This window comes from Oceanibaculum pacificum (assembly GCF_001618175.1).
GTDB classification, from domain to species: domain Bacteria; phylum Pseudomonadota; class Alphaproteobacteria; order Oceanibaculales; family Oceanibaculaceae; genus Oceanibaculum; species Oceanibaculum pacificum.
The window spans coordinates 1-56160 of sequence record NZ_LPXN01000001.1 but is presented as its reverse complement, the minus strand read 5'-3'; the positions used below and the strand labels follow the sequence as shown (position 1 = coordinate 56160).

The 56160-nt window shown below is 65.9% G+C and carries 56 protein-coding genes (1 of these 56 only partly in view); 26 read left to right on the top strand and 30 right to left on the bottom strand.

What is annotated here, in order from left to right:
* The 4 genes in view from AUP43_RS00280 to AUP43_RS00265 are tightly spaced (at most 2 nt apart) and all read left to right on the top strand, a layout consistent with a single transcriptional unit that may run on beyond the window.
* Positions 1-130, top strand: partial view of a LutB/LldF family L-lactate oxidation iron-sulfur protein gene (locus AUP43_RS00280; protein WP_067550965.1) — the 3' portion only. Its footprint begins 1292 nt before the window's first position; only the last 130 of its 1422 coding nucleotides appear in the window; the start codon falls outside the window, past its left edge; it ends in the stop codon at positions 128-130.
* The gene (locus AUP43_RS00275; protein ID WP_067550963.1) at positions 130-810 is read left to right on the top strand and encodes a LutC/YkgG family protein; all 681 of its coding nucleotides are present in this window, start codon (positions 130-132) and stop codon (positions 808-810) included. The genes AUP43_RS00280 and AUP43_RS00275 overlap by 1 nt, the downstream gene beginning before the upstream one ends.
* Positions 811-812: 2 nt before the next feature.
* Complete coding sequence (locus tag AUP43_RS00270; protein ID WP_067550960.1) at positions 813-1436, top strand: Smr/MutS family protein; 624 nt, start codon at positions 813-815, stop codon at positions 1434-1436.
* Positions 1433-1804 carry a helix-turn-helix domain-containing protein gene (locus AUP43_RS00265; RefSeq protein WP_067550957.1) on the top strand — a complete coding sequence of 124 codons (372 nt, stop codon included), beginning with the start codon at positions 1433-1435 and terminating at the stop codon, positions 1802-1804. The genes AUP43_RS00270 and AUP43_RS00265 overlap by 4 nt, the downstream gene beginning before the upstream one ends.
* A 214-nt stretch (positions 1805-2018) precedes the next feature.
* On the opposite strand, the gene hslU is transcribed toward AUP43_RS00265, so the two are convergent.
* Genes hslU through hslV form a run of 3 tightly spaced genes read right to left on the bottom strand, consistent with a single transcriptional unit; the run spans position 2019 to position 4918 of the window.
* Entirely contained in the window at positions 2019-3329 is a 1311-nt protein-coding gene (gene hslU / locus AUP43_RS00260; RefSeq protein ID WP_067550954.1) for an ATP-dependent protease ATPase subunit HslU, read from the bottom strand.
* A 60-nt stretch (positions 3330-3389) separates the two neighbouring features.
* The gene (locus AUP43_RS00255; protein WP_067550951.1) at positions 3390-4373 is read right to left on the bottom strand and encodes a glycerophosphodiester phosphodiesterase; all 984 of its coding nucleotides are present in this window, start codon (positions 4371-4373) and stop codon (positions 3390-3392) included.
* Positions 4370-4918, bottom strand: a complete 549-nt coding sequence (gene hslV / locus AUP43_RS00250; RefSeq protein ID WP_067550948.1) for an ATP-dependent protease subunit HslV — start codon at positions 4916-4918, stop codon at positions 4370-4372. The genes AUP43_RS00255 and hslV overlap by 4 nt, the downstream gene beginning before the upstream one ends.
* 168 nt (positions 4919-5086) lie before the next feature.
* On the opposite strand from hslV, the gene AUP43_RS00245 reads away from it, so the two are divergent.
* From AUP43_RS00245 to AUP43_RS00235, 3 genes are read left to right on the top strand one after another with little or no spacing between them, the layout of a single operon-like run.
* On the top strand, positions 5087-6274 hold the full coding sequence (locus tag AUP43_RS00245) for a multidrug effflux MFS transporter (RefSeq protein ID WP_067550945.1): 1188 nt from the start codon (positions 5087-5089) through the stop codon (positions 6272-6274).
* Positions 6271-6969 (top strand): M48 family metallopeptidase, encoded by a 699-nt coding sequence (locus tag AUP43_RS00240; protein WP_067550942.1) that lies wholly within the window; start codon positions 6271-6273, stop codon positions 6967-6969. The genes AUP43_RS00245 and AUP43_RS00240 overlap by 4 nt, the downstream gene beginning before the upstream one ends.
* Before the next feature lie 3 nt (positions 6970-6972).
* Positions 6973-8181 carry a multidrug effflux MFS transporter gene (locus AUP43_RS00235; RefSeq protein ID WP_067550938.1) on the top strand — a complete coding sequence of 403 codons (1209 nt, stop codon included), beginning with the start codon at positions 6973-6975 and terminating at the stop codon, positions 8179-8181.
* On the opposite strand, the gene AUP43_RS00230 is transcribed toward AUP43_RS00235, so the two are convergent.
* Together AUP43_RS00230 and ada are read right to left on the bottom strand one after the other, a co-directional pair.
* Complete coding sequence (locus AUP43_RS00230) at positions 8159-9835, bottom strand: transglycosylase domain-containing protein (protein ID WP_232314836.1); 1677 nt, start codon at positions 9833-9835, stop codon at positions 8159-8161. The two genes, AUP43_RS00235 and AUP43_RS00230, sit on opposite strands and share 23 nt — an antisense overlap.
* A 475-nt stretch (positions 9836-10310) precedes the next feature.
* Positions 10311-11351, bottom strand: a complete 1041-nt coding sequence (gene ada, locus AUP43_RS00225) for a bifunctional DNA-binding transcriptional regulator/O6-methylguanine-DNA methyltransferase Ada (protein WP_232314835.1) — start codon at positions 11349-11351, stop codon at positions 10311-10313.
* A gap of 206 nt (positions 11352-11557) precedes the next feature.
* Between ada and ugpB the strand changes: the two genes are divergently transcribed.
* The 8 genes from ugpB (at position 11558) to AUP43_RS00185 (ending at position 18813) form a co-directional block, all read left to right on the top strand.
* The gene (gene ugpB, locus AUP43_RS00220) at positions 11558-12877 is read left to right on the top strand and encodes a sn-glycerol-3-phosphate ABC transporter substrate-binding protein UgpB (RefSeq protein WP_067550934.1); all 1320 of its coding nucleotides are present in this window, start codon (positions 11558-11560) and stop codon (positions 12875-12877) included.
* 96 nt (positions 12878-12973) lie between these two features.
* Positions 12974-13855, top strand: a complete 882-nt coding sequence (gene ugpA, locus AUP43_RS00215) for a sn-glycerol-3-phosphate ABC transporter permease UgpA (protein ID WP_067550933.1) — start codon at positions 12974-12976, stop codon at positions 13853-13855.
* A 10-nt stretch (positions 13856-13865) separates the two neighbouring features.
* Positions 13866-14705 carry a sn-glycerol-3-phosphate ABC transporter permease UgpE gene (gene ugpE, locus AUP43_RS00210; RefSeq protein ID WP_067550932.1) on the top strand — a complete coding sequence of 280 codons (840 nt, stop codon included), beginning with the start codon at positions 13866-13868 and terminating at the stop codon, positions 14703-14705.
* A 15-nt stretch (positions 14706-14720) separates the two neighbouring features.
* Complete coding sequence (locus AUP43_RS00205; RefSeq protein WP_067550931.1) at positions 14721-15800, top strand: sn-glycerol-3-phosphate import ATP-binding protein UgpC; 1080 nt, start codon at positions 14721-14723, stop codon at positions 15798-15800.
* A gap of 76 nt (positions 15801-15876) precedes the next feature.
* Positions 15877-16806: a bifunctional helix-turn-helix transcriptional regulator/GNAT family N-acetyltransferase gene (locus AUP43_RS00200; RefSeq protein WP_067550930.1), complete on the top strand. Its 930-nt coding sequence runs from the start codon at positions 15877-15879 to the stop codon at positions 16804-16806.
* Entirely contained in the window at positions 16803-17684 is an 882-nt protein-coding gene (locus AUP43_RS00195) for a DMT family transporter (RefSeq protein ID WP_157089160.1), read from the top strand. The genes AUP43_RS00200 and AUP43_RS00195 overlap by 4 nt, the downstream gene beginning before the upstream one ends.
* 89 nt (positions 17685-17773) lie before the next feature.
* Positions 17774-18256 carry a DUF1579 domain-containing protein gene (locus tag AUP43_RS00190; protein ID WP_067550927.1) on the top strand — a complete coding sequence of 161 codons (483 nt, stop codon included), beginning with the start codon at positions 17774-17776 and terminating at the stop codon, positions 18254-18256.
* Between the two features lie 5 nt (positions 18257-18261).
* Positions 18262-18813 carry an SRPBCC family protein gene (locus tag AUP43_RS00185; RefSeq protein ID WP_067550925.1) on the top strand — a complete coding sequence of 184 codons (552 nt, stop codon included), beginning with the start codon at positions 18262-18264 and terminating at the stop codon, positions 18811-18813.
* A gap of 56 nt (positions 18814-18869) precedes the next feature.
* On the opposite strand, the gene AUP43_RS00180 is transcribed toward AUP43_RS00185, so the two are convergent.
* The 3 genes from AUP43_RS00180 to AUP43_RS00170 all read right to left on the bottom strand — a co-directional run bounded on the left by AUP43_RS00180 (position 18870) and on the right by AUP43_RS00170 (position 21034).
* Entirely contained in the window at positions 18870-19802 is a 933-nt protein-coding gene (locus AUP43_RS00180; protein ID WP_067550923.1) for a dihydrodipicolinate synthase family protein, read from the bottom strand.
* Between the two features lie 113 nt (positions 19803-19915).
* Positions 19916-20521 (bottom strand): SCO family protein, encoded by a 606-nt coding sequence (locus AUP43_RS00175; protein ID WP_067550922.1) that lies wholly within the window; start codon positions 20519-20521, stop codon positions 19916-19918.
* Between the two features lie 87 nt (positions 20522-20608).
* Positions 20609-21034, bottom strand: a complete 426-nt coding sequence (locus AUP43_RS00170; RefSeq protein WP_198154767.1) for a DUF4149 domain-containing protein — start codon at positions 21032-21034, stop codon at positions 20609-20611.
* Positions 21035-21110: 76 nt separating this feature from the next.
* On the opposite strand from AUP43_RS00170, the gene AUP43_RS00165 reads away from it, so the two are divergent.
* Positions 21111-22097 carry a cobalamin biosynthesis protein CobD/CbiB gene (locus AUP43_RS00165; protein WP_067550919.1) on the top strand — a complete coding sequence of 329 codons (987 nt, stop codon included), beginning with the start codon at positions 21111-21113 and terminating at the stop codon, positions 22095-22097.
* 71 nt (positions 22098-22168) lie between these two features.
* On the opposite strand, the gene AUP43_RS00160 is transcribed toward AUP43_RS00165, so the two are convergent.
* Both AUP43_RS00160 and AUP43_RS00155 read right to left on the bottom strand, forming a co-directional pair.
* A complete protein-coding gene (locus tag AUP43_RS00160) occupies positions 22169-22846 on the bottom strand; it encodes a lipid-binding SYLF domain-containing protein (protein ID WP_067550918.1) in 678 nt (225 codons plus the stop codon).
* 100 nt (positions 22847-22946) lie between these two features.
* Positions 22947-23597, bottom strand: a complete 651-nt coding sequence (locus tag AUP43_RS00155) for a histidine phosphatase family protein (RefSeq protein ID WP_067550917.1) — start codon at positions 23595-23597, stop codon at positions 22947-22949.
* Positions 23598-23675: 78 nt separating this feature from the next.
* On the opposite strand from AUP43_RS00155, the gene AUP43_RS00150 reads away from it, so the two are divergent.
* Positions 23676-24644 carry a nicotinate-nucleotide--dimethylbenzimidazole phosphoribosyltransferase gene (locus AUP43_RS00150; RefSeq protein ID WP_067550916.1) on the top strand — a complete coding sequence of 323 codons (969 nt, stop codon included), beginning with the start codon at positions 23676-23678 and terminating at the stop codon, positions 24642-24644.
* 16 nt (positions 24645-24660) lie between these two features.
* Here AUP43_RS00150 and gshB read toward each other — a convergent pair whose 3' ends face one another.
* The 5 genes from gshB to rsmI form a co-directional block, all read right to left on the bottom strand.
* On the bottom strand, positions 24661-25626 hold the full coding sequence (gshB, locus tag AUP43_RS00145) for a glutathione synthase (RefSeq protein WP_067551292.1): 966 nt from the start codon (positions 25624-25626) through the stop codon (positions 24661-24663).
* A 69-nt stretch (positions 25627-25695) separates the two neighbouring features.
* Complete coding sequence (locus AUP43_RS00140) at positions 25696-26526, bottom strand: SirB1 family protein (RefSeq protein ID WP_067550915.1); 831 nt, start codon at positions 26524-26526, stop codon at positions 25696-25698.
* Complete coding sequence (locus tag AUP43_RS00135; RefSeq protein WP_067550914.1) at positions 26526-27251, bottom strand: BON domain-containing protein; 726 nt, start codon at positions 27249-27251, stop codon at positions 26526-26528. Before AUP43_RS00135 ends, AUP43_RS00140 begins: the two co-directional genes overlap by 1 nt.
* 81 nt (positions 27252-27332) lie before the next feature.
* Positions 27333-27701: a YraN family protein gene (locus AUP43_RS00130; RefSeq protein WP_067550913.1), complete on the bottom strand. Its 369-nt coding sequence runs from the start codon at positions 27699-27701 to the stop codon at positions 27333-27335.
* The gene (rsmI, locus tag AUP43_RS00125) at positions 27698-28552 is read right to left on the bottom strand and encodes a 16S rRNA (cytidine(1402)-2'-O)-methyltransferase (protein ID WP_067550912.1); all 855 of its coding nucleotides are present in this window, start codon (positions 28550-28552) and stop codon (positions 27698-27700) included. The genes AUP43_RS00130 and rsmI overlap by 4 nt, the downstream gene beginning before the upstream one ends.
* A gap of 10 nt (positions 28553-28562) precedes the next feature.
* On the opposite strand from rsmI, the gene AUP43_RS00120 reads away from it, so the two are divergent.
* Entirely contained in the window at positions 28563-29891 is a 1329-nt protein-coding gene (locus AUP43_RS00120) for a penicillin-binding protein activator (protein WP_198154766.1), read from the top strand.
* Here the strand turns inward: AUP43_RS00120 and AUP43_RS00115 are convergent.
* Positions 29888-30748, bottom strand: coding sequence for a DUF1848 domain-containing protein (locus tag AUP43_RS00115; RefSeq protein ID WP_067550908.1), 861 nt, complete (start codon positions 30746-30748; stop codon positions 29888-29890). The genes AUP43_RS00120 and AUP43_RS00115 overlap by 4 nt on opposite strands.
* Positions 30749-30928: 180 nt before the next feature.
* Between AUP43_RS00115 and dnaK the strand changes: the two genes are divergently transcribed.
* Positions 30929-32854 (top strand): molecular chaperone DnaK, encoded by a 1926-nt coding sequence (gene dnaK, locus AUP43_RS00110; RefSeq protein WP_067550906.1) that lies wholly within the window; start codon positions 30929-30931, stop codon positions 32852-32854.
* A 114-nt stretch (positions 32855-32968) separates the two neighbouring features.
* Positions 32969-34117 carry a molecular chaperone DnaJ gene (dnaJ, locus tag AUP43_RS00105; protein WP_067550905.1) on the top strand — a complete coding sequence of 383 codons (1149 nt, stop codon included), beginning with the start codon at positions 32969-32971 and terminating at the stop codon, positions 34115-34117.
* 214 nt (positions 34118-34331) lie between these two features.
* Here the strand turns inward: dnaJ and AUP43_RS00100 are convergent, their stop codons facing one another.
* Positions 34332-34865 (bottom strand): PadR family transcriptional regulator, encoded by a 534-nt coding sequence (locus tag AUP43_RS00100; protein WP_067550904.1) that lies wholly within the window; start codon positions 34863-34865, stop codon positions 34332-34334.
* Between the two features lie 234 nt (positions 34866-35099).
* On the opposite strand from AUP43_RS00100, the gene dapB reads away from it, so the two are divergent.
* Positions 35100-35903 carry a 4-hydroxy-tetrahydrodipicolinate reductase gene (gene dapB / locus AUP43_RS00095; RefSeq protein ID WP_067551290.1) on the top strand — a complete coding sequence of 268 codons (804 nt, stop codon included), beginning with the start codon at positions 35100-35102 and terminating at the stop codon, positions 35901-35903.
* Here dapB and AUP43_RS00090 read toward each other — a convergent pair.
* Positions 35900-36406 (bottom strand): DUF2244 domain-containing protein, encoded by a 507-nt coding sequence (locus AUP43_RS00090; protein ID WP_067550903.1) that lies wholly within the window; start codon positions 36404-36406, stop codon positions 35900-35902. The genes dapB and AUP43_RS00090 overlap by 4 nt on opposite strands.
* Positions 36407-36504: 98 nt before the next feature.
* Between AUP43_RS00090 and nth the strand changes: the two genes are divergently transcribed.
* A complete protein-coding gene (gene nth / locus AUP43_RS00085; RefSeq protein WP_067551287.1) occupies positions 36505-37152 on the top strand; it encodes an endonuclease III in 648 nt (215 codons plus the stop codon).
* Here the strand turns inward: nth and AUP43_RS00080 are convergent.
* The 4 genes from AUP43_RS00080 to AUP43_RS00065 all read right to left on the bottom strand — a co-directional run bounded on the left by AUP43_RS00080 (position 37149) and on the right by AUP43_RS00065 (position 39870).
* The gene (locus tag AUP43_RS00080) at positions 37149-37787 is read right to left on the bottom strand and encodes a LysE family translocator (RefSeq protein WP_067550902.1); all 639 of its coding nucleotides are present in this window, start codon (positions 37785-37787) and stop codon (positions 37149-37151) included. The two genes, nth and AUP43_RS00080, sit on opposite strands and share 4 nt — an antisense overlap.
* A gap of 7 nt (positions 37788-37794) precedes the next feature.
* A complete protein-coding gene (locus tag AUP43_RS00075) occupies positions 37795-38127 on the bottom strand; it encodes a hypothetical protein (RefSeq protein WP_157089159.1) in 333 nt (110 codons plus the stop codon).
* A gap of 334 nt (positions 38128-38461) precedes the next feature.
* On the bottom strand, positions 38462-38941 hold the full coding sequence (locus tag AUP43_RS00070) for a bactofilin family protein (protein ID WP_198154765.1): 480 nt from the start codon (positions 38939-38941) through the stop codon (positions 38462-38464).
* Positions 38942-39162: 221 nt separating this feature from the next.
* Entirely contained in the window at positions 39163-39870 is a 708-nt protein-coding gene (locus AUP43_RS00065) for an EI24 domain-containing protein (RefSeq protein WP_067550893.1), read from the bottom strand.
* 171 nt (positions 39871-40041) lie between these two features.
* Between AUP43_RS00065 and AUP43_RS00060 the strand changes: the two genes are divergently transcribed.
* The 3 genes from AUP43_RS00060 (at position 40042) to ppa (ending at position 43041) form a co-directional block, all read left to right on the top strand.
* Positions 40042-41040: an adenosine kinase gene (locus AUP43_RS00060; RefSeq protein WP_067550892.1), complete on the top strand. Its 999-nt coding sequence runs from the start codon at positions 40042-40044 to the stop codon at positions 41038-41040.
* Complete coding sequence (locus AUP43_RS00055) at positions 41037-42404, top strand: AmpG family muropeptide MFS transporter (RefSeq protein WP_232314834.1); 1368 nt, start codon at positions 41037-41039, stop codon at positions 42402-42404. Before AUP43_RS00060 ends, AUP43_RS00055 begins: the two co-directional genes overlap by 4 nt.
* Positions 42405-42507: 103 nt before the next feature.
* Positions 42508-43041 (top strand): inorganic diphosphatase, encoded by a 534-nt coding sequence (gene ppa / locus AUP43_RS00050; protein ID WP_067550890.1) that lies wholly within the window; start codon positions 42508-42510, stop codon positions 43039-43041.
* A 25-nt stretch (positions 43042-43066) separates the two neighbouring features.
* On the opposite strand, the gene phoB is transcribed toward ppa, so the two are convergent.
* The 8 genes from phoB to AUP43_RS00010 form a co-directional block, all read right to left on the bottom strand.
* On the bottom strand, positions 43067-43768 hold the full coding sequence (gene phoB, locus AUP43_RS00045) for a phosphate regulon transcriptional regulator PhoB (RefSeq protein WP_067550888.1): 702 nt from the start codon (positions 43766-43768) through the stop codon (positions 43067-43069).
* A 22-nt stretch (positions 43769-43790) separates the two neighbouring features.
* A complete protein-coding gene (gene phoU / locus AUP43_RS00040) occupies positions 43791-44528 on the bottom strand; it encodes a phosphate signaling complex protein PhoU (protein ID WP_067550885.1) in 738 nt (245 codons plus the stop codon).
* 156 nt (positions 44529-44684) lie between these two features.
* The gene (locus AUP43_RS00035) at positions 44685-46139 is read right to left on the bottom strand and encodes an ATP-binding protein (protein WP_084462340.1); all 1455 of its coding nucleotides are present in this window, start codon (positions 46137-46139) and stop codon (positions 44685-44687) included.
* A 97-nt stretch (positions 46140-46236) separates the two neighbouring features.
* A complete protein-coding gene (locus AUP43_RS00030; protein WP_067550883.1) occupies positions 46237-47781 on the bottom strand; it encodes a UxaA family hydrolase in 1545 nt (514 codons plus the stop codon).
* Between the two features lie 29 nt (positions 47782-47810).
* Positions 47811-49091, bottom strand: coding sequence for a TRAP transporter large permease (locus AUP43_RS00025; RefSeq protein ID WP_067550882.1), 1281 nt, complete (start codon positions 49089-49091; stop codon positions 47811-47813).
* A 40-nt stretch (positions 49092-49131) separates the two neighbouring features.
* On the bottom strand, positions 49132-49692 hold the full coding sequence (locus AUP43_RS00020; RefSeq protein WP_067550881.1) for a TRAP transporter small permease: 561 nt from the start codon (positions 49690-49692) through the stop codon (positions 49132-49134).
* 24 nt (positions 49693-49716) lie between these two features.
* Entirely contained in the window at positions 49717-50703 is a 987-nt protein-coding gene (locus tag AUP43_RS00015; RefSeq protein ID WP_067550876.1) for a sialic acid TRAP transporter substrate-binding protein SiaP, read from the bottom strand.
* Positions 50704-50869: 166 nt separating this feature from the next.
* A complete protein-coding gene (locus AUP43_RS00010; RefSeq protein ID WP_067550875.1) occupies positions 50870-53140 on the bottom strand; it encodes an NADP-dependent malic enzyme in 2271 nt (756 codons plus the stop codon).
* Between the two features lie 216 nt (positions 53141-53356).
* On the opposite strand from AUP43_RS00010, the gene mutS reads away from it, so the two are divergent.
* Positions 53357-55981 (top strand): DNA mismatch repair protein MutS, encoded by a 2625-nt coding sequence (gene mutS, locus AUP43_RS00005; RefSeq protein WP_067551282.1) that lies wholly within the window; start codon positions 53357-53359, stop codon positions 55979-55981.
* Positions 55982-56160: the final 179 nt, after the last annotated feature.

The following is a 56160-nucleotide window of genomic DNA, read 5'->3' as shown; positions in this document are numbered from 1 at the left end:
GTTCGGCAAGGATAAGGGGCGATTCAAGAGCCTGCCGCTGGCCGGCGGCTGGACCTCCGTGCGCGACATGCCGGCGCCGCAGGGCCGCACCTTCCAGCAACTCTACCGCGATAAAAAGAGGGCCGCCTGATGCCCGACATGTCGTCACGCGACCAGATCCTGGCCGGGATCCGCCGGTCTCTCGGCCGCACCAAGATCGAGGGCGAGCAGGCCGAAGCACTGACCCGCCGGCTGGAGAATTCGCAGCCGAACCTGATCCCGCAGCGCGCCCAGCGCCCGCATGCCGACCAGGTGCGGCTTTTCGTCGAGATGGCGGAAGGCGTGCAGACCACCGTCAGCCGGGTGGCCAGCGCGGCCGATGTGCCCGAGGCGGTCGCCGACTATCTGAAGCAGCACAATCTGCCGGCGGAATTGCGTCTCGCCCCGGACGAATGGCTGACCGGCCTGCCTTGGGCGCGGAAGAAGACGCTGACCATCAAGACCGGCCGCGCCGAGGAACCGGACGCCGTCAGCGTCACCCCGGCCTTTGCCGGCGTGGCGGAGACCGGCACGCTGATGCTGACCTCCGGCCCCGGCACGCCGACCACGCTGAACCTGCTGCCCGAGACCCATATGGTGGTGCTGAAGGCCAGCCAGGTCGTGGGCGCCTATGAGGATGGCTGGAAGAAGCTGCGGGAGGCCTATCCGGGCCAGCTTCCGCGCACGGTGAATTATATCACCGGCCCGTCGCGCACCGGCGATATCGAACAGAAAATCCTGATGGGCGCGCACGGTCCCCGGCGGCTGCATATCGTTCTGATCGACGATTGACCATGGCTCGGCGGCGCGCGACGAAGGACGAGGCAGCCCTGTTCCGCCTCGTCGTGAAGGACGCCAAGCCGCTGGCGGAAAAGGCCAAGAGGCGCCTCGGCGCGCTCGATCTGCCGCCCGATGTGGAGCCGGTGCCAACCGCGCCGATGGCCGAAGGCGTGTCGCCCGCCAAGCGCAAGCGCGGCCGGGTGCCGAAGGACGATCCGCTGCCCCAGCCCCCCGCGCCCCCGGTCAAGGCGCCGGTGAAGCTGCCGGAGCTGAAGCATGACCGCGCGCCCGGCCTCGACAAGCGCAGCCAGCTTCGCCTGAAGCGCGGCCAGATGGAGATCGAGGCGCGCATCGATCTGCACGGCATGACCCAGGATATGGCGCATGCGGCGCTGAACGGCTTCATTGCCCGCTCGCAGGCGCGCGGCCTGCGCTGCGTGCTGGTGATCACCGGCAAGGGCACCAAGCGCGACGAATTCGGCCGCTACGAGACCGGCGTGCTGAAACGCGAGGTGCCGCGCTGGCTGAACGAGGCCGGCAATCGCGATAAGGTGCTGGCCTTCACGCCGGCCCAGCTGAAGGATGGCGGCAGCGGCGCGCTCTATATCCTGCTGCGGCGGATGCGGGAGGAGGCATGACCCCCTTCGGCCAGAAACTGCGCGATCTGCGCGCCGAGCGCGGCGGCACGCTGAAGCAGATGGCGGCGGCCTTGCAGGTTTCCTCCGCCTATCTGTCGGCCCTGGAGCATGGCCATCGCGGCCGGCCGACGGATGGGCTGATCCACCAGATCTGCGGCTATTTCGGGCTGATCTGGGACGATGCCGAGGCGCTGAAGCGGCTGGCCGAAACCTCCCATCCGCGCGTGGTGATCGATACCGCCGGGCTGCCGCCGGAAGCCACCCGTCTCGCCCATCTGCTTGCCCGCAGAATCGCCGATCTGGATCGCGACCGCCTGGTAGCGCTGATCGCCCAAATCGAACGGGACGAGCCTGTCCAGCCGGAATGACAGTTCGATAAAAAGCAATATATCAGCTTTTTAGGCGATTTGCTTATATGACGTTTCGAAGCCGAGACAAGCTTGGATAAGAGCGGCGCGCCCCCTCCAACTTCCCTCTTTGTCATCGTCTGACTTGATCCGATTATCCAGCCAGCGACGGGGCGAAAGTCTGGATTCTCGGGTCAGGCCCGAGAATGACGAGAGGAAAGCAAGGGGGCTTGGCTTACAAAATGAACTTGCTGAGGTCGGTGTTCTTGGCCAGGTCGCCGACATTCTTCTGCACGAAGGCGGCATCGATGGTGATGGTTTCGCCGGGCTTGTCGGTGGCGGTGAAGCTCACCTCCTCCAGCAGGCGTTCCATCACCGTGTGCAGCCGCCGCGCGCCGATATTCTCGACGGTGGCGTTGATCTCCGCCGACAGGGTGGCCAGCGCGTCGATGGCGTCATCGGTGAAGTCCAGCGTCACTTTTTCAGTGCCCAGCAGGGCGACATATTGCTTGATCAGGCTGGCTTCAGGCTCGGTCAGGATGCGCTTGAAATCCTCGCGGGTCAGCGCCCGCAGCTCGACGCGGATCGGCAGGCGGCCCTGCAATTCCGGCAGCAGGTCGGACGGCTTGGCCAGGTGGAACGCGCCCGAGGCGATGAACAATATATGGTCGGTCTTCACCGAGCCGCGCTTGGTGGCCACCGTCGTGCCCTCGATCAGCGGCAGCAGGTCGCGCTGCACGCCTTCGCGGCTGACATCGGCGCCGCCGCGTTCCGAGCGGGCGCAGATCTTGTCGATCTCGTCCAGGAACACGATGCCGTTCTGCTCCACCGCCTGGATCGCCTCTTTCGTCACCCGGTCCTGGTCGAGCAGATTGTCGGCCTCCTCCTCCACCAGCACGGCGTAGGAATCGGCGACGCTCAGCTTCTTCTTCTGCGTGCGCTGGCCGAACGCCTTGCCGAAGATGTCGTTCAGGTTGATCATCCCCATCTGCGCGCCGGGCATGCCGGGAATGTCCATGGTCGGCATGCCGCCGCCGCTGGTATCGGCGACCTCGATGTCGATCTCCTTGTCGTCGAGCTGACCTTCGCGCAGCATCTTGCGGAATTTCTGCCGGGTTTCCGCCGAAGCACCCTCGCCGACCAGCGCGGTGATGACGCGTTCCTCGGCGGCGAGCTGGGCCTTGGCCTCGACTTCCTTGCGCATGCGCTCGCGGGTCATGGTCAGCGAGACTTCCACCAGATCGCGGATGATCTGTTCCACATCGCGGCCGACATAGCCGACCTCGGTGAATTTCGTCGCCTCCACCTTCATGAAGGGGGCCTGCGCCAGCTTAGCGAGGCGGCGGGCGATCTCGGTCTTGCCGACGCCGGTCGGGCCGATCATCAGGATATTCTTCGGCAGCACTTCCTCGCGCAGCGATTCGGGCAGCTGCTGGCGACGCCAGCGGTTGCGCAACGCAATGGCGACGGCGCGCTTGGCGTCCTTCTGGCCGACGATGAAACGGTCGAGCTCCGAGACGATCTCGCGGGGGCTGAAAGCGGTCATGATGGGATTCTGTCTCTAACGGGTCGGAATGCGTTAAATGGGCGTGAATGAGCGTCTAAACTAGGGCTGCACTGGGTAGGCGGGCGGCAGGGCCATGCCCTTTTCGGCCATCACGGCGCGCAGCCGGTCGGGATAATCGGTGATGATGCCGTCGACTCCGCGCTCGATCAGCGTCGCCATGTCGCCAGGCTCATTCACCGTCCAGGGGATGACGGCAAGGCCGAGATCGCGGGCGGCCTTCAGCTCCTCGTCGGTCAGGTCACGGAAAAAGGGCGACCAGATTTTGCCGCCGGCCGCCGCCACCGCTTTCGGGGCGGAGCCGCCGAATGTGTCGATATCCAGCCCGCCCAGCCAGGGCGAGGCATCCGGCCGACCGCGCTGCAGATTGTCGATCCGGCCGCGACCGATGGTCAGATAAGCGGTCTGCAATCCGGGCGCGATCTGTTGCGCCTGCATCAGCACCGCCCAGTCGAAGGATTGCAGCGTCGTGCGGTCCGCGATGCCCAGCCGTTCGATCTCCTTCACCGCGGCTTGCGTGAAGTCGGCCCGCTCGGCGGTCAGTTCCGGCCGGGTCGGGTCCACCTTCACTTCTATATTGTAGCGGATATCGGCGGCGCCGGCCTTTTCGGCCAGGGCGACGATATCGGCCAGGCGCGGAATGCGCGTGCCGGGAATCGCCTGCTGCTCTTTATAGCTGTTGGCGTAGCCGCTGCCGGGCCGCAGCGTGCCGACATCGTAGGTCTGGATTTGCGCCAGCGTCAGGTCGCGGATCAGGGGGGCGTCCGCGCCGACATAGGCGCCGTCCGGACCCTGGGCGACATCGCCGTTCAGCCGCGGATCGTGGGTCACCACGATCTGTCCGCCGCTGGTCATGCCGAGATCGAGTTCCAGCGTGGTCACCCCCAGGCCGAGCGCCTTGGCGAAGGCCGGCAGCGTATTCTCCGGCATCAGCCCGCGCGCGCCGCGATGGCCCTGCAGGTCGAAGGCAAAGGCCGGGCCGCCGGCGATCAGTAGCAGGAGCGCGGCGAGGGCGGGCCGCCTCACAGGCTTTCCACTGTCAGGTTGGTGTTGGTGTAAACGCAGATGTCGGCGGCGATGCCCATGGCGCGCCGGGCGATGGCCTCGGCATCCATGTCGTCGCGGTCGGCAAGCGCGCGCGCCGCAGCCAGCGCATACATGCCGCCCGAGCCGATGGCGATGATGCCGTCCTCCGGCTCCAGCACGTCGCCGGTGCCCGACAGAATCAGCGATACATCCTTGTCGACCACGGCCATCATCGCCTCCAGCCGGCGCAGATAGCGGTCGGTGCGCCAATCCTTCGCCAGCTCGACGCAGGCGCGGGTCAGCTGGCCGGGATATTGCTCCAGCTTCGCTTCCAGCCGCTCGAACAAGGTGAAGGCGTCGGCCGTCGCCCCGGCAAAGCCGACCAGCACATCGCCGCCGGCCAGCGGGCGCACCTTGCGCGCGTTCGACTTGATGACGGTCTGGCCCAGGCTGACCTGGCCGTCGCCGGCCACCACCACCTTGCCGCCTTTGCGGACGGACAGGATCGTGGTGCCGTGCCAGACGGTGGAATTGCTATCGGACATGGAGGATTGCTTCTGTTGCGTGGCGGGGCATCTGTGCGCCCCAGACTAGCAGAGCATGTTGGTTGTCGCGACGATGCGGTCAAGATGGGCGATAATCCCGCGCATTCCCGTCTGGGCAACGGTCCCTCGCCGTCGTATATCAGGGGCCCGATATTTGGCGCGCCTAATATGATCCGACCCGATTCCGCCTGGACCATCGCCTATCTCACGCTGCTGGTGGCGATGGGGCAGATGTCGACCGGCATCTATCTGCCGGCAATGCCCTCGCTGACCGGCATCTTCGCCACCGATGGCGGCACGGTGGCGCTGACGCTGACCGTGTTCCTGGCCGGCTTCGCGGTGGCGCAGCTTGTCTATGGGCCGCTGTGCGATCGTTATGGCAGGCGGCCGGTGCTGCTGGGCGGTTTGGCGATCTATACCGCCGCCAGTCTGGCCTGCGCGCTCGCCCCCAGCATCGAATGGCTGATCGCGGCCCGGTTGTTCCAGGCCATCGGCGCCTGTTCCGGCCAGGTGCTGGCGCGGGCGATGGGCCGCGACCTCTATGACGGGCCGCGTTACGCCAAGGTGATGGCGCTGATCGGCCTGGCGCTGGCGGCGACGCCGGCGGCGGGCCCGGTATTAGGCGGTGTCTTGCAGGTGCTGTTCGGCTGGCAGGCCAGCTTCTTCTTTCTGTTCGGCTGGGGCGGGCTGCTGCTCTGCGTCACTTTTCTGGGCGTGCGGGAGACGCTGAAATCGCCTGACCCGACCGCGCTCGACGTGCCGGTGATGGCGCGGAATTTCGGCCAGCTGCTGCGCAACCGGCTCTATATGGGCTATACGCTGACCCTGGCTTTCACCTTCGGCACGATGTTCACCTATATGACCGGCGCGCCCTTCATTCTGATCGACAGCCTTGGCATCCGCCCGGATATCTTCGGCGTATTGTCGGTCTTCAATGTGGTCGGCTACGCCATCGGCAGTTTTCTCGCCAACAAGCTGAGCGGCCGGGTGGCGATGAGCCGGCTGGTCGCCATCGGGGCCTGCATCGTCTTTGCCGCCGGGCTGGCCATGTTGGGGCTGGCGCTTGCCGGGCTGATTACGGCGGTCACGGTGATCGGCCCGATGATGGCGATGCTGATCGGCATGGGGTTGATGATCCCCAGCGCCATGGCCGGGGCCATCGGCCCGTTTCCGCAGATTGCCGGCGTCGCCTCGGCGTTGATGGGGTTCCTGCAGATGGGCATCGCCATGCTGATGTCGCTGCTGGTCGGATTACTGCACGGGCTGCATGATAGCCCGATGCAGATCGCCTTCGCCTTTTCCGCCAGCCTGGTGCTGCTGAGCTATCTCACGCTGGTGCGTAGGCGGCCGGCGTGAGCGGCCAGGCGATCCCGCTGGCGCTGGCCGATGGCCGCGAGGTCGCCATCGAGGTGCGGCGCAGCGCCCGCGCCCGCCGGCTGATCCTGCGGGTCGACCAGACCGGCGGCGTGACGCTGGTGCTGCCCAGCCTGGTGCGTCTGGGCGAGGCGAAGGACTTCCTGCATCGGCACCAGGGCTGGATCGAAGGCCGGCTGGCGAAGCTGCCGGCCTCTCTGCCCTTCGCGCCCGACGCCCTCGTGCCCTATCTGGGCCAGGACCGCCGCATCCGACACCGGCCGGAAGCGCGCGGCACGGTCTGGCTGGAGGGCGAGGAGCTGCATGTCGCCGGCAAGCCGGAGCATCTGCCGCGCCGGGTGACCGACTGGCTGAAGGCGGAGGCCCGCCGGCAGTTGGGCGAGGAGGCCCGCCGCCGCGCGGCGCTGCTGGGCAGGCCGCTGGGCCGCATCACCGTGCGCGACACCAGAAGCCGCTGGGGCAGCTGTTCCTCGAAGGGCGACATCTCGCTGTGCTGGCGGCTGATCCTGGCGCCCGATTTCGTGCGCGACTATGTGGTGGCGCACGAGGTGGCGCATCTGGCGGAGATGAATCACGGGCCGCGCTTCTGGCGGCTGGTCGAGCAGCAGGGCGTCGACCGCAAGGCCGCCCAGCGCTGGCTGAAGCTGAACGGTCCACGCCTGCACCGCTATGGCTGACGCATGAACCGGCCGAAGCCCGACAGTACCCTGGTCGCCGCGCTGCTCACCGCCTGCGTTTCGCTGGGGCCGATCTCGACCGACATGTATCTCGCCTCGCTGCCGGCGATGACGCGGGTGTTCGCCACCGATGTCGGCCAGGTGCAGCTAACCTTGAGCGTCTTCCTGGTCGGGTTCGCCGTGGCGCAGCTGGCCTACGGGCCGTTGTCCGACCGCTTTGGAAGGCGGCCGGTGATGCTGGGCGGCATCGCCCTCTATGCCGTGGCCAGCGTGGTCTGCGCGCTGGCGACCAGCATCGAAACGCTGATCCTGGCGCGCCTGCTGCAAGCGGTCGGGGCCTGCTGCGGGCCGGTGCTGGGCCGCGCCGTGGTGCGCGACGTCTATGGGCCGGAGCGTGCGGCGCGCGTGCTCGCCTACATGGCCAGCGCCATGGCGCTGGTGCCGGCCGCTGCGCCGATCCTGGGCAGCCTGCTGCATGTGTGGTTCGGCTGGCAGGCGAATTTCTGGGTGCTGACCGGCTTCGGCGGGCTGATCCTTCTCGGCATCTGGCTGCTGCTGGACGAGACCAACGCCTATCCCGACCCGCAGGCGCTGAAGCTGAGGGCGCTGGCCGGCAATTACGGCCGGCTGCTGCGCGACCCGATCTATATCGGCTATGTGCTGACCATCGCCTTCGGCTATTCGACCATCTTCGCCTTCATCTCCGGCTCCTCCTTCGCGATGATCGAGGTGCTGGGCGTGCCGGAGGCGTATTTCGGCTTCTGCTTCGCCGCCATCGTGCTGGGCTACATGGCCGGCAGCCTGACCGCCGGGCGGCTGACCGGGCGGCTCGGCATCCAGCGGCTGATCCTGACCGGCGGGCTGATCGCCAGCGGATGCGGGGTTGCGATGGCGATCCTGCCGCTGCTGGGCGTCGCCCATGTGGGCACGGTGCTGGCGCCCTTCGCCTGCGTGATGGCGGGGCTGGGGTTGATCTTCCCGAACGCCCAGGCCGGGGCCATCGGGCCTTACCCGCGCATGGCGGGCACCGCCTCGGCGCTGCTGGGATTCACGCAGATGGCGCTCGCGGCGCTAATCGGCATCGGCGTCGGGCATTGGCATGACGGCACGCTGGTGCCGATGACCGCGACCATCGGCCTGTGCACGCTGGCCAGCCTGTCCTGCTATCTGCTGCTGGTGCGGCGGCGGCTCAGTCCAGCGACACCGCATTGACCGGCGTGCCGCTGGCGGCCTGCTGGATGCGCACCAGGGAATGCGCGACCAGCGGGCGCGGCGGCAGGCCCTGGTGACTGCGCTCCATGAAGCCGCGCCAAAGCTGGGCAGGCAGCGCGCCGCCGGTCACCTTGGTCATCGGCTTGCCATCGTCATTGCCGAGCCAGACGCCGGTTACCAGGTCGCTGGTGAAGCCGATGAACCAGGCGTCGCGGAAATCCTGGCTGGTGCCGGTCTTGCCGGCGGCCGGGCGCGTCAGCTTGGCGGCGCGGCCGGTGCCTTCCTCAATGACACGGCTCAGCATGTCGGTGATCTGCGCCGCCTCCTGCGGCGACATCACCGGGCCGATGCCCGAATGGCCGTGTCGATACAAAACGGCGCCGTTGGATTCCCGAATTTCGCGGATACCGTAGGGCAGCACGCCCTGGCCGCCATTGGCGATGGCGCCATAGCCGCCGGTCAGCTCCAGCAACGTCACCTCGTCGACGCCGAGCGGCAGGCTGGGGTGGTTCTCCAGCGTGCTCGACAGGCCGACGCGGCGGGCTGTCTCGATCACCCGGTTACGGCCGATCTGTTCCGACAGTCGCACCGTAGCGACATTGGAGGAATGGGCCAGCGCCTGGGCGAGGCTGATGCTGCCACGATATTTGCCGTCGATATTCACCGGTGACCAGTTGCGCACGGTGACCGGCGCATCCTCGATCACGTCGGTCGGCTTCCAGCCATCCTGCAAAGCGGCCAGATAAACGAAGGTTTTGAAGGCGGAGCCGGGTTGCCGTAGCGCCTGGGTGGCGCGGTTGAACTGGCTGTCGACATAATCCCGCCCGCCGACCATGGCGCGGATGCCGCCATCCAGGTCGAGCGCCACCAGCGAGGCCTGTGCCACATTCCGCGCCTTGCCCTCGCGCGTCAGAATAGCCGTCACCTCCTGCTCGGCCAAGCGCTGCAGGCCCGGCTCCAGCGTTGTGGCGACGATAAGATCCTTGCCGATATAGCCAACATAGCCGGCGACCTGATCCAGCACCCAATCGGCGAAATAGCGGCTGCCGGTATTGCCGCCGGCGCCCAGCGCTAAAGCGGTGCCCTGCTTGGCGGCGCCGGCGGCCTTGGCGGAATCGACGAATCCTGCATCGACCATGCTGGCGAGCACTTGGCGCGCCCGGGCATCCGCGGGCTTGCGATCGCGCGCCGGGCTGAGCCGCGAGGGCGCTTTCAGCAGCCCCGCCAGCATCGCCGCCTGATAGATGGTCACCTCGCGCGCGGAATGGCCGAAATAGCGCCAGGCGGCGGCATCGACGCCATAGGTGCCGGCACCGAAATACACCCGGTTCAGATAGATGGCGAGAATCTCGTCCTTGCTGAATTTACGCTCCAGCCAGAGCGCCAGAAGCAATTCCTTGGCCTTGCGGTCGAAACTGCGCTCCGGCGTCAGGAACAGATTCTTGGCCAATTGCTGGGTGATGGTGCTGCCGCCCTGCACGACCCGGCCGGTGAGCAAATTGGTCACCGCCGCGCGCGCCAGACCCCAGGGATCGACGCCGAAATGGTGGTAGAAACGACGATCCTCGATCGCCAGCACGGCGCGCGGCAAGTGCGCCGGCATCTCGCGGATCGTCAGCGGCTCGCCATGCAGCTGCCCGGAGGTCGCGAACACCGTGCCGTCGGTCGCCAGCAGGCGGACACTGGGAGTGCGGCTGTCTTCGGCAAGATTATCGATGTCGGGAAGCTGGTAGGCGTAATAAGCGATGAAGCCGCCGGTAATGATAAGCCCCCAGATCGTGGCGACAGCGAGCCATTTGGCGCAGAAGCTTAAAATTCGAGGCTTATTGTTTCTATTCTCTCGCCCGGTCTTCCTTTGCCGTCCCGGCGGCCGCTGGGACGGATGCGCTCTGAGGCCGCGAGCCTCTGCTTTGCGAGGCGATTTACCCACGATCGAATACTAACCAGCCTGGCAACAATACAAAGTGCAATGGCCAAAACCGTTTGAGGACGATAGCGCCTTTACGGAATCTACCTTCGATGTGTATGGATTTTACTGATACCACCCCCGACATCGAAAGACACGCCCCCTCGGTCACGTCCAAAGATCGAGAGTATTTATAATATATTCAGCAGGTTGTGGATAGATGTTAAGAGTTGCGTTCGTGCGCGAGTAGCTGGCGCTTCCGGTCCAATCCCCAACGATAGCCGGCAAGGTCGCCATTTTGTCGCACCACACGATGGCATGGAATGACGATGGCGACGGGATTGCTGGCGCAGGCCCGGGCCACGGCGCGCACCGATTGTGGCGCCCCCAGCGCGGCGGCAATGTCGGTATAGGAGCGTGTCTCGCCGCGCGGAATCTGCCGCAGCTTGTCCCATACCTGGCGCTGAAAGGCGGTGGCGCGAATATCCAGCGGCAGGTCGATATGCGGACTTTGCCCGGCGATATGGCGCAGGATCGCTTGCAGCGCCTCGCCCAGCCCCTCCGGATCCGGCAGCCGCTGCGCCTTGGGGAATTCGGCCGCCAGATCGGCCAGCGCCTCCACCGCGTCGTCGGCCAGCAACACGGCGCACACGCCGCGCTCGGTCGCGGCGACGCAGAGCTGGCCCAGTGGCGTGTCCGACATTGCATAGCGGATGAGCGCGCCGGCCCCGCCCTTGCGGTAGGTCGCCGGCGTCATGCCAAGATATGCATCCGCCTTTTCGTAGAGCCGGCTGGCCGAGCCATAGCCTGCGCCGTATAGCGCGCTGGTCACCTCTTCGCCCTTTTGCAGATGATGCCGCAGCCGGGCCTGCCGTCTTGCATCGGCATAATGCTTCGGGCTGATCCCGACCGTTTGCTTGAACAGGCGCTGGAAATGGAATGGGCTTAGCCCCGCCTCCGCGGCCAGCGTCTCCAGCCCCGGCGGATTCTCGGATTGCTCGATCCGCCGGCAGGCGCGCCGCACGGCGGCCAGGCGGGGATCGGCCGGCACCGCCGCTTCCGGCCGGCAGCGTTTGCAGGGGCGATAGCCAGCCTGCTCGGCGGCTTCCGGCACGGCGTAGAAGCGGACATTCTCGCGCCTTGGCCGGCGGCTCGGGCATGTCGGCCGGCAATAGATGTGCGTGCTGGTTACGGCATAGACAAAGGCGCCGGCGGCTGCGGGGTCGCGGTCAAGTACCTGGCGCCAGGCGGCATCGTCGCTCATCAGGCTTCCTCCAAAGGGCATATCCATGACTGACTTCTTACCCCGATGCCGTTTTTCACAACTATCCGAAGCTTGCGGGCGAACCGACGCCGAAAAGATTTGGCTGAAAGAAAAGCTTCATATAAATGTCACCAAGTCATAATAGGACCCGCATACAAGGGGCCTTACCGAATTCTCGGGACGTTTCCCAAAGGGGGGATTGTATCATGTTGCTTCGCAAGACAGCTTTCGCTGCCGGCGTTTTCGCGGCGGCCCTCACCGGCGCCAGCGCCGCCTATGCCCAGACCGAGATCCAGTGGTGGCATGCCATGGGCGGTCGCCTGGGCGAAATCCTGCAGGGCCAGGTCGACCAGTTCAATGCCTCTCAGAAGGACTACAAGGTCGTTGCCACCAACAAGGGCAACTACTCCGAGACGCTGAATGCCGGCGTCGCGGCCTTCCGTGCCAAGCAGCAGCCGCATCTGCTGCAGGTGTACGAAGTCGGCACCGCCTCGATGATGGCCGCCAAGGGCGCCGTCAAGCCGGTGTACGAGGTCATGAACGAGGGCGGCTTCCCGTTCGATCCCAAGAACTACCTGTCGGCCGTGACCAGCTACTACAGCACGCTCGACGGCCGCATGCTGTCCTTCCCGTATAACAGCTCCACCACGGTCATGTACGTGAACAAGGATCTGTTCAAGAAGGCCGGCGTGGACACCGAGAAGCTGCCGCGCACCTGGCCGGAAGTCGGCGCCGCGCTGGACAAGCTGAAGGCCGCGGGCGTCGAATGCCCGATGACCACCTCCTGGCAGTCCTGGGCCCATCTGGAGAATTTCAGCGCCTACCACAACCTGCCCTTCGCCACCAAGGCGAACGGCATGAATGGCATGGATGCCGAGCTCGCCTTCAATGGCCAGTACCAGATTCGCCATATCGACAATATGGGCAAATGGTCGAAGGAAGGTAAGTTCATCTATGGCGGCCGCCGCAACGAGGCTGCCGCCCGGTTCCGCAGCGGCGATTGCGCCATCATGGTGGAAAGCTCCGCCGGCTATGCGGGCGTGAAGAACGAAGCCAAATTCGACTTCGCGATCACCAACCTGCCCTATTACGACGATGTTCCGGATGCTCCCCTCAACACCATGATCGGCGGCGCGTCGGTCTGGGTGATGGCGGGTCACAGCGCGCAGGAATACAAGGCCGTCGCCACCTTCCTGAATTTCCTCTCCTCGCCGGAAATGCAGGCCGACTGGCACCAGAAGACCGGGTATCTGCCGATCACCCCGGCTTCCTACGAGCTGACCAAGAAGCAGGGCTTCTACGAGAAGAACCCCGGCACCGACATCGCCATCATCCAGATGACCGGCAAGGCCCCGACCGATAATTCCAAGGGCCTGCGCCTGGGCAGCTTCGACCAGATCCGCACCATCATCGACGAAGAGCTCGAAGGTGTGTGGGCTGGCCAGAAGACCGCCAAGGTCGCGCTGGACAACGCTGTCGCGCGCGGCAACGAGCTGCTGCGTCGCTTCGAGCGCGCCAACAAGTAAGGACATCTCGTCGTACAGCGACAAGGGCGGCGTGTCTGCGGATGCGCCGCCCGTTCCTGTTAAAGACTTCTCTTTTATTCCGGGCAAGCGAACGAGATGGAAAAGCGCGTCGTCTTTCGCCAAAGGCTGCTGCCGTTCCTGCTGGTCACGCCGCAATTGATTATCACGGCCATCTTCTTCCTGTGGCCGGCAAGCCAGGCGCTGTACCAATCCTTCCTGATCGAGGACGCCTTCGGCCTGTCGAGCGAGTTCGTCTGGTTCGAGAATTTCGAAAATCTGTTTTCCGACCGGCTCTACCTCGAATCCTTCAAGACCACGGCTGTCTTCAGCATCTCGGTCACGGTGCTCTCGCTGGGGATGGCCCTGGTGCTGGCAGTGATGGCCGACCGGGTGATCAAGGGCACCAATGTCTACCGCACCCTGCTGATCTGGCCCTACGCCGTGGCCCCGGCCATTGTCGGCGTGCTGTGGCTGTTCCTGTTCAATCCGTCGATCGGCCTGGTGGCGTTCTGGCTGAAGCAGACGGGTTATAACTGGAACCATGTGCTGAATGGCGGCCAGGCGATGACCCTGGTGGTCTTCGCCGCGGCCTGGAAGCAGATCAGCTACAATTTCCTGTTTTTCCTGGCCGGGTTGCAGGCGATCCCGAAATCGCTGATCGAGGCCGCCGCCATCGACGGCGCGGGCCCCTCGCGCCGGTTCTGGACCATCATCTTCCCGCTGCTGTCGCCGACCACCTTCTTCCTGCTGGTGGTGAACATCGTCTACGCCTTTTTCGACACGTTCGGCATCATCCATGCCGTCACCAAGGGCGGGCCGGGCAAGGCGACCGAGACGCTGGTCTACAAGGTGTTCTCCGACGGTTTCGTCAGCCTGGATCTCGGCGGATCGGCGGCGCAGTCGGTTGTCCTGATGGTCATCGTCATCAGCCTGACCGTCGTGCAGTTCCGCTATATCGAACGCCGCGTGCATTACTGAGGAGAGCGCCATGATCGAACGCCGTCCCGGTCTCACCCTCCTCAGCCACGCGATCCTGATCAGCGGCATCCTGATCGTGGCCTTCCCGCTGTACATCACTTTCGTCGCCTCGACGGTGACGCAGAACGAGATCATGCGCCCGCCGCTGCCGCTGATCCCCGGCCCGCATCTGATCGAGAACTACACGCGCGCCCTGTTCGAGGGGTCGAGCAAGGTGGTGCCGGTCGGGCTGATGATGTTCAACAGCCTGGTCATGGCGTTGACCATCGCCATCGGCAAGATCGCCATCTCGCTGACCTCGGCCTACGCCATCGTCTATTTCCGCTTCCCGTTCCGCATGTTGTGCTTCTGGACCATCTTCATCACGCTCATGCTGCCGGTGGAGGTGCGCATCCTGCCGACCTTCGAGGTGGTGGCCGATCTGGGGCTGCTGAACTCCTATGGCGGGCTGACCATTCCGCTGATCGCCTCGGCGACGGCGACCTTTCTGTTCCGGCAGTTCTTCATGACCATCCCGGACGAGTTGCTGGAGGCCGCGCGCATCGACGGCGCCGGGCCGCTGCGCTTCTTCTGGGATGTCGTGCTGCCGCTGTCGCGCACCAACATCGCGGCCCTGTTCGTGATCCTCTTCATCTATGGCTGGAATCAGTATCTCTGGCCGCTGCTGATCACCACGGACAAGGAAATGAACACCATCGTCATGGGCATCAGCCACATGATCGGCATTGACGATTTCACCGACTGGCCGGCCGTGATGGCGACCGCCATGCTGGCCATGCTGCCGCCGGTCGCCATCGTCATCTTCATGCAGCGCCTGTTCATCAAGGGCCTGGTCGAAACCGAGAAGTAAGCAGGGATAGAACCGATGGCCGACGTCCATCTGAAGCAGGTCGTCAAGAATTACGGCGACACGAGAGTCATCCACGGGATCGACATGGATATCGCCGATGGCGAATTCGTCGTGCTGGTCGGCCCGTCGGGCTGCGGCAAATCCACCACCCTGCGCATGGTCGCCGGGCTGGAGGAAATCACCGGCGGCGACATATCCATCGCCAACCGTGTGGTGAACCAGCTGGAGCCGAAAGACCGGGACATCGCCATGGTGTTCCAGAATTACGCGCTCTACCCGCATATGTCGGTCTACGACAACATGGCCTACGGGTTGAAGATCAAGGGCCTGCCGAAGGACGAGATCGAAAAGCGCGTGAAGATGGCGGCCGATCTGCTGCAGCTCTCCGCCTTGCTGGAGCGCCGGCCGCGCCAACTCTCCGGCGGTCAGCGCCAGCGCGTCGCCATGGGCCGCGCCATTGTGCGCGAACCGGCCGTGTTCCTGTTTGACGAACCGCTGTCGAATCTCGACGCCAAGCTGCGCGTGCAGATGCGCGTGGAGATCAAGCGTCTGCAACGCCGGCTGGGCACCACTTCGATCTATGTGACCCATGATCAGGTCGAGGCGATGACCATGGCCGACCGGCTGGTGGTCATGCATAACGGTGTCGCCGAGCAGATCGGCACGCCGCTGGAAGTCTATGAGCGCCCGGCCACGATCTTCGTCGCCGGCTTCATCGGCTCGCCCTCGATGAATTTCCTGCCTGCCACCCTGACGGCCGACGGCAAGCATGTCGATCTCGGCGGCGGCATGGTCCTGCCGGTGCCGACAGCCCCCGCCGGGGCGGCGAATCGTGCCGTGACCCTGGGCGTGCGCCCCGAACATCTGACGGAAAAGGCCGAGAAGAGCGCCGCGACCATCGCCATTACGGTCGACCTGGTCGAGATGCTAGGTGCGGACACGTTGGTCTATGGCCATATCGAGGGGACCGAATCCTCCCTCACCGCGCGCCTGCCCGGCATCTCGCCGGTGAAGATCGGCGCATTGCTGCATCTGGCCCCGCCGCTCGACGAGCTGCATCTGTTCGATCCGGAAACCAGCAAGCGGCTCAATTGACGCTTTGTGCTTATGACAATGAACTAGTTGCTTTTGGCAACTAGTTCATTGAGGCTGCTTCCAGCAGGAGGCCGCCATGAGCACAGCCCAATTCGAAGCCCGCATTGCTGCGATCCGAGGATTCAGCCGCTTTTACACCCGCCGCATCGGGGTGCTGCATGAAGGGCTGCATGGCAGCCCCTTCTCGCTGACCGAAGGCCGCATCGTCTATGAACTGGCTCAGCGCGACGGCGTCACGGCGGCCGATCTGGGCGCCGATCTGGGCCTCGATGCCGGCTATCTGAGTCGCGTGCTGCGCGCCCTGGAGGAACGGGGCGTCCTGTTGCGCCGCCCCTCCAGGAGCGATGGCCGGCAGAACATCCTCAGCCTCACCGAGGCCGGCCGTGTCGCCTATGCGGCGCTGAACGCCAGCAGCCACGACGAAATCGCCGCCGTTCTGGCCGATCTGACGGAGGCGCAGCAGCAGCGGCTGGTCGACTCGCTGGCCACCGCCGAGGCGCTGCTGGGCGGTACGGCACTGCAGACGCCCGCCTATATTCTGCGCCCGCACCGGCCCGGCGATATTGGCTGGGTGATCCAGCGCCATGGCGAGCTGTACGCCGAGGAATATGGCTGGGACATCAGCTTCGAGGCGCTGGTGGCCCAGGTCGCCGCCGATTTCCTGCGCGACTTCAACCCGGCCGACGATTGCTGCTGGATCGCGGAGAAGGATGGCGAGCGCGTCGGCTCGGCCTTCGTGGTGCGCAAGGACAAGACAATGGCGAAGCTGCGCATGGTGATCGTCGACCCGAAGGCGCGTGGGCTGGGGCTAGGCCGGCGGCTGGTGGAGGAATGCATGCGCTTCGCCCGGTCCGCCGGCTACACCCGCATGACGCTGTGGACCAACGACGTGCTGCACGCCGCCCGACATATCTATGAAAAAGCGGGCTTCACGCTGGTCGCGTCGGAGCCCTATCGCGGCTTCGGCAAAGACCTCGTCTCCGAGACCTGGGAGCGCGATCTGTGAGCGGGACGCGCTGGACGCCGATCCTCGCCGCCGGGGCCGCCGCCGCGACCGGCGTTCAGGTCGGCGCGGCGCTGGTCGCCAGCCGCTATGTGGTGGAACAGACCGGCCCGGCGACGCTGGCCCTGCTGCGCTACGTCATCGGCGTCGCGATCCTGGCGGTCCCGGCGCTGCTGGCCCCGAAGGCGCGCTTCGCGCCGCGCGACCTGGCGATAATCGCTTTGCTCGGCATCGGCCAGTTCGGGCTGCTGATCGCGCTGCTGAATATCGGCCTGCACTACACCACGGCGGCGCGGGCCGCCTTGTTGTTCGCCACCATGCCGCTGATCACGCTGGTGCTGGCGGCTTCGCTCGGCCATGAGAGGCTGGGGCTGGCCAAGGGCCTGGGCGTGCTGCTGAGCCTGCTGGGCGTGGCCTTCGCGCTGGGCGATGCGGTGTTGCACCCGGCCAAGGGGGAAGCCCCCTGGATCGGCATTGCCGCCGTGCTGGGCAGCGCCGCGACCGGAGCGGTCTGCTCCGTGTTCTACCGGCCTTATCTGCGGCGCTATCCAATCCTGAAGGTCAGCGCCATCGCCATGCTGGCGGCCGTACTAGCGCTGCTGCCCCTGGCCCTGCTGGAAACCCGCGCCGTGCCGCTGCTGGATCTCGATGGGGCGGCGATGCTGGCGGTGCTGTTCATCGGCCTTAGCAGCGGCGTGTTCTATTTCCTTTGGCTCTGGGCCTTGGGCAATGCGTCGGCGAGCCGGGTGACCGTCTTCCTGTCGCTCAGCCCGCCGACGGCGGCGCTGTTGGGCGTGTGGCTGCTGGGCGAACCGCTGACGCCTTCGCTGCTGGCCGGCCTCGCCGCCATCGTCGCCGGGATCGTGCTGGCGCACCGCTGACCGGCGCTGGAACAAAACAAGAAAATACCTTTGACGGCCGCCGATATAGTTGATATCAACCTACCTCCATTTCAGGAGGAGCGTGCCCCATGCACAAGGAAGTGCTGAAAGAACATGAATGGCTGACCGGCCTGGCCGGCGAATGGAGCTATGAAGGCGATTGCTTTGTCGGGCCGGACAAGCCGCGCCAGCAATTTTCCGGCGTGGAAACCGTCCGCACGCTGGGCGATATCTGGATCATCGCCGAGGGCAAGGGGCAAATGCCGGACGGTACGGCCGGCCTGACCCTGCTTACCCTGGGCTACGAGCCGGAGAATAAGCGCTATGTCGGCTCCTGGATCGGCTCGATGATGAACCGGCTGTGGGTCTATGAGGCAAAAATCGAGGTTCCGTTCCAACGCCTCGCCCTGCATTCCGAAGGGCCCAGCTTCGCCGGCGACGGCACGATTGTGCCCTATAAGGATGTGGTCGAAATTCTGTCTGACGACCACCGCACCTTCTCCGGCCATGTGCAGGAGCCGAACGGCGACTGGCGGGAGTTCATGACCGCGCATTACCGGCGTTGGAAATAACCGTCATGAGCCTGATCTGGATCATCGCAATCCTGATAGCGGCCGCGCTGGCCATCCTGCTGCTGTATATCGCCCGCCGGCCGGACTGGTTTCGCGTGTCGCGCGACATCGTGATCGCCACCCCGCCGGAGCCGATCTTCGCCATTCTGAACGATTTGCGGCGCGGCGCCGACTGGTCCCCCTTCGAGCGCCGCGACCCGGCCCTCCGCCGCAGCTTCACCGGCCCGGCGCAAGGCCCTGGCTCGGCTTTGGAATGGGACGGCAACAAGGAGGTCGGCGCGGGTCGGCTGAGCCTCGTCGACACCACGCCGCCCACCCACCTGACGCTGGCGCTGGACATGTACCGCCCCGTCAAGACCAGCAACATCGTGCGCTTCACGCTGGAGCCCGTCGCCAGCGGCACGCGGTTGACCTGGACGATGGAAGGCCGGGCGAACTTCATCGCCAAGGCCTTTGGTTTGGTCTGCGATCCTGACCGCATGTGCGGTCCCGCCTTCGAGGCCGGCCTGGCCGACCTGAAGAATCTGGCGGAAGCCGAGGCCGGATCCGGCGCCTGAACGAAAAACCCCCGCTCCTTGGAGCGGGGGTTTCGCGTATCGGCTAGGCCGGTTGCTTACTCGGCGGCCTTCGCCTGGGTGCCGGGGAAGCGGAACTCGGTCTGGGCCAGCTTCTCTTCCAGCGCCGCATAGCGCTCGTCGGAGATCGCCACGAAGGGCGGGCGCACCGGACGCCAATTGGCGTCGCCGGTCTGCCGGGCGATCATCTCCTTCATGGCGGAGGCGGCGGGCGCGCTCTCCATGGCGATGCGCTGGGCGGTCATCTCGGCCTGCAGATCGTCGGCCTTGTCGCTCTTCCAGTTCGCGAACACCTTGGCGGCCTGGGCGCAGGTCACGTTGACCGTGGCGGAGATGGTGCCGGGCGAGCCGAGACGCAGCACGTCCAGCAGATATTTCTCGGTGCCGGAATACAGCTCGAAGCCGGGATGCTCGGTCAGCATCTTCTTCATATGCTCGAAATCGCCGGAGCTGTCCTTCATGCCGACGACGATGTCGGGGTAGTTCTTGATCAGCTTCGCGGTGACGGCGTCGGGGATCGGCACGCCGGACATCTGCGGGAAGTGATACAGGAAAATCTTCATCCGCGGATCGTTGATCCGGTCGATGGCGGTGGCGAAGGCGGCGTAAAGGCCGTCCTCCGACTGGTTCTTGTAGTAGAAGGGCGGCAGCATCAGCAGGCGCACGACGCCGGCGGCCAGCGAGGCCTTCGACAGGGCGACCGTATCCGGAATGGCGCAGCAGCCGGTGCCGATCATCAGCTTGTCCTTCGGCAGGTCGGACTTGCCGATCGCCTCGATCACCTCCAGCCGCTCGGCGACGGACAGCGAGTTCGCCTCGCCGGTGGTGCCGAAGATCAGCACGCCGTCGCAACCATTGGCCAGCAGCCATTTGGCATGCGCGAGGGTGCGCTCGACATCGATGGAAAGGTCGGGCTTGAACGCGGTTAGGCTGGCGGCGACAACGCCCTGCGGGCCGGTCGGGGTCCTCATTGGGGCTTCTCCTGAAGGCTGAATGTAAGCGCTTTCTTTACAGCGGAGCAATGGCGCGGATCAAGCGCAATCACTCGCCCGCCGCCCGGATGGCGGCGAAATCCGAAGGGGCCTTATAGCACCTTCGCGAGGGTTTCCGCCATCTGCTCCGGGCGGGTCTCATGGGTGAAATTGGTGACGTATTTCCCGTCCGGCCCCATCAGGAAGATGATCGAGCTGTGATCGACCAGATAGTCGGTGCTGCTCGCATCCTCGACTTTCTTGTAATAGACCCGGTAGGCCTTGGCGGCTTTGGCCACCTGCTCCTCGCTGCCGGTCAGGCCGACCATGCGCGGGTGGAAATGCTCGACATAGCCTTTCATCTGCTCGACCGTGTCGCGGCTGGGATCGACGGTGACGAAGATCGGGGTCACCTTCTTGGCCTTTGCTTCGGGCAGCATGTCGAGCGCCGTCGCCATTACTTGCAGCCCGACCGGGCAGACATCGGGGCAGTAGGTATAGCCGAAATAGATCAGCATGTAGCCGCCCCGGAAATCCCGGTCGGTTCGGGGCTGGCCATTCTGGTCGACCAGCTCGAACGGGCCGCCGATCAGGGCCGCCGCCGGCTTGCCCTGCTCCTCATTCATCATCCAGTAGACGCGGCCGGCCAGTGCCACCAGCAGCACCAGCGCACCGAAGATGAAGACCAGCAATGCCCGGCGCAGCAGGGTGGAGGACATGGTTCGCTTTCGTTGCTAGGCGGAAAGTCTCGAACGGGTATAGGCGGATCACGCCGGTAAGGCTATGCGTCCCGGGGTCGCACAGCCTCAAAACAAGCCCGTCAGCAACAGGAAGGCATAAAGCAGCACGGCCATCTGGCCGAGATTCAATAGCACGCTCAGCCGGTGCAGCCGGTCGAAGCGCGTTGCCGCCGCCGCGTCGCCGGCAAGCTGCCGGTCCCGCAGCCGATTGATCTTCGGCATCAGCCCCTGGCGGGCATAGACAAAACCCAGGATCACCAGCAGCAGTGCGGCGGCGGCGGAAAAATTCACCGGCAGGGCCAGCAGCGCCGCCGGCACGCACCCCAGCGCCATCGCCAGATAGTAAACCGGGAATACCTGCCGGATGAACGGCCCGGCCGTCTCCGCCGGAAGCTTGATGAAGATGAGCGGGGCGAAAACCGCGGCGAAGCACAGCATGCCGCCCAGCACCAGGGCGGTGAACAGCGCGGCGAGCGGGGAGAGGAAGGTCATATGTTCAATCATGCGATGAGTATAGCCCGTCGGCGGCGATTGACGATCTCCCCAGAGCACAGGCATCGTTCCGCCCATGCTGCTGTTCGATGGGTTGACCGCCGAAATACTGATCCTGCTGATCGCCGCGCTGGCGGTGGATGGCTATGCCGGCGGGCTGCGCTGGCCGGCCGCGCTATCGACCGCCCATCCGGGCCGGCTGGCGGAACGGGCGGCGCGCTGGTTCGACGACCGGCTGAACCGGGCGGCGCGCAGCCCGGCCTCGCTGCGGCTGCGCGGCTGGCTCGCGGCGCTGATGCTGCTGGCTATCGCTCTGCTCACCGGTGGCGCGCTGCAAATTCTGGCCGGCGCGCATGGGCTGGGCTGGGCCGTTGCCCTGGTGCTGATGGTCATGCTTCTCACCGTGCGCCAACCCTACGACCGGGCAAGTGCTGCGCGGCAGGCATTGCAGGGCGGCAACCTGGACGCCGCGCGCATCGCCGTCGACCCGCTGACCGACCGCGATATCTACAAGATGGATGCCCATAGCGTCGCCCGCACGGCGGTGGAGGCGGCGGCCGAGCGCTTCGTCACCGGCGTCGCCGCGCCGGTGCTATGGGCGGCCTTGTTCGGTCTGCCGGGATTGCTGGTCCAGGGAGTTTTGCTGCGCGCCGCCGGCACGGTGCGCCGGCCGGACCGCGCGCTCTACGGCCAGGCCTTTATCCTGCTGGCCGCGATAGTGACCCGGCCGGCCGCCTGGCTAGCGGGGATCCTGTTCTGCATCGCCGCCATCGCGGTGCCCACGGCCAAGCCGATGGCGGCGCTAAAGATGATGCTGCGGGATGGCGGCAAGGGCAGCCTGTCGCAGGCCCGCGCCCTGGCGGCGATGGCCGGGGCGCTGGATTTCTCGCTCGCCGGGCCGCGCCATTACGCCCAGCGTAGCATTGAGGAGCCTTGGATCGGCAGCGGCCGGGCCCGCCTGCTGCCTGACGATATTCGCCGCGCGCTGATGCTGTTCGCCATCGGCTGCGTGGTGAGCGCGGGCCTGCTTGCCGGCCTGGTTGTGCTGATCTTGCGGATATAAAAACCCCCTCCCGAGGGGGGCGGGAGGGGGCAGATCAGTCACGGAAGAGGAGGGGGGTGAGGGGGCGTTCCTCAATCCGCGGCCGATAGAACCTGACGCAGTTTCGCCGCGCCGGCATTTTCATGCTGACGGGTCAGCACGATGGATTCGGCCGTTACCGCCGGGGCGTTGTAATAGGCCGCGTTCCAGTCCGTTTTCGGCTGGATCACGCCGCCTTCCACGGCGCCGCCGCCGAACAGGCCCTTTGACTTGGAGTAGGCCACGATATCGGCTTTCACATTGCCAACGCTGGACCCTTCGACACCGGCGCCGACCGGGCCAACGGCGATGCTGGCATCAACGCCCAGCTTGAATTCGTTGCGCATCAGCTTGTCCAGCGCGTCGTCGGTCATCACCATGAAGATGACTTCCTTCGATTCCACGCCGATCTGCAGGCCGACGCTGCCGGCGATGAACTGATAGAAGGCGGGATTGCTCCACTCGCCATTGGCGGTCTTGGTGACCAGAACGCCATTGCCGCCCTCGCCGCCGACGATCAGCCCGGCCTTCACCAGTTCGGGCACAATCATTACCGCGCGGGCGCGTTGCAGATATTCGCGGGCCGGCTCCAGCCCCTTCTGGTTCAGGACGCTTTGCAGCGCCGAGGCGGATTTGTCGACCAGCACCTGCTGGTCGTTGGCCGAGGCCACGGCCGGTGCGCCGGCGACAAGGCCGAGCAGGAGAGGGAATAGGTAGCGCAAACGCCGCATGATCGAGTCTCCGATCGGTGAACGGGGCCGCCCGATGAGGCGACCGTTATCTTATAAACGCCGAACCCCCCGTTATTTGTTCCATCGCCTGACGAAAGAATCAGCGTGGATGATGATTCACCGTCACCACCTGCCAATCCGGGTCCGGCCACAGCCGGTCGGGCGCGTGATGGTCGAGCCGTGTGACCGACAGATTGTCGATGCGGAAATGCAGCGCCGAGGCGGCCGGAATCCGCAAGGCATGGGACAGGGCGGCGCGGATCGTGCCGCCATGCGCGACGCAGATCACATCCTTCAGATGGTACGTTTGCGTCAGCCGCTCGACCACCGGCACAACCCGGCCGATCAGCTGCTCGAAGCTCTCGCCGCCGGGCGGGACGACATCGACCGCCGACAGCCAGAAGCGATGGCGCTGGAATTCGTTGGTCGCGAAAATCTCCTGGCGCGACCGGCCTTGCAGCTCGCCAAAGCTCTGCTCGCCCAGATCGATCTCGATATTGCGCGGCGACTCCTCGGCCGGCAGCGGGTAGCCGGCCGCGCCGATGGCGTCCATCGTCTGGTGCGTGCGCATCAGATGCGAGGTGACCCATACCGCTTCCTGCGGCAAATGGCGCGCCAGCCCCTCGAAGGCCGCCCGGTCGGAGCAATCCGCCGGCAGGTCGCTGGCGCCGTAGACGCGGCCGCCATCGCTGGTCACCGGGGCGTGGCGAATCCACCACCAGCGCGTCGTGGTTCGGTTGTCGCTGCTCATCGCACTCTCTTTCCGCTTTGTTTGGGACGCCTAAGGTTATAGGACAGGCGCGCCCGCCACGATATGCACGAGGACCCGATGGCCCCCAGCGATACCGATATGGAGCCGAATTTCAGCGAAATCCGCCGCATGCTGGACGAGCTGCCGCCCGCGGACCGCGCGGCGGAAGCCGCCGCCGGCACCGCCGCCGGGGAGGGCATGGGCATGTTGAGCGGCCTGGCCCGCTTTCTCGCCGCCTGGCAGGGCCGGGCGACGCCGCAGCTCAATCACCCGCGGATCTGCGTCTTCGCCGCCAGCCAGGGCGTCGCGGCCGGGCTGGGCGTCGATCCGTCGGCGCTGACCGAGGCGTCGGTTAAGCGGTTCCTGGATGGCGATACGCCGCTGAACCGGCTGGTCGACACGTTGGACGCCGATCTGCGTGTCTATGAACTGTCGGTCGAGGTGCCGACCGAGAATATCGCGGCCCAACCGGCGATGAGCGAGGCGGACTGCGCGCGCGCCATGACCTACGGCATGATCGCGGTCGAGCCCGGCATCGATGTGCTGGCCCTGGCCGGCGTTTCCGGCGAGGCGAAACTGCCTGCCGCAGCACTCGCCAGCCTGTTGCTGGGCGGCACGGCGCGGGACTGGCTGGGCGCCGATGCCGGCTCCGCCCGGCTGGCGCTGGTCGACCAGGCCGTGGCCCTGCATGCCGGCGCGAAGGCCGACCCCCTGGAGGCGCTGCGCCGCCTGGGCGGGCTGGACATCGCGGCGATGGCGGGTGCCATCCTCGCCTGCCGCTTCGCCCGTACCCCGGTGCTGATCGACGGCGTAGAGGGCCTGGCGGCGGCGGCCGTGCTGCGCGCGCTGCGGCCGACCGCCATCGAACATTGCCTGCTGGCCCATGCCAGCGGCGATGCCGGCGCCCGGGCGCTGGCCGACCGCCTTGGCCTCACGCCCCTGCTCGATCTGGGGCTGTCCACCGGCGACGGCATCGGCTCCGCCATCGCGATTAATCTGCTGCGCGCCGCCGTCGCCTGCCAGGCCGAAGCCGCCAGGCTGAATTAAGAGGCGCGGCCCAGGCTTACGCCGACGCCACGCCCGTACGGCCGGTCAGCTTGCGTTCGATGGCGTCCCAGATCTTGCCTTCCAGGCTGACGCCGTCATAGCGGCCGATTTCCTGCAGGCCGGTCGGCGAGGTGACATTGATCTCGGTCAGGTAATCGCCGATCACGTCGATGCCGACGAACAGCAGGCCGCGTTCGCGCAGGGATTGACCGATGGCGGCGCAGATATCGCGCTCCCGGCTGGTCAAGTCGCTTTTCAGCGGCTTGCCGCCGGCATGCATGTTGGCCCGGGCCTCGCCCTCCGCCGGGACGCGGTTGAGCGCGCCGGCCGGCTCGCCGTCGATCAGGATGATGCGCTTGTCGCCCTGGCGAATCTCCGGCAGATAGCGCTGCACGATCACCGGCTCGCGATAGAGCTGGGTGAAGGTTTCCAGCAGCGCCGAGAGATTCTCGTCGTCCGGCTTGATGTGGAACACGCCGGAACCGCCATTGCCGAACAGCGGCTTCACGATGATGTCCTTGTGTTCGCGGCGAAATTCCAGGATTTCAGCCCGGTCGGTGGTGATCAGCGTCGGCGGCATCAGCTCAGGGAAATGGGTGACGAACAGCTTCTCCGGCGCGTTGCGCACATGGACGGGATCGTTCACCACCAGGGTGCGCGGATGCACATGCTCCAGAATATGGGTGGTGGTGATGTAGCTCATGTCGAAGGGCGGGTCCTGGCGCAGCAGCACCACATCGACGGTGGCCAGGTCGATGCTCTCCGGGCTGCCCAGTGTGGCGTGGTTGCCCTTCTCGCGGCGCACCTGCAGCGGCCGGGCGCGGGCGATGGCGCGATTGCCCTTCAAGGACAGATCCTGCGGCGTGTAATGGAACAGCGCGTGACCCCGGCGCTGGGCTTCCAGCGCCAGCACGAAAGTGCTGTCGGCGTCGATATTGATCGGCTCGATCGGGTCCATCTGGATGGCGACGGCGAGGCTCATGGCCAGCAAAACTCCCATAAGGAACGGTTTTGCCGGCACTATAGCCCTGCCCCGGCGCACCCCCAAACGCTAGTTGAGATGGCTCTTCCAGCTTTGCAGCAGAGCGCTCGCCTCATGCTTCTCGGTCGGCGACGGAGTCAGCGCCACGAAGCGTTCCAGCGCCGCGATGGCGGTCTTCATATTTTCCAGCTTGGCCTGCACCAGCGCCACCTCGCGCCAGAGCGCCGGCCGGTCGGGCGCAAAGAGCAGCATGCTGTCCAGCGCGCGGGCCGCCGGCTCCAACTCGCCCTGGCGCAAGCGGCGCATGACGATGTTGTTTTGCAGGCGCAGCAGGATGGCCCGGTCCGGCACCGGCTCGTAATGCTCCGGCTGCAAGGTTGCGTCGTCCCCGGCGACAGCGGTTAAAAGCCGGCGCAGATCGGCCGGGCTGACCATGCGCCCGCCGCTGAACGGGTCCAGGATGGCTCGTCCGCCGCCGGTCTCTATGCGGATCAGGAAATGGCCGGGGAAATTGAGGCCGACCGCCTGCCAGCCCTGCTGCCGGGCGACATGGATGTAGAGGATGCCGAGGGCCACCGGCAGACCGCGCCGTCGGTCGATCACCCGCATCAGATTGGCGTTCTGCAGATCGTCATATGTCAGCTCGTCGCCTTGATAGCGAAACTGTTCCGCCATCACCATGGCGAGCACGGCGGCGCGGCCCTGGACCTCCTGCGTGCCCTGCGCGAGCGCGTCCACGGAACCGCCCAGTTCGGCCAAATGAGCCTGATAGCGCTCCAGCCCCACGCGCGGCCGGTCGAAGGCGGCCAGGGCAAGTGCCGCGCCGCCGATATCGACCGCCGAATCGCCGGCCCCGGCCAGGCCGGCCAGGATCGCGCGAGCCTGTGCCTTCGTGTCCATTATTGCAGCGGCACCCGCTCGACCGGGGCCGATTGCGTCGCCGGAAGCTGGCGCACCGGCTCCGGCGAGGCGGCGGGGGCGCTCGGCGCCGGATCGGCGGCGGGCGCGGGGCTGTTGGCCGGCGTGCGCAGCCGGGAATCGCTGCGCAGCATCACATGGCTGACCACCCGATTGACGGAGGGCACGTTGCGAGCGTGGTTGATCACCCGCTCCAGCTCCGGCTCGTTCTGGGCGATACCCATCAGATAGACGATGCCATGGATCGTTTCGACACTGTAATTAATGGCCTTGATCTGGTTGTCGAACAGCAGCTTGCTGCGGAGCTGGGTGCTGATCCACACATCGGTCGCATAGCTGCCGCCGCTGGTGCCGGCCTCGCCATCGACCTTGATTTCGTTGATTACCTCGCGCACGCCCTGGACCCGCCAGACCAGCCGCACCGCGTCGACGCGATCCTCCGCCTTCGGCACCACGCCGGTCAGCAGCACCCGGCCGGCGCTGACCGACAGGCCGACCCGGCGCATCATGTCGATATCGTGCTCAAACCAGAGCTGGTTGATCTGGCCACGTATCCAGGTGTCGTTAGCGGCGGTGTTCAGCCCGCCCTCCTGCTGGGTGGCAACGCCGGCGGTGGCGCCGGCCCCGGCCGCCAGGCCCAGCGGCGTACAGCCGGACAGAATCGGAAGGGCGGACAGGGCGGCAAGCAGGAAAAGCGGACGGATCATCGCAAGGATCACTCTCGAAGCAACGGGGACACCGGCTCACTGACGCCTAAAATGTTGCAGAATTCATGACGGCGCGCACGCTTAACCGTCGGTTCGCCATGCATCGGGCAGATGACGGGGCAGCCGTCCGCCGCCGACCAGCATCGCATCGAAGCGCGGAGACAGGCTCTGCAGGCCGGCCTGGCGCTGCATCACCCAGCCGAGCGCCCGGATGATTCGCTGGCGCTGCTGCGCGCCGATGGCCTCGGCCGCTGCCGCCTGGCTGTCGCGCACCTTCACCTCGACGGCGATCAGCGTGGCGCCGCGCCGCGCCAATATGTCGATCTCGCCGACCGGCGTGCGCAGATCGCGGCCCAGAATGCGGTAGCCTTTCAGCCGCAGCCACCAGACGCACAGGCTTTCGGCGGCATGCCCCCGGCGGCGGGCGGCCTGGCGGCGCAGGCGGCTCAATCCTTGCCCTCCTGCGCCAGCGCGAGGGCGCGGGCATAGACCTGCTTGCGTGGCAGGCCGGTTTCCCCGGCGACCAGTGCCGCGGCGTCGCGGGTGCTGTTGCCGGACAACGCCCGGCGCAGCGCGGCGTCGAGATCCTCGGCCGCCGTCTCGCCGGCCGGCGGCGGGCCGACAATGACCACGATCTCGCCCTTTGGCCCGCCCATTTCGGCGTAATGCGCGGCCAGCTCGGCCAGCGGACCGCGCCGCACCTCTTCGAACAGCTTGGTCAGCTCGCGCGCCACGGCGCCCTCGCGCGCGCCCAGCACCGCCGCCATGTCGGCCAGGCTGCCGGCAAGACGCGGCCCGGTCTCGTAGAACACCAGAGTGGCCGGCACCGCCGCCAGCTCGCCCAGCGCGCCGCGCCGGGCGGCGGATTTCGGCGGTAGGAAGCCGGCGAACAGGAACCGGTCGGTCGGCAGCCCGGCCAGCGTCAGCGCCGCCAGCAGCGCCGATGCGCCGGGCGCGGCGGTGACCGGCAGCCCCTCGGCCACGCAATCGCGCACCAGCTTGTAGCCGGGATCGGAGATCAACGGCGTGCCGGCATCGCTGACCAGCGCGACGATGCGGCGCGCGCGCAGCATTTCCAGTAGTTTTGGTCGAACCTTATCGGCGTTATGGTCGTTATAGGCGAGCAGGGGGCGTTTCAGGCCGAAGGCGGAGAGCAGCTTTCCCGTGACGCGCGTATCCTCGCAGGCGATAAGGTCGGCTTCGGCCAATATATCGCGGCCGCGCACCGTCATGTCGCCCAGATTTCCGATAGGCGTCGCGACGATGTACAGTCCGGATGCCAGATTTTTAACAGCGGTCATGGGATCGATAATGTCAGTTGCGAAAGCGGAAGCGCCGAACCTCCCTACGCTACCCCGGCCGGGCGAGCGGAGAAAGCGGCCCGCATCGGCGTGGCGCGCCTGGTCCGCCTGCCTGCTGCTCGTTGCGGTCGCGCTGAGCGGTTGCGGCGGCAGCCGTGGCGACGGGGGCGGTGCGGGGCCGCAGGTCGCGAATCCGCCTCAGGCGCAGCTGCCGGTCGAGCAGCCGGTGCTGCTGCCTCCCCCCGAAATCATCGCTGAGGCGCTGAAGGACGATAAAATCCGCGTCGCCCTGCTGGTGCCGCTCAGCGGCAGCGAGGAGCGGATCGGCCGTGCCCTGCAGAACGCGGCGGAATTGGCGCTGTTCGACACCGCGGATCAGAATTTCGTGCTGCGCCCCTACGATAGCGGCGGGGGCGGCGACAGCGCCCGGGCCGAAGCGGCGGTGCAGGCGGCCGTGGCCGACGGCGCGGATATGATCCTGGGGCCGCTGTTCGGCGCCTCGACGACGGCGATCGCCCCCTATGCGCGCGCGGCGCAGGTGCCGGTGCTCAGCTTCTCCAACGATGAGGCGGTGGCCGGAGACGGCGTGTATGTGCTGGGCTTCCTGCCGCGCGATCAGGTGCGGCGCGTGGTGAATTATGCCGAGGTGAACGGCCTGACCCGCTTCGCGGCCTTCGTGCCCTCCACCCCCTATGGCCGGTCCGTCGCCTCAGCCTTGCAGAGCGCCACCGGCGAGGCCGGCGTGCAGGCGGTGAAGATATCCTATTACGATCCCTCCACACCCGATCTGACGCCGTCGGTCAAGGAATTCACCGAGCATGACCGGCGTGCGCGTCAGCAGCCTCCGGGGGAGGTGCCGTTCCAGGCGATCCTGCTGCCGGACGGCGCGGAGCGGCTGCGGGCGATCGGCCCGATGCTGGCCTATTACGACGTCGATTCCAGCAATGTCCGGCTGCTCGGCACTTCGATCTGGGAGGCCGGCGACGTGACAACGGAGCCGACGCTCGTCGGCGGCTGGTACGCCGCCCCCGGCCCGGACGAGCGCGCCGCCTTCGACCAGCGCTATCGCGCCGCCTTCGGCAGCGCGCCGCCCGCCATTGCCGGCCTGGCCTATGACGCGACCGCGTTGGCGGCGGCGCTGGCGCGGGACCCGGCGGCCGGCGGCTTCACGCCGGCACGATTGACCGCAAACGACGGTTTCGCCGGGGTGAACGGCATTTTCCGGTTGCGCGCCGATGGGCTGAACGAGCGCGGCCTGGCGGTCTACGAGGTGGGCAGCGGCGAAAAGCGGGTCATCGACCCGGCGCCGCAGAGCTTCGCGCCGCCGCTGATCAACTAGGCCGGAATCAGCCTCTCTTCGTCGGGGTCGTGCGCCTGGTGCCGGCGCTGCGCCTGCGCGCGGTCGGTCACCGCGTAACAATAGGCGCAGCCATGCGGGCAGCTGTCGTAAGCGCCGATATCGCGCGATTCGGCGCATCGGCAGCCGGGGCGGTTGCCCTTGGTCCGGGCGGCGACCGCGCGGCCGGCGACGTCCGACAGGCGGGCCGCGTCGATGCAGGCGGCTTCCGCAAAGCCGTGTTCGGGCTGCGCGCATAGCGTGAGCCGCATGCCGGCCTCGGCCGCCCGATGGCTCAGATCGGCCAGCAGCGCCTGTGCCTCCGCCGCATCGGGCACGCGCCAGGAAAAACCGTGCCGCCCCGCCGCCCGGTCCATATTGCGCGCGGTCTTGCGATAGGCGGTGGCGATCGATACCACGACCTCATCGACCGCGCCCTTTAGCGCCTGGGCGATCCGGGTGAAATTTCGCCGATGCCAGTCCGGCGTCAGATCGTCGGTCAGCAGGATCGGATCGTAGCGCCAGACCGCAGCGCGCGGGCCGTAGAGGGCGGCGACGGCGTGAATCTGCGCTATCGCCTTCTCCGCCCCGATGGTCGATGTCTCCAACGCGCGCGGATAGCCGGTTACCGTATATTGCACCACGAAGGGCCGGCCGAGAATCGGCAGGACCGGCAGCAACGGCCCGATATTGCGGGTCCAGAACACGAAGCCTTCCGCCGCCCGGGGCGTCAGATCGACCCGGTAGGGCTTGCCGCCATAGGGATTGGCGACCAGGCAATGGCCGGCCGCCAGCCGCCGCGCGAACCAGTCGGCATAGAAGGCGGGAATATCGGTGCGGTAGCTCGCGGAAACGATCACGCGCAAAATCCATAGTCGCGGGAGGGTTGTTTGGACACTCCCCCGTTGCAGCGTCCGGAACAGCCGCCTATATACCCTGGCAGTCCAGTCAGGTCAGCACACAACCCTATTTCTTGGGGGGCTCCGACCGGTGCCTTGGCGGGCCGAAGCGAGCCCTGCTGCTAGAGAGGAAGTAGAACCATGTCCAAAGTTATCGGCATCGACCTCGGTACGACGAACTCCTGCGTCGCCGTCATGGAAGGCGGCACCGCCCGGGTGATCGAGAATTCCGAAGGCATGCGCACCACCCCGTCGATGGTCGCCTTCACCGAAGGCGGCGAGCGTCTCGTCGGCCTGTCGGCGAAGCGCCAGGCCGTCACCAATCCGGAAAACACCCTGTTCGCGATCAAGCGCCTTGTCGGCCGCCGGATCGAGGATCCGATGGTAGAGAAGGATAAGGGCCTCGTTCCCTACAAGATCGTGAAGGGCGAGAATGGCGATGCCTGGGTGGAGAGCCGCGGCAAGAAATACAGCCCCAGTGAGGTTAGCGCCTTCATCCTGCAGAAGATGAAGGAGACGGCGGAAAGCCATCTCGGCGAGAAGGTGACCCAGGCGGTCATCACCGTCCCGGCCTATTTCAATGACGCCCAGCGCCAGGCCACCAAGGATGCCGGCAAGATCGCCGGCCTTGAAGTGCTGCGCATCATCAACGAGCCGACGGCGGCGGCACTCGCCTACGGCCTGGAGAAGAAGGGCAACGGCATCGTCGCGGTCTATGACCTTGGCGGCGGCACCTTCGACGTGTCGATCCTGGAGATCGGCGACGGCGTGTTCGAGGTGAAGTCGACCAACGGCGACACCTTCCTGGGCGGCGAGGATTTCGACAGCCGGATCATCCAGTATCTGGCCGACGAGTTTAAGAAGGAATCCGGCATCGACCTGCGCGGCGACAAGATGGCGCTGCAGCGGCTGAAGGAAGCCGCCGAGAAGGCCAAAATCGAGCTGTCCAGCGCGTCGGAAACCGAAATCAACCTGCCCTTCATCACCGCCGACCAGTCTGGCCCGAAACATCTGACCATGAAGCTGTCCCGCTCCAAGCTGGAAGCGCTGGTCGACGAGCTGGTGAAGCGCACCACCGAGCCCTGCAAGGCGGCCCTGAAGGATGCCGGCCTCAGCGCCGGCGAGATCGACGAGGTGATCCTGGTCGGCGGCATGACCCGCATGCCGAAGATCATCGAGACGGTGAAGAACTTCTTCGGCAAGGAGCCGCATCGCGGCGTGAACCCGGACGAGGTCGTCGCCGTCGGCGCCGCCATCCAGGGCGCCGTGCTGAAGGGCGAGGTGAAGGACGTCCTGCTGCTCGACGTGACCCCGCTGTCGCTGGGCATCGAGACGCTGGGCGGCGTGTTCACCCGCCTGATCGACCGCAACACCACGATCCCGACCAAGAAGAGCCAGGTCTTCTCGACCGCCGAGGATAACCAGACGGCGGTGACGATCCGGGTCTTCCAGGGCGAGCGCGAGATGGCGGCCGACAACAAGATGCTGGGCCAGTTCGACCTGGTCGGCCTGCCGACCGCGCCGCGCGGCATCCCGCAGATCGAGGTTACCTTCGACATCGACGCCAACGGCATCGTGAATGTCTCGGCCAAGGACAAGGCGACCAACAAGGAGCAGGCGATCCGCATCCAGGCCTCCGGCGGGCTGTCCGACGCCGATATCGAGCAGATGGTGAAGGATGCCGAGGCGCACGCCGCCGAGGACAAGAAGCGCCGCGAGGCCGTGGAGGCCCGCAACCAGGCCGAATCGCTGGTTCACACCACCGAGAAAAACCTGGCCGAATATGGCGACAAGGTTCCTGCCGCCGAGAAGAGCGCCATCGAGGCCGATCTCGCCGCCGTTAAGGAGGCGATGGCCGGTGACGACGCGACCCTCATCAAGGAGAAGGCCGAGAAGCTGTCGCAGTCGGCGATGAAGCTGGGCGAGGCCATGTACAAGGCCCAGCAGGAAGCGCCGGCCGAGGGCGAACAGCCGGCTGCCGGTACCGGCGAGGCGAAGCCGGACGACAAGGTTGTCGATGCCGACTTCGAGGAAGTCGACGACGAGGATCGCAAGAAGTCGGCTTAACGGCCAAATGGCTGGCGACATGCCGACGAAGCCTATTCGTGAACCGGGCGCCCCATCCTCAGGATGGGGCGTTCTGGCTGTCGCCCGCCGCGTTCAAGCCGGGGCAGAATAACCATGGCAAAGCGGGACTATTATCAGACCCTGGGCGTCGAGAAGGGCGCGGACAAGGAAGCGCTGAAGCGGGCTTATCGCAAGCTCGCCATGCAGTACCATCCCGACCGCAACCCCGATGACCCGGAAGCCGAGGCCAAGTTCAAGGAAGTGAACGAGGCCTATGACGTTCTGAAGGATGACGAGAAGCGCGCCGCCTACGATCGTTTCGGTCACGCCGCCTTCGAGAATGGCGGCGGGCCGCGCCGGCCTGGCGGGCCGGGCGGCGGCGATTTCGGCTTTGGCGGCGGCTTCGCCGATATTTTCGACGAGATGTTCGGCGAGTTCATGGGCGGCGCCCGTCGCGGCCAGCAGCGCGGGCGCGGCGCGGATCTGCGCCTGAATCTGGAAATCGAGCTGGAGGACGCCTTCAACGGCGCCACCAAGGAAATCCGCATCCCCTCCTCCATGTCTTGCGAGGCGTGCGACGGGTCGGGCGCGGAAAAGGGCTCGCAGCCGGTCACCTGCGGCACCTGCGGCGGTGCTGGCAAGGTGCGCGCCCAGCAGGGCTTCTTCACCATCGAGCGGACCTGCCCGACCTGCGGCGGTGTCGGCAAGGTGATCGAGAAGCCGTGCCGTGTCTGTGGCGGCGCCGGACGACAGCAGAAGGACAAGACCTTGTCCGTTTCGATACCGGCTGGAGTTGAGGACGGCACCCGCATCCGACTTGCCGGCGAAGGCGAGGCGGGATTGCGCGGCGCGGCCTCGGGCGATCTCTACATCTTTCTGTCGATCGCCCCGCATCGCTTCTTCCAGCGCGAGGGGTCCGACATCCATTGCCGGGTGCCGATCCCGATGACCAAGGCGGCGCTGGGCGGTTCCATCGAGGTGCCGACGCTGGAAGGCCGCCGGGTGAAGGTGACGATCCCGGAAGGCACCCAGGCCGGGCATCAGTTCCGGCTGCGCGGCAAGGGCATGACGGTCTATCAGAGCAGCCTGCGGGGCGACCTCTATGTCGAGGTCACGGTGGAGACGCCGGTGAATCTCACCAAGCAGCAGCGCGAGCTGTTGCGCCAGTTCGAGGAGCAGGGCGGCACTGGCGAGGTGACCAGTCCGGAATCGGCGGGCTTCTTCGCCAAGGTGAAGGAGCTGTGGGAGGATTTGCGCGACTGAGGTTGCGGTAGCACCAGCACTTCCGGGTGGAATTCCTTTCCCTCTCCCGGATAGAAGAACGGCCGGATCGACCATGATCCGGCCGTTTGTTTTATCGCCTCCGTAGCGCCGTCGATACAGGCGTAGTGCTGCTCTAAATATTTGAATAAATTAATAATTACCGGAAGTCATACCGCTCTATGCGTGGCGCAATCGCGTGCGGTAAAGGCTTCTTTCAGCGCTGCCGATCCCGGTCGAGGGCGCTGACGATGGCTCGCCCTTCGCCCTGCAGGAAGTCGATGGCGGCGCGGCACAGCACCTGGCCGAAGCGCGAGACGAAACGCTGGCCCTCTGTTGCGGGACTACCACGGAATCCCTGAAACAGGGCCAGGTCGCCCCGCAATTCGGCCAGCCTTTCATCGATCAGCCTGTCCAGCACATCCTTCTCCAGCTGGTCGGCGAAGAACATCGCGGCCATGAACTCGGAGCGCACCTGCTCCTGCCCTTTGGCCTGCACCAGGCTGGAACGCAAGGATTCCCGGCCTTTTTCGGTGATTGCGTAGGTCCGCTTCTCCAGCGTCTGGGCATCCGGGGAGCCGGTGGCGACCACTTCGCCGGCGGCCAGCAGCTTAGCCAGGGCGGGGTACAGGGCGCCATAGCTGACCCCCTGATAGGGTCCGAAATAGGCTTTCAGCCGTTTGCGGACCTCATACCCGGTCGTCTCCCCCAGGCTCAAGACACCCAGGCACAGGCAACGCACATCGATCATACCAGGCTTTCCTGTTCTTAGCCGTTATACCGAGATGAATATCTAATAAAATACAATGTTAAATCTCTTTAACCTCGTCCGCAACCCGCATTGCTGCCGCAGGGGTCGGCGCCGCGCACTACGGTCCGGAAAAGCCCTGTGGCGGGGAAGTGCCGGCGGTATTTCCCGCTTTTCCGGGCGGCAAACCGTGCTTTAATGGCGCTACCCCAGGATTGGAGACCATAGATGGCGGATATGCGGGTCGGGATCGTCGGCGCGGGCGGCAAGATGGGCCAGATGTTGATCGAAACGGTGCACGCGACGCCGGGCGTCGCTCTTGCCGGTGCGTCTGAGCGACCGGGCGCGCCCCTGGTCGGCAAGGATGCCGGCGAAACTGCGGGCGTGGGTGCATTGGGCGTCGTCATCACCGACGATGCCGAGGCGCTGTTCCAATCCGTCGATGTCGTGATCGATTTCACCGTCCCGGCCGCCACCGCCGCGCATGCCGATCTGGCCGCGCGCCATAACACCGCGCTGGTGGTCGGCACCACCGGCCTGTCCGACGAACAGACGCAGGCATTGCGGAACGCGGCGGCCCGGGTGCCTGTCATATTCGCCCCCAACATGGCCGTGGGGGTAAACCTGCTGTTCGCGCTCACCCAGCAGGTGGCGGCGATTCTTGACGAACGTTTCGATATCGAAATCGTTGAAATGCATCATCGCCGCAAAATCGATGCGCCGTCGGGCACTGCGCTGGGCCTCGGCCGGGCGGCGGCGGCGGGGCGCGGGGTCGATCTCGCGACCGTCGCCCAGCGCGCCCGCGATGGCCACACCGGCGCGCGCAATCCCGGCGATATCGGCTTTGCCGTGCTACGCGGCGGCGATGTGGTGGGCGACCATACGGTCGTCTTTGCCGGCATGGGCGAGCGGATCGAGCTGACCCACAAGGCCAGCAGCCGACAAATCTACGCCGACGGCGCCGTTCGCGCCGCCCTCTGGACCGCCGGCAAGGCCCCCGGCCTGTACGGCATGAATGACGTGCTGGGGCTGAAACTCTAGCGCAGATGCTCGGGCAGGCGGCGGCGGTCGAGCGCTGCCGTCAAGGCCTTGGCGACTTCCGAGCGCTCCGGCTGGTTGAGGAAGCTGCCGATCTCCAGGCTGCGGCCGTGGCTGGCGAGCACCAGGGGTGAGGGATAGTCCGAGGCGGCGTCGTGCAGCACCTTCAGCCAGGTCGGCTGGAAGCTCCAGCGCCGTATATGGCCGGCCGGGCTGATGCGTTGAACCTCCAGCTCGGTATCGTCCAGGCGCACGGTCTCGCGCGCCAGGGCCGACCGGTAATTCAGCCGGAAGGCGAAATAGAGCAGCGCCACATCGAGCCCGAAAAAGCCGAAGATCGGCCAGGCCCCGACCACCAGGAACAGGATGCCCATCGACAGCGACACGCCGCCCACCGCACCCATCAGAATATAGAAGCCGGCCGGCGGCAGGCTCCGGTAGGGCGTCAGCGTCGCGTCGAAATAGAGCCGGCGCGACGGGGTATCGGGCGAAATCGCGGCGTCCATGATGTCTTAGAGATAGAACCGCGGCCAGCGCGCGTAAAGAGCGACATAATCGCCTTGGCGGCCGGCTGGCTTCAGGCTAGAACCGCCGCATGGCGCGCATGACCAAAGCGGAGGTGGAGGAGTTCTTCGCCCGGCTCCAGGCCTCGAACCCGGAGCCGAAGGGGGAACTCGACTATCTCAACCCCTTCACCCTGCTGGTGGCGGTGGTGCTGTCGGCGCAGGCGACCGATGTGTCGGTGAACAAGGCGACGAAGGATCTGTTTCCCATCGCCGACACGCCAGAGAAGATGCATGCGCTGGGCGTCGAGGGGCTGACCCGCTACATCAAGACCATCGGCCTGTATAATTCCAAGGCCAAGAACGTGATCGAGCTGTGCCGCCTGCTGATCGACAAGCATGGCAGCCAGGTGCCGCAGGATCGCGAAACGCTGGAAAGCCTGCCCGGCGTCGGCCGCAAGACCGCCAATGTGGTGCTGAACATCGCCTTCGGGCAGCCGACCATCGCGGTCGACACGCATCTGTTCCGCCTCGGCAACCGCACCGGCCTTGCTCCCGGCAAGACGCCGCTGGCGGTGGAGCTGCTGCTGGAGAAGCGAATTCCAAAACCCTATCTGCAGCACGCCCACCACTGGCTGATCCTGCATGGCCGCTATATCTGCAAGGCCCGCAAGCCGGATTGCTGGCGCTGTGTCGTCTCGCATGTCTGCAAATTCAAGGAAAAGACGCCGGACCCGGTATCCGCCTAGGGGCGGCGCAACAGCGACGCGGCCGAACTGCTAAGCGCGTTGAGCGCGAAGCCGATGAACATCAGCCCGGTGACCCGCACGATCCACACATCGTAGCGCCGATAGAGCCGACGCACGCCGCTCAGCCCCACAATCCAGACCAGGATCAAGTCGCCCAGCAGAAAGCCCAGGAAAGCCGCCAGCATCAGCGGCGGCAGGCTGTCCCAGGACAGCGCCGCGCCGTAATTCGCCAGCAACGCCGCGAACATCGCCAGCGCCACCGGATAGCCCTTTGGATTGGTCACGCCGAAGATCATTCCCCGGCGCAGCGGATGGCGCACCTGGCTGTCCAGCGCCCCGGTATCGGTGCGCCGCACCAGCACGGCGCGCAGGCCGAGATAGAACAGATATAGGCCGCAGGCGATGCCCAGCAGGTCGAACACCAGCGGATCGATCACCCGCGCGCCGATGATCGCCAGCAGCGCCAGGAAGGTCCAGAGCAGGTCGCCGACCAGATGTCCGCCCAGGAATGCCGCCCCCGCGCGGCGCCCTTGCTCCGCGCCGATGCCAAGCAGGGCGAGTACGGCCGGACCGGGGGTGACGATATAGACCACCCCCGCCGCCAGCGCTGCGATCAGCATGGCGGGTTCCAGCATGGCGGGATCAGCTCTTGCCGAAGGCGGGGGCCGGGGCGGGCAGGGCGCGGGCGGCGGTGACCAGGCCGCTCAGGCAGGGGGCAAGCGCCATGGCCGACAGGCTGCGCGGGTCGCGGCTCTCGGCATAAACCACCCGCAGACCGCTCGGGTCGGGATAGAAGAACACGTCGAGCACGCAACGCCCGTCGCCATACTGCCAGATTCGCGCCGGCGTCTCGCGACGCTCATAGCGCGGCTTGCCGAGCAGAAGGGCGACTTCCTCCCCCGTAAGGCCAAGCAGCGAGGGCGAGGGCACCGACATGTCCTGCGGCGGTAGGCTGGAAGCGGTGGGCGGCGCCACGGTCAGCGCCACATTCGTGGCCGCGGGCTTGGCGGTGGACGAAACAGGAGAGGAGGAAGCCGCAGGAGTCCCGCCAGAGGGACCGCCTATAGGGGGGGATGCCGCGGCTGGGCCCGCCCCCAGGGCCGCCGCCGTCGCGGTCGCCGGTCCGGCGGCTTCCGGATTGGCGGGCCGGGTGTCGGCCGTTTGCGGCGCCGCGACGCAGCCAGCCAGCATCAGCAGGGATGCGGCCGCGATGAAAGCGGCGCGCCTGACCGGCTCCCCCGTCCGCCGAAAGCTGCTTAACGTCCCCGCGACTGCCCCAGCCATGCCGCCCGTTTCCTTAAAATCGCGGCTAGTCTGCCGCGCTGCCCGTATTCGCGATGGTGTCCGTCTTCGACGCAGAGAGCGACTTCACATCGCCATTGATCTCGCCGCCGGCCTCAATCTCCAGCTGGCCGTAGCGAATCTCCCCTTCGATCCGCCCGGTGCTGCGCACGGTCAACCGGCCGCGCACGGTGATATTGCCTTCGAAGCGGCCGCTGATATCGGCATCGTCGATCTCGGCGCTGCCCTTGAACACGCCGGTCGAGGCGATCTCGATGGCCTGGCAATTCTGCAGCTTGGCGTCGACGCGGCCTTCGACCACCAGCGTCTCGCAGGCGGTGATGTCGCCGCTCAGCACGATCTCGCGCCCGACGATCAGGCGGCGGCTCTCCGCGCTGCGCATGCCGACGCTGCTGCCTTCGCCGCTGCGGCGGCCGCCCGGGATATCCAGGGTGCGGCGCGGCAATTCCGGCACGAAGGAGGGCGAGGGCGGTTTGATGGTCGACATGGTGATTCCCCGAATGGCCGTTTTGTCCGGTTCCGCGCGCTGCCCCGTCTCCGCCGTTTCGCCCGTGGTGGCTTTCACCCCGCTTTCGGCCAACCCACTTTCGGCTAAACCGCTTTCGGGGGCGATTACTTCGCTAGGGACTTTCTTGCGCCTGAACATGTAAATAATTTCTTAATCATCCCGGCGGGGACGTTTGAAGCCGAACCGTTATGGCCGCGAAATTATGACGGAATCTCTTGTCTCTGCAAGCCCTGGAATAGGTGAACCATCGCCGCAGTCGCAAAAACCGGCACGAACAAATTCACGATCGGCACCGTCATGAGGAAAGCGATCAGCGCCCCGAACGCCAGCAAGCGCGCGCCATGGCGTTTGCGCACTGCAACAAGACGGTCCCGGTCGAGCCGCCGGACGGCCACCATCTCGTAATATTCGCGGCTGATCAGATAGCCATTGAGCAAGTAAAACAGCACCAGATTTACTGCCGGCAGCAGAAGATACACCGGCAGCGCCAGGAGATTCAGCAGGATCGACAGGCCGAGAAACCGCGCCGCGGCAAACAGAGCTTCCACCAGCGGCTGTTCACGCGCCGCCGGCAGGTCCGGATAGTGGCGCTGTTCGACGATATCGGCGGCCTTGTCCAGGAACAGCCCCATCACCGCCGTGGAAACGGCCGGGAACAGCAGCCAGGTCAGCATTAGGACCGCCAGCCCGCCCAATATGTCGACCAGCAGTCGGAACGGCCATTCCACCGGATCCGCAATGTTTGGCGGTACGCCCAGATCGATCAGGCTGAGGCCGGACAGCCCCCAATTCACCGCCACGAACAGGGCGATGAACACTAGCAGGGCGACCAGCGCTCCCCGCCAGACGATGCCGCGCAGCCGGGGGTCGGAAAGCTGGTGCAGGGCTTTGGTGAAGGATCGGAACATGGCGCGCGATCTCCCTCTGGCGCGTGGACGCCCCCTCATGTGAGGCTGCTCGGCGGATACCGCAACGGCCCTTGCAGGCAAGGGCGGCTTGTTGCGGCGCGCCCGCCCGGTATACTGCGGCGCGGAAAATGAAACACCCCTTTGCGGGCGACGGAACGGGAGTAAGGTTTAATGACCGAACGGCGGTTTGATGTGCTCGGCATCGGCAATGCGATCGTCGATGTGCTGAGCCGGACGGAGGAGTCGTTCCTCGCCGAACAGAAGCTGGTCAAGGGCGCCATGCGCCTGATCGACGCGGCCGAGGCGGACCGGCTTTACGGGCTGATGGGGCCGGGGGTGGAGATGTCCGGCGGCTCGGCCGGCAACACCATGCACGGCATTGCCTCGCTGGGCGGCAAGGGCGCTTTCATCGGCAAGGTGCGCGACGATGCGCTGGGCGGCATTTTCCGCCACGACATCCAGGCCGCCGGGGTGCATTTCACCACCCAGCCGGCCACCGATGGCCTGCCGACGGCGCGGTGCCTGATCCTGGTCACGCCGGATGGCCAGCGCACCATGAACACCTTCCTGGGCGCCTGCGTCGAGCTGACGCCCGAGGATGTCGATGTCTCGCTGGTCGCCGCCTCCGCCTATACCTATCTCGAAGGCTATCTGTGGGATCCGCCGCAGGCCAAGGCGGCCTTCCTGAAGGCCGCCCAGATGGCGCATGAGGCGGGCCGCAAGGTTGCGCTGTCCTTGTCCGATCCGTTCTGTGTCGAACGGCACCGCCAGGAATTCCGCGCGCTGGTGGAAAAGCATGTCGATGTGCTGTTCGCCAATGAGGAGGAAATCAAGGCGCTGTTCGAGGTTTCCAGCTTCGACGATGCGTTGCAGGCGATTCGCGGCAAGGTCGAAATCGCGGCCCTGACGCGCAGCGAACGCGGCGCGGTGGTGGTCGCCGGCGCCGAGGTGCATGTGATCGACGCCGAGCCGGTCGCGCAGGTGGTCGATACCACCGGGGCGGGCGATCTTTATGCCAGCGGCTTCCTTTACGGGCTGACGCGCGACCTGCCGATCGCGGTTTGCGGCACGCTGGGCGCGGTGGCGGCGGCCGAGGTGATCTCGCATTTCGGCGCCCGGCCGGAGGTTTCGCTCTCCGCGCTGATTGCCGACAAGGTGCATGCCGGTTGACCCACGGCACCGGAGCTAGCCGAGGGGCGCGGCTGCGCGGCTGGATCGCCGATTTCGCCATCTATGCCGAGCGTCCGGTGCTGGCGCAGCTCTTCCTGGGCTTCGCCAGCGGCCTGCCGCTGCTGCTGACGCTGTCCACGCTGACCGTCTGGCTGGCCGAGGTCGGGGTATCGAAGACCTCGATCGGCCTGTTCGCCCTGGTCGGCGCGCCCTATACCTTCAAATTCCTCTGGGCGCCGCTGATCGACCGGCTGCCGATCCCGCCCTTCACCAGCCTGCTGGGCCGCCGGCGCGGCTGGATGGTGGCGACGCAGTTCGGCCTGATTCTCTCCCTGCTCGGCCTGGGGGCCAGCGATCCCGCTGTGGATGCCGGGCGCACCGCTTTGTTCGCGGTGCTGGTGGCCTTCTTCTCCGCCAGCCAGGATATCGTCATCGACGCCTACCGCGTGGAAAGCCTCAGCGAGCGCCAGCAGGGGGCCGGGGCCGGCATATTGGTGTTCGGCTACCGCATGGCGATGCTGGTGGCCGGCGCCGGGGCGCTCTATCTGGCGGCGTTTCACGGCTGGTTCGTCACCTACGCCGTCATGAGCGCGCTGGTGCTGGTCGGCATGGTCACCATCCTGTTGAGCCCGGAGCCGCAGGCTGCCGACGATGCCGCCGACCGCGCCGATGCCCGGCACCGCACGCGCGGTCTGACCGGCAAGCGCGCGGCGCTGGCCGGATGGCTGTACCGCGCCGTCATCGCCCCTTTCGCCGATTTCATGCGGCGCGGCCATTGGCTGACCATTCTGCTGTTCATCGTGCTGTATAAGTTCGGCGATGCGCTGGCCGGGGTGATGGCCAATCCTTTCTATATCGAAATGGGTTTCTCGAAGATCGAGATCGCCAATATCTCCAAACTGTTCGGGCTGGTCGCCACGCTGGCCGGCGGGCTGTTGGGCGGCATCATGGTGGCGCGGCTGGGGCTGCTGAAGAGCCTGCTGGTCTGCGGCTTCCTGCAAATGGCTTCCAATCTGATGTTCGCGGTGCAGGCCATGGTGGGCTACGACCTGGCGATGCTGACCGTCACCATCGGGCTGGAGAATTTCACCGGCGGCATGGGGACGGCGGCCTTCGTGGCCTATCTGTCGAGCCTGTGCAATGTCGCCTATACGGCGACGCAATATGCGCTGCTCAGCTCCTTCATGGCGTTCGCGCGCACCATCCTCGCCTCCTCGGGCGGCTGGATCGCCGATCATGTCGATTGGGTCAGCTTTTTCCTGATATCCACCGCCGCCGCGATACCAGGGCTGCTGGTGCTGGTCTGGATCATGCGGGTGCTGCCGCCGCCGCAAGCGAAAGCCGTCCCGGCATCGGCCGAATAAGAATTTTCCGCGACTCTTTGTCTTCCGGGCTAAGAGGGCTTTGCTGCGGCGCACCAGATGCGTAGGATGCGCGCCATTTCCGCGCTCATCACAAGAGACACCCATGGACATCCGCAAGATTTCGATCGGCAAGAACCCGCCCTACGATGTGAACGTCATCGTCGAGATTCCGCTTGGCGGCGCGCCCGTGAAATATGAGGTGGACAAGGAATCCGGCGCGATGTTCGTCGACCGCTTCCTGCACACCGCCATGTATTACCCGGCCAATTACGGTTTCATCCCGCACACTTTGTCCGAGGATGGCGATCCGGTCGATGTGCTGGTTCTGGGCAATGTGCCGGTCGTGCCGGGCTCGGTCATGCGCTCGCGCCCGGTCGGCGTTATGCTGATGGAAGACGAGAAGGGACCGGACGAGAAGATTCTGGCCGTCCCGGTCGATGATCTGCATCCCTATTACGGCAATATCGCCAGCTATCGCGACGTGCGCGAGGTGCTGCGCCAGCAGATCGAGCATTTCTTCAGCCACTACAAGGATCTGGAGCCCAACAAGTGGGTCAAGGTCAATGGCTGGGCCGAGGCCGATGTGGCGCGCGACATGATCATGACCGCCATCGAGCGCGCCAAGGCGGAGAAGTAGGCTCTGCCGCCGGCCCGCGGCCGGCTCAAGCGTATTGGCTGGCCATGGCGTCGAGGGCGTAACCGGCGGAGCGCACGGTGCGGATCGGGTCGTCCTCATGTGGCTCGTTCAGCGCCTTGCGCAGACGGCGGATATGCACATCGACCGTGCGCGGTTCGACATAGACATCCGCGCCCCACACCGCGTCGAGAAGCTGTTCGCGCGAGAAGACGCGGCCCTGATGCTCCAGGAAATGGCGCAACAGGCGGAATTCGGTCGGGCCGAGATGAACGTCGCGCTCGCCCCGGCGGGTCTTGTGGGCGGCGATGTCCATGATGATGTCGCCGCAGCGCAGCGTCTCGGCATCGGCGGCCGGGCGGGAGCGGCGCATGACGGCGCGCACCCGGGCCAGCAACTCGCTGGGGCTGAACGGCTTGGTCACGTAATCGTCGGCCCCGGCATTCAGGCCGCGAATCCGATCGCCTTCCTCGCCGCGCGCCGTCAGCATGATGATCGGCAGGCCGCGAGTCTGCGGGGCGCGGCGCAACCGGCGGCACACTTCAATCCCGGAGAGCAGCGGCAGCATCCAGTCCAGCAGCACCAGGTCGGGCTTGCGCTCGCCGGCCAGCAGCAGCGCTTCCTCGCCGTCGCGCGCCTCGATGACGCGAAAATTCTCACGTTCGAGGTTGTAGCGCAGCAATGTCAGGATTGCCGCTTCGTCCTCAACAACCAGGATCAGAGGCTTCATCGGTTCGTTCCGATCGCTATTGCTATTGGTTCGTCACGGTGTGCTCGGTGCCGTCCGGCTCCACCACGGTAAAGCTGCTGCTGTCGCCCTTCGGCCGCTCGGCGGTCAGCGGCCGCCCGGTCACCTGGTAATACAGCGTCTCGGCGATATTGGTGGCGTGGTCGCCGATGCGCTCGATATTCTTCGCCATGAACAGCAGATGCGTGCAGGGCGAGATGTTGCGCGGGTCTTCCATCATGTAGGTCAGCATTTCGCGGAACAGGCTGGTGTACATCTCGTCCACCTCCTCGTCCCGGCGCCAGATCTGCAGCGCCTTTTCGGCATCCTGCTCGATATAGGCGTCCAGCATCTCCTTCAGGATCTGCTGCACCATCTTGCCCATGCGCGGAATGCCGGCGGCCGGCCGGGCCGGGGGCATCTGATTCAGCGCGATGGAGCGCTTTGCCACGTTGGCGGCATAGTCGCCGATGCGCTCCAAATCGGAGGATACTTTCAGCGCGCCGACGATGCGGCGCAGATCCTCGGCCATCGGCTGGCGCAAGGCCAGCATGCGGACCGTCAGATCGTTGATTTCATGTTCGATGGCGTCGATGCGCGCGTCGCCCTTGATGACACGTTCGGCGATCGTGCTGTCGCGCTTTGACAGCGACAGGATGCAATCCTGCATCTGGGTCTCGACCAGGCCACCCATCTGCGAGATCAGGTTCTGCAGGCGCTTCAGCTCTTCATCGAAGGATTTGACGATATGTTCGGACGGCATTTTGGATATCCTCTTTCGATGTTCGGTCGCGGCGCCGAATGGTCTGCCCACGGAAGGACCGGCTATCCATAGCGGGATTACACGGCACCAATACTACAAATCCGTGACAATTTTATTACATCGTCACGGCGCCATCTCTCACTGGTAAAAAAGCCATCACGCCGATTGGGCGCTGATCTCGCTCTGGATTCCGGGGGAGGATTCGGCCGGGGGGGCGGGATTGGCGGCCGGCAGATAGACGGTGAACTGGCTTCCCTTGCCGACCGCGCTGTCGATGCTCAGCACGCCGCGATGGCGGCTGACGATGTGCTTGACGATGGCGAGGCCGAGGCCGGTGCCGCCCAGATCGCGGCTGCGCGCCTTGTCGACACGGTAGAAGCGCTCGGTCAGCCGGGGGATGTGCTCGCGCGCGATGCCCTCGCCCTGGTCGCGCACGCTCAGCATCACCGCGCCGTGGGGCGCTTTCTGGAAGGCGGCCGGCAGCACTTCCGCGCGCTGCGCGGCAATGGTGATCGCGGTGCCGGCGCGGCCGTACTTGATTGCATTGTCGATCAGGTTCTGCACCACCTGCGACAGCTCGTCCTCCTCGCCGACGACCTGCGGCAGGTCGGCAGTGAGCGACAATTCGATGTGCATCTCACGGGTGCCGGCCTGCATGTCCAAGGTCGCCTTGGCGCTTTCCAGAATGCGCCTCAGATCGGCACGATGGCGCGGCGGGGTGTGCTCGTTCAGCTCGATGCGCGACAGCGACAGCAGGTCGTTCACCAGCCGGGCCATGCGCAAGGATTGCTCGTGCATGATTTCCAGAAAGCGTTCCTGCGCCTCCGGATCGTCCTTGGCCGGTCCGCGCAGCGTTTCAATGAAGCCGACCAGCGTGGAAAGCGGCGTGCGCAACTCGTGGCTGGCATTGGCGACGAAATCGGCGCGCATCTGCTCGCTGCGCTTCATCGCGGTCAGCTCGTGCAGCATGATCAGCGCCCGGCTGCCGTCCGGGCCGGCGCTGGGCAGCGGCTCGACACGCACGGCGAAGCTGCGTTCCACCGGGACCAGCATGGTCATTTCCACCGCGTAGCCCTCGCCGCCGGCAAGCACCTTATCGACCGCCTTCAGCACGTCGGGGTGGCGCAGCGTCACGGCGATGCCGCGGCCCACGGAATTGCCCCCCAGCAGCTCGCGCGCCGCCCTGTTGGCGCCAGCCACCACGGCATCGCCATCGAGCAGCAGCATCGGGTCGGGAATATTCTCGATCACCGTGCCGACCGCCTCGACCCGGGCGGAAAGCGTCTCGTTCAGCGTGGCCTGAAGCCGGGTCAGCGATTTGGCGGCCTCGACAATGCCGGAGAGCGGGCTGTCGCTCTCGATCTCGACGGTCAGGATGGAGTCCCGCTCGGCGGCGTGCGTTCCCGATGCCAGGGCCTGGGCCAGCGCGCCCTCGATGCGTTCAATGCGCAGGAAATGCCGATGCAGCAGCAATCCGGCCGGCGCCACCACCGTCAGCAGCACCAGCAGGCCGGCCAGCGGCCCTACGCGCCCCGCCAATGCCAGCCCCGCCAGCAGCAAGGCAGCCGGCAGGCCCAGCAGGACCAGGGCGACGAGAAGCGCGCGGCGCATTTTAGGAGACAAGATCGTTACACCCGTAAGCTGGCGATCCGACCAGCATAGGGCCAGGGGGGGACCCGCCGTCAATGATCGGCCGGTGACATTTCGCCTACATCACCGCGCCGACCTGCCAGGGAATGAATTCCGCGTCGCCGAAGCCCTGCGCCTCGCTTTTGCTCTTCTCGCCCGAGGCGACCCGCAGGATCAATTCGAACACCTGCCGGCCCATCTCCTGGATCGACACCCCCTCATCCAGCACGGCGCCGCAATTCACGTCCATATCCTCGGACAGCTTGCGGTACATCAGCGAATTGGTGGCCAGCTTAATCGAGGGCGACGGCTTGCAGCCGAACACCGAGCCGCGGCCGGTGGTGAAGCAGATCACATTGGCGCCGCTGGCGACCTGGCCGGTGACCGAGCAGGGATCGTAGCCGGGCGAATCCATGAACACGAAGCCCTTCACATTCACCGGCTCGGCATATTTGAACACGCCGGTCAGGTTCGTCGTGCCACCCTTGGCCGCCGCCCCCAGCGACTTTTCCAGGATGGTGGTCAGGCCGCCCGCCTTGTTGCCGGGCGATGGGTTGTTGTTCATCTCGCCGCCATTGCGCTCGGTGTAATCCTCCCACCAGCGGATGCGCTCGATCAGCTTCTCGCCGATCTTGCGGTCGACCGCGCGGCGCGTCAGCAGATGCTCGGCGCCATAGATTTCCGGCGTTTCCGACAGGATCGCCGTGCCGCCATGGCGCACCAGCAGATCGGCCGCCGCCCCCAGCGCCGGGTTGGCGGTGATGCCGGAATAGCCGTCCGAGCCGCCGCATTGCAGCGCCAGCGTCAGGTGGCTGGCCGGCACCGTGCTGCGCGTCGCCTCGTTGGCGACAGGCAGCATGGATTTCACGATCTCGACGCCGCGATCCACCGTCTTGCGGGTGCCGCCGGTATCCTGGATCGTCATGGTCTGGAAACGCGGCCCGCGCTCCAGCCCGTAGGCTTCCAGCAGGAAGTCGATCTGGTTCACCTCGCAGCCCAGCCCGACCATCAATATGCCGGCAAAGTTCGGGTGCCGGGCATAGCCCCACAGCGTGCGCTGCAGATTGGCGTAACCCTCGCCGGTATCGGCCATGCCGCAGCCGGTGGAATGCACCAGCGCCACCACCCCGTCGACATTGGGATACTGCGCCAGAATCTCCGGCGTGACGGCGGCGGCGATGTATTTCGCCACCGTGGCCGAGCAGTTCACCGAGGTCAGGATGCCGATGTAATTGCGCGTGCCCACCGTGCCGTTCTTGCGCACGAAGCCCTGGAAAGTGGCGCGCTCGGCCTCCGGCACCATGTCGGTCGGGCGCATGTCGCTGGAAAAGGCGTAGTCGCGCTCGAAATCCTGCATCTCGACATTGTGCACATGGACATGCGCGCCGGCCGCGATCTCCTCGGTGGCGAAGCCGATAATCTGATTGTATTTGCGCACCGGCTCCCCGGCGGCGATCGGCTTGGTCGCCACCTTGTGGCCGGCCGGGATGCTGCCGGCCGCGCTTACCCCCTCGCCGGGCAGCGCCGTTCCGGGCATCAGCGCCAGCCGGGCGACCACGACATTGTCGGCCGGGTGCAGGCGAACGAAGAGGGCGTCTTTCGGCGCGTCGAGCACGGAGGACATCGGGCTAGCCCCTCCTTCAGGGCGTCACGTCATCGATAGATCAGGGTCGGCAGCCATAGCGAGAGCTGCGGAATGAAGGTGACCAGCAGCAGCACCGTCACCAAGGGGATCAGGAACGGGGCCGTGGCCGTCACGCATCTCTCGAAGGATAGCCCCGATACGCGCGACAGCACATAGAGCACCATACCGACCGGCGGCGTCAGCAGGCCGATCATCAGATTCAGCACCATGACGACGCCGAAATGCACCGGATCGATGCCCAGCTTCTCGATCACCGGCAGCAGCACCGGCACCAGGATGGTGATGGCGGCGATGGTTTCCATGAAGCAGCCGACGACGATCAGCAGCACGTTGATCATCAGCAGGACCAGCAACGGGTTGTCGGTGATGGTCAGAACGATGGTGGCGAAATGCTCGGTGACGCGGGTGCTGGTCAGAATCCAGGCGAAGATCGAGGCGCCGGCGACGATCAGCAGGATGATCGCCGTGGTCTCGATGGTGTCCATGCTGACGCGCAGGATGCGCCGCCAGCCCAGGGTGCGGTAGACCAGCACGCCCAGCAGCAGGGCGTAGAACACGGCGGCGATGGCCGCTTCCGTCGGCGTGAACCAGCCGAACAGGATGCCGCCGATGATGATGGTCGGCGTCATCAGCGAGGGAAAGGCGGTGACGAAGCTCTTGCCCAGCCGGGTGAAGGAGAAGGTGCCGTCGCGCGGATAGCCCCGCACGCGGGCGTAATAGGCCACCATGATCATCAGCGCCCCAGCCATCAGCAGGCCGGGGATGAAGCCGGCGGCGAAGAGCTGGCCGATCGAGGCGTTCGCCATCACGCCGTAAATGACCATCGGCAGGGAAGGCGGAATGATCGGTCCGATGGTCGAGGAGGAGGCGGTGACGCCGACCGAGAAATCATCGTCATAGCCGGCGTCGCGCATCGCCTTGATCTCGATGGTGCCCAGCCCGCCGGCATCGGCCACAGCCGCGCCCGACATGCCGGCGAAGATCACGCTGGCCCCGACATTCACATGCCCCAGGCCGCCGCGCATCCAGCCCACGCAGGCCTTGGCGAAGCCGAAGATGCGGTTGGTGATGCCGGCCGAGTTCATCAGATTGCCGGCCAGGATGAAGAACGGGATGGCGAGCAGCGGGAAGCTGTCGACGCCGTTGATCATCCGGTGCAGCACCACGACATCCGGAATGTTTCCGGACAGCAGGATGTAGATCAGCGAGGAGCCGCAGAGCGCGACGGCAACCGGCACGCCCATGATCAGCATGCCGAAAACCATGACGAAGAGGAGGGTCAGCAGCACGGGGGCGGCCTCCGGGAAATGAAATGTGCGGGGGAGACGATCAGTCCATGATCTTGCCGGCCGAGGGCTGGGTCAGGTCGCTATAGCCCTGGCGCCAATGCTTGATGGCGATGTGGATGGCATAGGCGGTCATCATCGCGAAGCCGGCGCAGACCACCCAATAGACGATGGATTTCGGCAGATCGACCACCGCCATGTACTGCCGGGTGCGCAGGGCCAGCTTCACGCAGATCCAGGTCGCCATGCCGTAGAACATGACATTGCCGAGATCGACGATGGTGGAGAGCGCCCGGCCGATATTGGCCGAGAGGTAGCGATAGAAGAATTGCACCGCGATATGGGTGTTCTTGCGCACCGCGATGACGGAACCGAGGAAACCGACGCCAATCAGCAGATAGCGTGCGATCTCCTCGGTCCAGCCGATCGAATCATTCATCACATAGCGGGAGAAGAATTGCAGGAACACCACGCCCGCCAGCGCCCAGAAGACCAGCAGATTGACGATATCCTCCGGCCGGATGTCGGATAGATCGACATCCGCGTCGGTTTCCTCTTCGAGATACAGGCCGTCGGTCGGCCGATCCTCGTCGATGCCGTTCATGCCGGTCTCCTGGGGATGCGGTGGTTACTTCAGCGCCTGCAGCTTGTCGTAGGTCGCCTTGTCCCAGGTCGCCGACTTGCCGTTATGCAGCTTCACCGTCTCGTCGCGGAAAGGCTTGCGGTCGACCTTCACCACATTGACGCCCTGCTTCTCGAACCAGGCCGCCAGCTCCTTCTCCGACTGCACGATGTCGGCGGTCGCCTTGCCGGCGGCCTCCTTCAGCACGGCGGCGAAGATTTTCTGGTCCTCCGGCTTCAGATTGTCCCACCGCATGCCGCTGACGATGGTCAGCAAGGAGTCGGTGATATGGCCGGTCAGCATGATGTATTTCTGGACCTCGTAGAATTTCTTCGCCTGGATGGTCGGCAGCGGGTTCTCCTGCGCGTCGGCCACGCCCTGCTGCAGGGCGAGATAGACCTCGGCGAAGGCGATCGGCGTCGGATTGGCGCCCACCGCCTCCGGGAACATCCGGTAGAGCGGCGCGTCGGGCACGCGAATCTTCAGGTTCTTCATGTCGGCCGGCGTGTTGATCGCCTTGTTGGCGGTCACGTGACGCTCGCCGTAATAAGTCATGGCGAGGACCGGATGGCCGACTTTCTTGCGGTAACCGTCCGACAGCTCCTTGAACAGGTCGCTGGTGGTATAGGCCTTCCAATGGTCGAAATCGCGGAACATGTAGGGCGCGCCGGAAATGGCGATGGGCCCGTAGAACCGTCCGGCGAACAGCGCACCGGTCATGATGATGTCGACCGTGCCGAGGCCGAGACCCTCATTGATGTCCGATTCCTTGCCCAGCGAGGAGGCAGGGAAGACCTCGATCTCGTAGCGCCCATTGGTCTGTTTCTTGATTTCGTCGGCCGCCCAGAGCGCCCATTTGTGATAGGGCTCGCTGGTCTCGTAGACATGGGCGTATTTCAGTTTTTCGGCGGCATTCGCCCCGTTGGCGGCGGTGCCGGCAGCGGCAACGCCCAGCACCAGGGCAGCCGTCAGGGACAGCAGATTACGCTTCATGGTTTCCTCCTCCCATATGCCCCGGGTGTGCGTGGACCGTATCTACGACCCCAGGTTTCTTTACTTGACGCTGATAGGTTAAGTCGCTTTACAAGCGAAGGGCAAGGGTGCGTATGCAACCCTTGCCCTAAAGGAGAGGAAACCGGTGGAAAGGCCGGCGCGGAAATCAGCGGATGGCGTCGTAGGCCGCCAGCGCCGCCGCATTCACAATGTCCGACACGTTGGCGCCCATCTGCACGATCTGCGCCGGCTTCTGCAGGCCGATCAGCAGCGGGCCGATGACCGACGCGCCCGACAGCTCCTGCATCAGCTTGTAGGAGATGTTGGCCGAATGCAGCGCCGGCATGATCAGGATGTTGGCCGGGCCGGTTAGTCGGCAGAACGGGTAGAGCCGGTGCAGCTCCGCGTTCAGCGCCACATCGGCCGACATTTCGCCGTCATACTCGAAATCGACATTGCGGCTGTCCAGCACCTCGACCGCCTCGCGGATGCGCTGGGCCTTCTCGCGCGCCGGATTGCCGAAATTGGAGAAGGACAACAGCGCCACGCGCGGCTCATGACCGAGCTGGCGGGCCTTGGCCGCAGTCTGGGTTGCGATATCCGCCAGCTCCTCCGCGCTCGGCAGCTCATGCACCGAGGTGTCGGCGATGAAGACGGTGCGGTTGGCCGCCACCACCATCGCCAGCGCGAACAGCAGCTGGCCGGGCTGCGGGTCGATCACACGGGTCACATCCTCGAAGCAGACCGCGAAGCTGCGGGTAAGCCCGGTGACCATGGCATCGGCGTCGCCATTGGCCACCATGCAGGCGGCGAAGACGTTGCGGTCCTGATTCACCTGGCGCTGGCAGTCGCGATACAACAGGCCCTTGCGGTTCAGCCGGTCATACAGGAAGTCGGTGTATTTCTTGTTGTTGGTCGACAGCCGCGCATTATGCACCTCGATGCCGCCCGGATCGTTCAGGCCGATCTGCGCCATGGTGGCGCGGACCGTGTCCTCGCGGCCGACCAGGATCGGCGTGCCGTAGCCGGCATTCTTGAACAGCACGGCGGCGCGGATCGTCTGCTCCTCCTCGCCCTCGGCGAACACCACGCGCTGCGGGTTCTCCGCCACCCGGTCGAAGATGCGCTGCAGGCTGACCGAGGTCGGGTCGAGGCGCGCCGACAGCTCGTTCTTGTAGGCTTTCATGTCGGTGATCGGCTTGCGCGCCACGCCGGTATCCATCGCCGCCTTGGCGACGGCGGAAGAGACGGCGACGATCAGGCGCGGATCGAACGGGGCCGGAATGATGTATTCCGGGCCATAGCGCAGCCGGCGGCCGGAATAGGCCTGGTCGACCTCGTCCGGCACATCCTCGCGGGCCAATGCGGCGATGGCCTCGGCGGCGGCGATCTTCATCTGGTCGTTGATCTCGCTCGCCTGCACGTCCAGCGCGCCGCGGAAGATGTAGGGAAAGCCCAGAACGTTGTTCACCTGGTTCGGATAGTCCGACCGGCCGGTCGCCACGATGGCGTCGGGGCGCACTTCCTTCACCTCCTCCGGGGTGATTTCCGGATCCGGGTTGGCCATGGCGAAGATGATCGGCTTTTCGCCCATCTTCTTCACCATCTCCTGGCTGACCGCGCCCTTGGCCGACAGGCCGAAGAACACGTCGGCCCCGGTCATCGCCTCTTCCAGCGTACGCGCCTCGGTAGCGGCCGCATGGGCCGACTTCCACTGGTTCATGCCCTCGACGCGGCCGCGATAGATCACGCCCTTGGTGTCGCACAGGATGACATTGTCGTGCGGCATGCCCATGGCCTTCACCAACTCGGCGCAGGCGATGCCGGCCGCCCCGGCGCCATTGATGACCATGCGGGACTTCTTGATGTCGCGCCCGGTGATGTGCAGCGCGTTCAGAATGCCGGCCGCCGCGATGATCGCGGTGCCGTGCTGATCGTCATGGAATACCGGAATATCCATCAGCTCGCGCAGGCGCTGCTCTATGATGAAGCATTCCGGGGCGCGGATATCCTCCAGATTGACGCCGCCGAAGCTGGGCGACAGATAGCGCACCGCATTGACGAATTCCTCGACATCCTTGGTGTCGACCTCAAGGTCGATGGAATCCACGTCGGCGAAGCGCTTGAACAGCACCGCCTTGCCCTCCATCACCGGCTTGGAGGCCAGCGCGCCGATATCGCCCAGCCCCAGCACCGCCGTGCCGTTCGAGATCACGGCGACCAGATTGCCTTTCGAGGTGTATTCGTAGGCCAGGCGCGGATCCTGCTCGATGCGCAGGCAGGGCACGGCGACGCCCGGCGAATAGGCCAGCGACAGATCGCGCTGGGTGGTCAGCGGCTTGGTCGGCGCGATGGCGATCTTGCCGGGCTTGCCCTCGGAGTGAAAGGCCAGCGCCTCCTCGTCGGTGATGCGCTTGTTGGTATTATTATCGTCCATTGCGGGGTTCCTTGGGGTTTCCTCAAGCGCCGCGCGGGACGGGCGCTCATCATTTTCTGGTTCGCTTTAGGCTACGCGGCGCGAAGTGGCAATACCAGTGGCTGTTTGCAGGCGGCCCTTCGACAGAAGCCGGTCGGATGCTATGGTCGGCGGCACTTGATCGAAACCCAGCGGGCCGCCTTGAACGCCTTGACAGACACCCCCGCCGCCACCCCCATGCTGGCGCATTATATCGAGACCAAGCGGGCCCATCCGGACTGCCTGCTGTTCTACCGCATGGGCGATTTCTACGAGCTGTTCTTGGAGGACGCGGTCACGGCCGCGGCCGCCCTGGACATCACGCTGACCAAGCGCGGCCAGCATGCCGGCGAGGACGTGCCGATGTGCGGCGTGCCGGTGCATGCCTATGACGCCTATCTCTCGCGCCTGGTGCGCCAGGGCCACAAGGTGGCGATCTGCGAGCAGGTGGAAGACCCCGCCGAGGCGAAGAAGCGCGGCGGCAAGTCGCTGGTGAAGCGCGAGGTGGTGCGCATCGTCACCCCCGGCACGGTCACCGAGGATGCGCTGCTCGATGCACGGCGGCACAACCATCTGGTCTGCCTGGCCGATGCGCAGGGTCGGCTGGGGCTCGCCTGGGTCGATATGTCGACCGGCGAATTCTCCGTGCAGCCCATCGCCGAGGCCGGCCTGGCCGCCGCTCTCGCCCGGCTCGACCCGCAGGAGCTGCTGCTGCCCGACCGGCTGCTGCAGCGCGAGGCGCTGTTCGAGGCCTTCGCCGACTGGAAAAGCGTGATGACCCCGCAGCCCGGCGCGCGCTTCGACAGCGTGGCCGGCGAGAAGCGGCTGATGGCGCTGTTCGAGGTGCAGGCGCTGGATGCGTTCGGCGCCTTCGAACGCGCCGAGCTGGCCGCCGCCGGCGCGCTGGTGGACTATGTGGAGCTGACGCAGAAGGGCAAGCTGCCGCGCCTGTCCGCCCCGCGCCGCCTGCAGGCCGGCGCGGTGATGGAGATCGACGCCGCCACCCGCCGCTCGCTGGAGCTGACGCGCACCCAGACCGGCGAGCGCAAGGGCAGCCTACTTTCCGTCATCGACCGCACGGTCACCGGGGCCGGCGCGCGGCTGCTGGCGGCCTGGCTGGCCGCGCCGCTGACCGACGTGCCGGCCATCGAGGACCGGCTGGACCGGGTGCAGTTCTTCCTCGACCAGGAGGCGCTGCGCGGCAAGACCCGCGAGACGCTGAAGCGCTGCCCGGATATCGAGCGCGCGCTGACCCGCCTGACGCTGGATCGCGGCGGCCCGCGCGACCTGGCGGCGATCCGCGACGCGCTGACCGAGACCTCCACCCTGCGCGAGCTGATCGCCCGGCCCTCGCTGATGCCGCTGCCCGCCGGCATCGCCCAGGCGCTCGATGATCTGGGCCGGCACAATGCGCTGGTCGACCGGTTGACCCGGGCGCTGGCCGCCGAGCTGCCGGTGCTGACCCGCGATGGCGGCTTCATCGCCCCCGGCTATGCACCGGAGCTGGACCATCTGCGCAGCCTGCGGGACGAAAGCCGCCGGCTGATCGCCGGACTGCAGGCCCGCTACCAGCAGGAAAGCGGCGTGTCGGCGCTGAAGATCAAGCACAACAACGTGCTGGGCTATTTCATCGAGGTCTCGACCAATCACGGCGACAAGCTGCTGCGGCAGGAGAATTTCATCCACCGCCAGACCATGGCCAGCGCCGTGCGCTTCACCACGGTGGAACTGGGCGAGCTGGAACAGAAGCTCTCCAGCGCCGCCGACAAGGCGCTGGCCGTCGAGCTGGCGCTGTTCAAGGATCTGGTCGGCGAGGTGACGCTTCGCGCCGACGCCGTGGCGCTGGCGGCCAACGCGATTGCCCGCATCGACGTGGCCGCCGCCCTGGCCGAGCTGGCCGTCGATTGCCGCTACGCCCGGCCGGAGATGGCGAGCGACACCGCCTTCGCCATCCAGGGCGGCCGGCATCCGGTGGTCGAGGCGGCGCTGCAGGCCGCCGGCGCGCGCTTCGTCGGCAATGATTGCGTACTGGAGGCGGAAAAGCGCCTGTGGCTGCTGACCGGCCCGAACATGGCCGGCAAATCGACCTTCCTGCGGCAGAATGCGCTGATCGCCATCCTGGCGCAGATCGGCAGCTTCGTGCCGGCCGACAAGGCCCGTATCGGCGCCGTCGACCGGCTGTTCAGCCGGGTGGGTGCGGCCGACGATCTGGCGCGCGGCCGCTCCACCTTCATGGTCGAGATGGTCGAGACCGCCGCCATCCTGAACCAGGCCAGCGAGCGCTCGCTGGTCATATTGGACGAGATCGGCCGGGGTACGGCGACCTATGACGGCCTTTCCATCGCCTGGGCGACGGTGGAGCATCTGCACGCGGTCAATCGCTGCCGCACGCTGTTCGCCACGCATTACCACGAGCTGACGCAGCTCTCCGAGAAGCTGGACCATCTCGCCTGTCACACCATGCGGGTGAAGGAATGGCAGGACGATATCGTGTTCCTGCATGAGGTCGCGGCCGGCGCGGCGGACCGTTCCTACGGCATCCATGTCGCCAAGCTGGCCGGATTGCCCGCCCCGGTGATCGCCCGCGCCGAGGCTGTGCTGAAACGGCTGGAGGAAGGCGAAACCGGCGCCCGCCCCGGCTCATCGCCGGCCCGCATCGCCGACGATTTGCCGCTGTTCGCCGCGATGGCCCCGAAGCCCCCCGCCGCGTCGCCCGCCGGCCCGTCCCCGGCGGAGGCGGCCCTGGCCGAGATCAACCCCGACGAGCTGACACCCAGGGGCGCGCTCGATGCGCTCTATCGGCTGAAGGGGCTGCTGGAGTAGGCCCGTTCTGCTCGACCGGCATCCAGCAAGCGGAAGCGTGGACCCCCGGCACAAGGCCGGGGGTGACGGTCTGAGAATTTCCCTTACTTCGTCATTCCCGGCCTTGTGCCGGGAATCCAGGGTTCAGCCTTCTCGACCGACGATCCAGCGGGCTGAGGCGTGGACCCCCGCAACAAGTG

Coding starts and splice junctions, on each gene's coding strand:
- AUP43_RS00275 (WP_067550963.1), top strand. CDS start 130: ATGCCCGACATGTCGTCACGCGACCAGATCCTGGCCGGGATCCGCCGG.
- AUP43_RS00270 (WP_067550960.1), top strand. CDS start 813: ATGGCTCGGCGGCGCGCGACGAAGGACGAGGCAGCCCTGTTCCGCCTC.
- AUP43_RS00265 (WP_067550957.1), top strand. CDS start 1,433: ATGACCCCCTTCGGCCAGAAACTGCGCGATCTGCGCGCCGAGCGCGGC.
- hslU (WP_067550954.1), bottom strand. CDS start 3,329: ATGACCGCTTTCAGCCCCCGCGAGATCGTCTCGGAGCTCGACCGTTTC.
- hslV (WP_067550948.1), bottom strand. CDS start 4,918: ATGTCCGATAGCAATTCCACCGTCTGGCACGGCACCACGATCCTGTCC.
- AUP43_RS00245 (WP_067550945.1), top strand. CDS start 5,087: ATGATCCGACCCGATTCCGCCTGGACCATCGCCTATCTCACGCTGCTG.
- AUP43_RS00235 (WP_067550938.1), top strand. CDS start 6,973: ATGAACCGGCCGAAGCCCGACAGTACCCTGGTCGCCGCGCTGCTCACC.
- ada (WP_232314835.1), bottom strand. CDS start 11,351: ATGAGCGACGATGCCGCCTGGCGCCAGGTACTTGACCGCGACCCCGCA.
- ugpB (WP_067550934.1), top strand. CDS start 11,558: ATGTTGCTTCGCAAGACAGCTTTCGCTGCCGGCGTTTTCGCGGCGGCC.
- ugpA (WP_067550933.1), top strand. CDS start 12,974: ATGGAAAAGCGCGTCGTCTTTCGCCAAAGGCTGCTGCCGTTCCTGCTG.
- ugpE (WP_067550932.1), top strand. CDS start 13,866: ATGATCGAACGCCGTCCCGGTCTCACCCTCCTCAGCCACGCGATCCTG.
- AUP43_RS00205 (WP_067550931.1), top strand. CDS start 14,721: ATGGCCGACGTCCATCTGAAGCAGGTCGTCAAGAATTACGGCGACACG.
- AUP43_RS00200 (WP_067550930.1), top strand. CDS start 15,877: ATGAGCACAGCCCAATTCGAAGCCCGCATTGCTGCGATCCGAGGATTC.
- AUP43_RS00190 (WP_067550927.1), top strand. CDS start 17,774: ATGCACAAGGAAGTGCTGAAAGAACATGAATGGCTGACCGGCCTGGCC.
- AUP43_RS00185 (WP_067550925.1), top strand. CDS start 18,262: ATGAGCCTGATCTGGATCATCGCAATCCTGATAGCGGCCGCGCTGGCC.
- AUP43_RS00180 (WP_067550923.1), bottom strand. CDS start 19,802: ATGAGGACCCCGACCGGCCCGCAGGGCGTTGTCGCCGCCAGCCTAACC.
- AUP43_RS00175 (WP_067550922.1), bottom strand. CDS start 20,521: ATGTCCTCCACCCTGCTGCGCCGGGCATTGCTGGTCTTCATCTTCGGT.
- AUP43_RS00170 (WP_198154767.1), bottom strand. CDS start 21,034: ATGACCTTCCTCTCCCCGCTCGCCGCGCTGTTCACCGCCCTGGTGCTG.
- AUP43_RS00165 (WP_067550919.1), top strand. CDS start 21,111: ATGCTGCTGTTCGATGGGTTGACCGCCGAAATACTGATCCTGCTGATC.
- AUP43_RS00160 (WP_067550918.1), bottom strand. CDS start 22,846: ATGCGGCGTTTGCGCTACCTATTCCCTCTCCTGCTCGGCCTTGTCGCC.
- AUP43_RS00155 (WP_067550917.1), bottom strand. CDS start 23,597: ATGAGCAGCGACAACCGAACCACGACGCGCTGGTGGTGGATTCGCCAC.
- AUP43_RS00150 (WP_067550916.1), top strand. CDS start 23,676: ATGGCCCCCAGCGATACCGATATGGAGCCGAATTTCAGCGAAATCCGC.
- gshB (WP_067551292.1), bottom strand. CDS start 25,626: ATGAGCCTCGCCGTCGCCATCCAGATGGACCCGATCGAGCCGATCAAT.
- AUP43_RS00140 (WP_067550915.1), bottom strand. CDS start 26,526: ATGGACACGAAGGCACAGGCTCGCGCGATCCTGGCCGGCCTGGCCGGG.
- AUP43_RS00135 (WP_067550914.1), bottom strand. CDS start 27,251: ATGATCCGTCCGCTTTTCCTGCTTGCCGCCCTGTCCGCCCTTCCGATT.
- rsmI (WP_067550912.1), bottom strand. CDS start 28,552: ATGACCGCTGTTAAAAATCTGGCATCCGGACTGTACATCGTCGCGACG.
- AUP43_RS00120 (WP_198154766.1), top strand. CDS start 28,563: ATGTCAGTTGCGAAAGCGGAAGCGCCGAACCTCCCTACGCTACCCCGG.
- dnaK (WP_067550906.1), top strand. CDS start 30,929: ATGTCCAAAGTTATCGGCATCGACCTCGGTACGACGAACTCCTGCGTC.
- dnaJ (WP_067550905.1), top strand. CDS start 32,969: ATGGCAAAGCGGGACTATTATCAGACCCTGGGCGTCGAGAAGGGCGCG.
- AUP43_RS00100 (WP_067550904.1), bottom strand. CDS start 34,865: ATGATCGATGTGCGTTGCCTGTGCCTGGGTGTCTTGAGCCTGGGGGAG.
- dapB (WP_067551290.1), top strand. CDS start 35,100: ATGCGGGTCGGGATCGTCGGCGCGGGCGGCAAGATGGGCCAGATGTTG.
- AUP43_RS00090 (WP_067550903.1), bottom strand. CDS start 36,406: ATGGACGCCGCGATTTCGCCCGATACCCCGTCGCGCCGGCTCTATTTC.
- nth (WP_067551287.1), top strand. CDS start 36,505: ATGACCAAAGCGGAGGTGGAGGAGTTCTTCGCCCGGCTCCAGGCCTCG.
- AUP43_RS00080 (WP_067550902.1), bottom strand. CDS start 37,787: ATGCTGGAACCCGCCATGCTGATCGCAGCGCTGGCGGCGGGGGTGGTC.
- AUP43_RS00070 (WP_198154765.1), bottom strand. CDS start 38,941: ATGTCGACCATCAAACCGCCCTCGCCCTCCTTCGTGCCGGAATTGCCG.
- AUP43_RS00065 (WP_067550893.1), bottom strand. CDS start 39,870: ATGTTCCGATCCTTCACCAAAGCCCTGCACCAGCTTTCCGACCCCCGG.
- AUP43_RS00060 (WP_067550892.1), top strand. CDS start 40,042: ATGACCGAACGGCGGTTTGATGTGCTCGGCATCGGCAATGCGATCGTC.
- ppa (WP_067550890.1), top strand. CDS start 42,508: ATGGACATCCGCAAGATTTCGATCGGCAAGAACCCGCCCTACGATGTG.
- phoB (WP_067550888.1), bottom strand. CDS start 43,768: ATGAAGCCTCTGATCCTGGTTGTTGAGGACGAAGCGGCAATCCTGACA.
- phoU (WP_067550885.1), bottom strand. CDS start 44,528: ATGCCGTCCGAACATATCGTCAAATCCTTCGATGAAGAGCTGAAGCGC.
- AUP43_RS00035 (WP_084462340.1), bottom strand. CDS start 46,139: ATGCGCCGCGCGCTTCTCGTCGCCCTGGTCCTGCTGGGCCTGCCGGCT.
- AUP43_RS00030 (WP_067550883.1), bottom strand. CDS start 47,781: ATGTCCTCCGTGCTCGACGCGCCGAAAGACGCCCTCTTCGTTCGCCTG.
- AUP43_RS00020 (WP_067550881.1), bottom strand. CDS start 49,692: ATGAACGGCATCGACGAGGATCGGCCGACCGACGGCCTGTATCTCGAA.
- AUP43_RS00015 (WP_067550876.1), bottom strand. CDS start 50,703: ATGAAGCGTAATCTGCTGTCCCTGACGGCTGCCCTGGTGCTGGGCGTT.
- AUP43_RS00010 (WP_067550875.1), bottom strand. CDS start 53,140: ATGGACGATAATAATACCAACAAGCGCATCACCGACGAGGAGGCGCTG.
- mutS (WP_067551282.1), top strand. CDS start 53,357: ATGCTGGCGCATTATATCGAGACCAAGCGGGCCCATCCGGACTGCCTG.